Below are 46114 nucleotides of genomic sequence, written 5' to 3' on the forward strand. Positions count from 1 at the left end.
CACTGCTCATCGAGCTTCGTCAGCGCCTTGGCGCGATGACTGATTTGATTTTTTTCCTCCGGCGCAAGCTCCGCCATTGTTTTTCCCCGCTCCGGAAGGTAAAAAACGGGATCATAGCCAAAGCCCCCCTCCCCACGCGGCGCTTCGGCGATATAACCATCGCATGTCGCTTCGACGACGGCGGTCGGCCGCCCTGGGATCGCGACGGCGAGCGCGCAATGAAAACGAGCCGTGCGCTGCTCCATCGGCACCCCGTCAAGCTCGCGAAGCAGCTTGGCGATGTTGCGTGCATCGTTTTTATCTTCCCCGGCGTAACGGGCCGAATGAACGCCCGGCCGGCCGCCGAGCGCATCGACCACGAGCCCGGAATCATCGGCGATCACCGGCCGCTTTAGGCGCCGCGACGCCGCTTCTGCTTTGAGCACGGCATTTTCCGCAAACGTGCTTCCCGTTTCTTCGACATCCGGAGCGTCCGGAAAGTCAAGCAGCGATTTCACTTCGACGCCCCGCTTGGCGAACAAAGCGGCGAACTCGCGCACTTTGCCCGCATTTTGTGTAGCGATGACAATCTCCTTCACTCTGTGTCCTCCTCTGCCGCTTCTTTTTTTTCGCCAATGCGCGCTGCCCACTCGCCCAATGCGCGGCGCTGAACGACGATGAGCTGCTCGATGCCTATTTGCGCCGCTTCAAGCAATTCATCGAGCTCGGCGCGCGAAAAAACCGCTTCCTCTCCAGTTCCTTGAATCTCAACAAATTGACCGGCTCCGGTCATGACGACGTTCATATCCACTTTCGCCCGCGCATCCTCGTTGTAATCCAAATCAAGGATCACCCCATGCTCTGGATCGATGCCGACCGAGGTTGCGGCGAGAAAATCGCGGATCGGAAGCGCCTCGAGCTTCCCTTCTTCCACCAGTTTGGCCAGCGCCAACACAAGCGCCACATACGCACCGGTGATCGACGCCGTCCGCGTTCCGCCATCCGCCTGAATGACGTCGCAATCGATCCAAATGGTCCGCTCGCCAAGCTGTTCAAGATCAACAACCGAGCGAAGCGCGCGGCCGATTAAGCGCTGAATTTCCATCGTCCGCCCCGACACTTTTCCTTTGCTCGCTTCCCTCACATTCCGTTGCTCTGTCGCCCGCGGCAGCATCCCATATTCGGCCGTAATCCATCCTTTGCCGCCGCCGCGCATAAACGACGGCACTTTCTCTTCGACCGTCGCCGTGCAAATGACTTTCGTGTCGCCGATTTCAATGAGCACCGACCCTTCAGCGTGCTTCATGTAATGCGGGTGTATATGTACAGGGCGCAACTCGCAACTGCTTCGTCCGTCCGCTCTCATCAGCTGAGTCCTCCTTTTCCCTCTTCAACTGAATGCCAGACGCCGCATTTCTTTCCGCCTAGCGAAAAAAAGAAAGAGGCGGAATACGTTTCCACCTCTTTGTTATACCATAACGCCCTGTTCGTTTCCAACCTGTCAGCGCCAACCGGTTAAAATGTCCCGGTATTGACGTTTTGCGGCCGAGCGACCGGTTTGGTGAGCGGCTTGCCGTCTTCCGTGACAAGATTGGCTTTGCCATTGACTGTGATCGCCACGCTTTCGACTCCTTTTTGCTCAGTGAGCGACAAAACGAGAGAATTCAACACGACGTCGGAAATGACATTTTTCTTGTTGCTGCCATAAATGCCTTCGTTAAAGTTGAGCGTCACTTTGCCATCCTCATATTTCGGGGCATCGACAAGCTTCGCGTCCGGCTGAAAGACGCCGACAAGCCCGCTCCCTTGCTCTGGTCCTTGAATCAGTTCGTTGACGGCCGCTGCGATATCATCCTTTTCTTTATTGGATACACGCCGTGTCACCGGCACATAGTATGTGTTGTTCCCTTGTTGGGCGACAAAATAAACGGTGACCGGATGCGTATTCGTAATGTCTGGCACGCCGCTCGCTTCCATATTGATGCCGTCGGCGCGGCTTACCCCATCTTGAATCGGCGTTTTATTGACCGGCATCACGTTTTGATCGTAGCCGTTGATGCGGATTTTGACGCGCTTGATATTGTCAAATTGCGTCAACGTCCACGTAATGGACTGCAAAATTCGTTTTTCGTCCTCCGGCTTATAGTTTTTAAACTCCGGCGAAAAGTCAGCGATCAACGTTCCGTCTTTTTCCAATTTTGCACCAAGCACCGTCGTTCCGGCTGGAATGACCGCGCGGAAGCCGTTCGGCAACATTTCTGACACGGGTCCGTCTTCAACCAAATATTCGAGTACTTGTTTCGCCACGGCCTGCGTTTTCGGCAATTCCACTGTTTGCGGCACGACAAAGCCGTTTTTGTCAATCAAGTACAGCTCTCTTTTCACCGTCTCGGTGGCCTTCGCTTTCTCTTCCCCTTCCTTTTGGCTTTCCGTCGCTTCCTGAAGCGCTTGGCCGTCTTTGACATAACTCGTCTCTTGCGGCGGATCGATCTCCTTCACCGCCTCATCTCGCCCAAACAAACCGCAGCCGCCAAGCAACAACAGCGAGGCGAGCAGCGGCGCCGCCCATATGTGAGTCGTCCGTTTCATTGACGTTCCCTCCTACTCGTAGTTTGTACTACTATGTATACGAGCCGTTTTCCAAAATAGAATAAAAAAATCCTTTAGCGCATGGACGCTAAAGGATTTGTTGGTTACAGCCGAATCGCCTCGACCGTGCCGATCGGCTTGCCAAACCACTTCCCGGAAATCTTTTCAAACAGCTCTTTCGGCCCGGTCGTGAAAAACAAATGCTCCGGTTCGCGCTCGCCGGTGTAAAGGAGCTGGCTGTGGTGCAAAATTGCGCTCACTTCACGAGCCGTCTCACCGCCCGAGCAAATGAGCTTCACGCGTTTGCCCATATACGTGCGAATGAGCGGCGCGAGCAACGGATAATGCGTGCAGCCTAAAATAAGCACATCGATCGGCAGCGGGCGAAGCGGAGCGAGCGATTCGGCGACGATCGCCATCGCCTCTTGCCCTTCAAAGTCGCCGCTTTCAACAAGCGGAACGAACTTCGGACAGGCCAAGCTCTCGACTTGGACGCGCGGATTGATCGATTGAAGCGCCTTTTCATACGCCCGGCTTCGGATCGTGCCAATCGTGCCGATGACGCCGATGTGCCCGCGCCTAGTCGCTTTCAGGGCGGCGCGAGCGCCGGGATGAATGACGCCAAGCACAGGAATGTCAAGCTTCGCCCGCACGTCGTCAAGCGCGACCGCCGTCGCGGTGTTGCAGGCGATAACAAGCATTTTCAAGGGATATTGCCGCAAGTAATCAATCATTTGCCACGTAAATCGACGGACTTCTTCCACCGGCCGCGGCCCGTACGGGCAACGGGCGGTGTCGCCTAAGTAAATAATTTGTTCTTTCGGCAGCTGCCTCATAATTTCTTTGGCGACGGTCAAACCGCCGACTCCTGAGTCAATGACACCAATTGCTCTTTCCAAGTGATCGCCTCATTCTTTCGTCATTTCTTGATGCAATTTGCGCAAACAACGCTCAAAGACGACGATTTCCTCGTCTGAAAAACTTTCCAGCACGCTGGCTAGATCGCGCTGGCGTTTCTCAATCACTTCTTCGATAATGCGCTCCCCTTTTTCAAGCAGGTGGATGCGGACGACGCGGCGGTCGTGTTCATCGCGGACTCTGGCGACAAGTCCGTTCCGCTCCATGCGGTCGACCAAGTCGGTCGTCGTGCTGCACGCCAAATACATTTTGTTCGATAACTCGCCGACCGTCAAGTCCCCTTCTTCAAGCAGCCACTGCAGGGCGACAAATTGCGGTGGGGTGATCGGATAGTTGGTTAAAATTTCACGGCCGCGCTGTTTCAAATTTGCGGCGATATAGCGAAGCAATTTTTCCAACTCGGCGACCGTTCTTTCATTCATCGCAGACGGCATACCATCTCTCCTTGATCGTTTCCGCGGCCAGCCTCAAACGGCAGCTTGCGTCGACAGCTATTCTTACTTTTCATTTTACAACACCGGCAAAGATAATCAACAAAAAAATGCGGCGGCCGCCGCGGACGAAGGCCGGACGGGCGCCAAGCCTCGTCCGGCCGCAAGGGAACATAACAGCCGGCTGTCCAACAAGGAAAGCCGGCATCGTTTATAGTTCAAGTTCGCCCATTCGAAGCAATTCAATGACAGCTTGCGAGCGCCCCTTGACCCCAAGCTTTTGCATCGCATTCGAAATATGGTTGCGAACCGTTTTCTCGCTGATAAACAGCTCTTTGGCGATCTCTTTTGTCGTCTTGTCTTGCACGAGCAATTCGAAGACTTCTTTTTCTCTTTTTGTCAAAAGCGGCTTCGATTGAAACGATTTGTCCTTCAACGGTTGTAACCCTCCTTGCTCTCAATGGGCCCGAACTGCCGGATGGGTATTTCCTCGCCATATCGTATGTGAGAGCAAGGGCGGCGGTGACGAAAATTTGCTTATCTAATAGAAAAATGGGTCTTTTTTTCTTCATCTTTCGGTTCGCCGGGGACGGTTGGCTTCCACTTGCCTAGTGAAACAAAAAATCCCCCTCATGTCTATTCGAATGAAGGGGATTTTATTCTGCCGCTACACTTCGTCGCTGCCAAAGAAATCGCGGAACATTTGAATCGTCGTTTCGCGGTTTAACGCCGCGATCGAGGTCGTCAACGGAATGCCTTTCGGACACGATTGCACGCAGTTTTGCGAGTTGCCGCAGTTGGCCAATCCGCCGTCGCCCATAATCGCCCGCAGCCGTTCGGCTTTATGCATCGCCCCGGTCGGGTGGGCGTTAAACAGCCGCACTTGCGACAGCGGCGCCGGGCCGATAAAGTTCGACTTGCTGTTGACGTTCGGGCACGCTTCGAGGCAGACACCGCATGTCATGCATTTTGACAGCTCGTACGCCCATTGCCGCTTCCGCTCCGGCATGCGCGGCCCCGGGCCCAAGTCGTACGTTCCGTCGATCGGAATCCATGCTTTCACTCGCTTCAACGCGTCAAACATCCGGCTCCGATCGATGACCAAGTCGCGGATGACTGGGAATGTGCGCATCGGCTCAAGGCGGATCGGCTGCTCGAGTTTGTCAATGAGCGCGGCGCACGCCTGGCGCGGCTTGCCGTTAATGACCATCGAACAGGCTCCGCATACTTCTTCCAGACAGTTCATTTCCCAAGCGACCGGCGTCGTTTTTTCCCCTTTGGCGTTGATCGGATTGCGGCGGATTTCCATGAGCGCCGAAATGACGTTCATGTTCGGGCGGTACGGAATGACAAACTCCTCTTCATACGGCGCCGAATCCGGACGATCTTGGCGCGTGATGATCAAACGAACCGTTTTGTTCTCGCTCATCTTACTTCACTTCCTCTTTCTTTTTGCTGTAGTCGCGCTTGCGCGGTTTAATCAACGAGACGTCAACGTCTTCATAATGGAACGCCGGACCATCTGGCGTGTAGCGGGCCATCGTCGTTTTCAGCCACTCTTCGTCATTGCGCTCCGGAAACTCCGGCTTGTAGTGCGCCCCGCGGCTTTCATTGCGATGGTAAGCGCCAAGCGTAATGACGCGGGCGAGCTGCAGCATGTTGTACAGCTGGCGGATAAACGTCGCTCCTTGGTTGCTCCATCTCGACGTGTCGGTGACGCTGATGTTTTTGTACCGCTCCATCAGCTCTTGAATTTTCTCATCCGTCTTCAGCAGCCGGTCGTTGTAGCGGACGATCGTCACGTTCGCCGTCATCCATTCACCGAGCTCTTTATGCAGCACATAGGCGTTTTCCGTGCCGTCCATCGCCAAAATGTTCTCCCATTTTTCCTGCTCCCGTTTCACATAGCTGTCGTATAACGTCGACGGCATCGCATCCGCCGATTTCTCGAGGCCGCGGATGTAGCGGACGGCGTTCGGGCCGGCGACCATTCCGCCGTAAATCGCCGAGAGCAGCGAGTTCGCCCCAAGGCGGTTCGCCCCGTGAATCGAATAGTCGCACTCGCCGGCAGCAAACAACCCTTTGATGTTCGTCATTTGGTCATAATCGACCCATAAACCGCCCATCGAGTAGTGAACGGCCGGGAACACCTTCATAGGCACTTTGCGCGGGTCTTCGCCCATAAACTTCTCGTAAATTTCGATAATGCCGCCAAGCTTAATGTCCAACTCTTTCGGATCTTTATGCGAAAGATCCAAATACACCATGTTTTCGCCGTTGATGCCGAGCTTCAAATCGACGCAGACGTGGAAAATTTCTCGTGCGGCGATGTCGCGCGGCACCAAGTTTCCGTAAGCCGGATATTTTTCCTCAAGGAAGTACCACGGTTTCCCGTCTTTATACGTCCAAATGCGTCCGCCTTCCCCGCGCGCCGATTCGCTCATAAGGCGGAGCTTGTCATCGCCCGGAATGGCGGTCGGGTGAATTTGGATGAACTCGCCGTTCGCGTAGTAAACGCCTTGCTGATAGGCGATCGAAGCCGCTGAACCGGTGTTGATGACCGAGTTCGTCGATTTCCCAAAAATGATCCCCGGGCCGCCGGTCGCCAAAATGACGGCATCGGCTGGAAACGCTTTGATTTCCATGGATCGCAAATCTTGTGCGACGATGCCGCGGCAAATTTGCTCGTCATCCAAAACGACGCCTAAAAACTCCCAATGCTCGTACTTCGTGACGAGCCCGGCCACTTCATGGCGGCGCACCTGTTCATCAAGTGCATACAAAATTTGCTGGCCAGTCGTGGCTCCGGCATAGGCGGTCCGGTGATGCTGCGTTCCCCCGAAGCGGCGGAAATCAAGCAGCCCTTCCGGCGTCCGGTTGAACATGACGCCCATCCGATCGAGCATGTAAATGATCCCCGGCGCCGCTTCACACATCGCTTTGACCGGAGGCTGGTTCGCCAAGAAGTCCCCGCCATAGACGGTGTCGTCAAAATGCTCCCACGGCGAGTCGCCTTCCCCTTTCGTGTTGACCGCTCCGTTAATGCCGCCTTGGGCACAGACGGAGTGAGAACGCTTTACTGGAACGAGCGAAAACAGTTCGACAGGCACTCCTGCTTCGGCGATTTTTATCGTGGCCATCAAACCGGCCAACCCACCGCCAACAACGATGATTTTCCCTTTTTTCATAGCTACTCACTCCCTAATAGATTGCTGCTTTTGCTTGCATGCCGCACGTTTTGCCTTGCCGGCCGTCATCGACCAAGCGATCGTTCGGAGAGCGGCTAAGGCGCGATCCATCACGAGCCAACGCAGCGGTTCCTCGTCAAATCGTTCCCTAGGAATGGAACGCTTGTCTTACGCAAACGCCAAGATGGCGCGAATGCCGACAATGGAAAGCGCGACGAAAATGATCATCGTAATGTACGTAAATACTTGCTGCGAACGAGGCGACACCGTCAAACCCCAGCTGACGCAGAACGACCATAAGCCGTTGGCGAAGTGAAAGACCGTGGACAAAATTCCAACAATATAAAATCCGAGCATAAACGGATTGTCGACAATGTTGGCCATCATGTCGTAGTTCACTTTGACGCCGAATGCCGCTTGCACCCGCGTTTCATACACATGCCAAACGACAAAAATCAATGTAATGATGCCGGTGATCCGCTGAAGCATAAACATCCAGTTGCGGAAATAGCCGTATTGGCGAGTGTTGAATTTTGCTGTAAACGCGATATAAATGCCATATACAGCATGGAACAACAATGGAAGAAAAATAACAAAAATTTCAAGAAAATAGCGAAACGGCAAGTTTTCCATAAACGCCGCCGCCCGGTTAAACGCTTCCGGCCCACGCGTCGCAAAATGGTTGACGACCAAGTGCTGCACTAAAAAGATGCCGACGGGAACAACCCCCAGCAGCGAGTGGAGCCGGCGATAGTAAAACTCGCGATTCCCTGCCATATGTAAACCCCCTTCAACTGATAAAAAATATGTGCCTCTCGCTCGCAGTGCGGAAATGGAAACATCTTCCATTCCCTATTCGCTTTGTCACATTCATTGTACTCCCACATTGTACAAGCGTCAAGAAAACACTGCCACAAAATGTTCAAACATTCTCATAGTTGCGCCACCTTAGGAAAAGAGGATGCACTCCGGCAGCAATTCAGCTATAATGGGGAAATGGATAGAAAGAGGGGAAAACGATGAAACAACCACCATTAGAGGACCAATATCAAATGTTTGGGTCGATTTCGCTTTCCGCATTCGGGGCTGAGTTGCTTCGCCATTCGCTTCTTCCCGAGCTGCTTGGCAAAGATGCCGCTTCGCTGCTGTACTGGGCCGGCAAACAGCTGGCGCGGCGCTACCCGCTCGAAACGCTCGATGACGTCGCCGTATTTTTTGAACGGGCGGGCTGGGGAGCTTTGTCGGTTGGCGAAGAGCGAAACGACGAACTATCTATCGAGCTGTCGGGCCCCATCATCGCCGCCCGCTTTTCCTTGTACGGCAGCTGCTCGTTCCAGCTTGAGGCTGGATTTCTCGCCCAGCAAATCGAACAACAAAAGCGGTTCGTCACCGAAGCGGTCGAACTGCCGTCAAAGCAGGCTGGCAAAGCGCGCATTTTAGTGAAATGGGACCGGAAGCAGGCAATCGAATGAAATGAAGGCAACGGGCGTCCGCTCGCAAAACGGGCGCCCGTTCAGCCATTATTCATGCAGTTTTTCATAGATTTTCTCCGCCACCGCTCGCGGAATGTTCGCCCGCTGCAACTCTTCCACCGTCGCCTCTTTCATCTTTTTCACCGAGCCGAAATAATTCAAGAGCGCTTTTTTCCGCTTTTCCCCAACGCCTGGGATGTCATCCAGCACGGAATGGAACATCGTTTTCTGCCGCGTCTTTCGGTGGAAGGCAACCGCAAACCGGTGCACCTCATCTTGGATGCGCTGCAATAAATAAAACTCTTGGCTTTGCCGGTCAAGCGGCACGACATCCGGCGGATCACCCGCCAAAAGCTCTGATGTGCGATGTTTCTCGTCTTTCGCCAATCCAGCCAGCGGCACATCCAGTCCAAGTTCGTTTTCGAGCACATCGCGCACCGCCGACAAGTGGCCTTTGCCGCCGTCGATGATGATCAAATCGGGCAGCGGCAATCCTTCTTTCAACACGCGCGTATAGCGGCGGCGCACGACTTCGCGCATCGTTTCATAATCGTTCGGGCCTGCGACCGTCTTTACCTTGTATTTCCGATACTCTTTTTTCGCCGGCTTGCCGTCAAGGAAAACGACGAGCGCCGAGACCGGATCGGCCCCGTAAATGTTCGAGTTGTCAAACGCCTCGATGCGGCGCGGCGCCGGAATGCCGAGACGCTCTCCGAGACGTTCGACCGCTTTGATCGTCCGTTCTTCGTCCCGTTCGATGAAATAAAATTTTTCTTTCAGAGCAATGGCCGCGTTTTTGCTCGCCAGCTCAACAAGCTCTTTTTTCTTCCCTTTCTTCGGCTGGACGACGGCAACGCCGAGCAATTCGCGGGCGAGCTCGCCGTCAATGTCGGACGGGAGGACGACTTCTTTTGGCTTCAAATGATGCGCTTTCGCATAAAACTGACCCAAAAACGTAAGCATTTCCTCATCCGGGTCTTGGTAAAGCGGGAAGATCGACACGTCGCGCTCGATCAGCTTCCCTTGGCGAAGGAAAAACACTTGCACGCACATCCAACCTTTGTCGTACGCATAGCCGAATACATCGCGGTCGATGAAGTCGTTGAGCATCATTTTTTGCTTTTCCATCGTCATCTCAATCGCCGCGATTTGATCGCGGTATTCTTTCGCCCGTTCAAACTCAAGCGCTTCCGCCGCCTCGTGCATTTTCTCGGTCAGCTCCCGCTTCACGTCTTCATACCCGCCGTTTAAAAAGCGGACAATTTGTTCAACCATCGCCTTATTTTGTTCGTCCGACACCGGGTGGACGCACGGGGCAAGGCATTGACCCATATGGTAATACAAACAGACGCGCGAAGGCAGCGTCGAACATTTGCGGAGCGGATATAAGCGGTCGAGCAGCTTTTTCGTTTCGTTCGCCGCCTGCACGTTTGGATACGGGCCGAAATATTTGCCGCCGTCTTTTTTCACTTTGCGGGTGATAAGCAGGCGCGGATGCTTTTCCGCGGTGATTTTAATAAACGGATAGCTTTTATCATCTTTCAGCATGACATTGTATTTCGGATCATGCTTTTTGATCAAATTCATCTCCAAAATGAGCGCCTCGGCGTTTGACGAGGTGACAATATATTCAAAATCAGCGATCTCCTCAACAAGCCGCTGCGTCTTGCCGTCATGCGTCCCGGTAAAATACGAGCGAACACGCGCTTTCAGCGACTTCGCCTTGCCGACGTAAATGACCGTTCCGTGTTTGTCTTTCATCAAATAGCAGCCCGGCTGTTCCGGCAGCACGGCCAGCTTTTCTTTCAGCCGGTCGTTCACTGGCCATCACCCCACCCTGCTCCATCGACCCATTCGTACAGCGTAATCGTCCCATACACCGGATCGGCAAGCAAACTGGAACGATACGTTTTCACTTTGCGCACATGGCTAGAAACATCGACCCCTTGGGCGCGAAATCCATCAACGACATGGTCGGTCATATAAATTGTAGCATGGCGGTAGTTTTCTTTGTCTTGCAAAAAGAAGGAAAAATGGAGCACGTCTTTATGCGGAAACGGCGCGTGTAAATAGTCAAACACGCGCGTCTCTTCCCACGTATATACCACAAACGGCTGCCGTTTGTCACGCAAATCGTCCGCAAGCTGATACACCGCCGGCGGCGTTTTTGCCTGCTCGCGCAACAGCCCGACGCCGATCGCAGACTGCAGCAGCACAACCGCCGCGGCCAGCCCGAGCCGCCATGTCTGCGGCGCGGCCAACAGCCGCCCCCACACGTAAACGAGCGCGACATGAACGAGCGGAAGGAGATGGCGCGGCTTGTCAATGTTTTGTCCAAACAGCGCCCACAAAGCATACAGCAACGCGGAAACAACAAGCGGGCGCGGCAGGCCAAACCGCCCGGCGCGCCAGGCGATGGCGCCGACCACCGCATAGGCAGCCAGCAGCCAAGCGTTTCGGCTGGCCATGCCGGTCCAAATAAAATTGTCAAGGACAAAGCGGCACACCCGCTCCGAAAATGGAAGCGGGCTCGCTGCCGCCGTTCCACCCCAGTCGCTGAAATGACCGACGACAAACGCCCAGCCAAGCTTGAAAAACGGCCAAAGACCGCCTTCCGTCGCCGCGACCGCCGCCACCCAAACAAATTGAAAGACGGCCGCCGCCAACAGCGATGCCATCACACGGCTAAGGCGACGATGCGTTTTCCAGTCCTCATGCCAAAGGATCAACAACGCGGCAGCCAACGGGACATACGACAGGCGAATCCCCATCATGAGGCTGAACAACGCGGCCGGCCAAAGCTGTGCCATCCATGTTGTTCGCCGCCGTGCCCATTCCACCGCCCATACGTACCACCAAAGCACGCCAAGCGCCGCCCCATCCGACATCGGTCTGGCGGCGGCAAGGAGCACGTAGCTTGAAGAGAGCACCGAAAGCGCCGCCCATAGCGCCGCCGGACGCGGCATATGCCGGCCCAGCAGCCAAACGATGGGAAAGGCGGCGGAAAACAAAACGAGCACATTCAAGATTGAAAGCGCCTTGGCCGGATTGGCAACCAGAGCGTGCACCGCCATGCCGCCAAGAACAAAATACGGATAGCCCGGGAAATGCGGCTGCATGGCCAACACATCATAGCGCCTAAGCGCCAAGGCAAAATCGACTTCATCCCATGTGGCCGCATACGGGCTCGCCCAATACAAGCCGGCGCCAACCAACAAAGCGGCCGTTCCGGCACCAAAGCCAATCCAAAAGCGGTCGCCGAACCGTTTGTTCATCGTCTTCCCCTCCAAAGAAAAAGTACAAGGCGCTGCAGCCTTGTACGTTTACATGACGCGTTTTTTGTTTTCATCCAACGCGGCGGCCGGCGGCTTCTCGACCGCAGCGTTCTTTTGACCGCGGCGGCTCGTTACTAACAAATACACGACGACGAAGTAGCCGATATAGGCGATCATTTCCTCAAGCGACGGCATCGACGAATAGCCGAACAATGCTTTTAAAAAGACGCCGACTTCGCCGGAAAAGACGGGGGCGACGCCATGATCGCGCACGTAATGCTCGTAGTCGATCGGATGTTCCGGAAGCAGCCATGTCAAATCGTACACGTGCGGCATGACGCTGCCGATCAAGTTAATGTCCTGCATCATCGAAATGGCTTGCACGAGCAACCCAGCAGCGATCAAGACGATAAAGGCGCCGGTCACTTTAAAGAACGTCTTCAGCGGGATGCGCATCGTCCCTTTAAAGAAGAAATAGCTGACCAAAGCGGCAATGGCGATTCCTGTCGCCGCCCCCCAGCCTTGTATGGCCGCGCCGATGTTGCCATGCGTAATGGCGGCGAAGAAGAAAACCGTTTCCACCCCCTCGCGCAGCACGACTAAAAACGAGTGGATGACCATGCCGGCGACATTGCCGGCCGTAATAAACTGGTCCATTTTCCCTTCGACGCTTTTTTTCATATCCCGGCTATGCTCGGCCATCCAAAACACCATTTGCGTCAACAAAAGCGCTGAGACGACCATAATGCCGATTTTTAAGTAGATTTCACTTCCCATCGCGGCGAAGCCGGTGAACACAATTTGAAACAACATGGCAACGCCGACGCTCGCCGCCACCGCCAAGGCGGCGCCAAGCCATACGTACTTCGTGTATTCGCGGTGATCGACCCGTTTCAAATACGATGTAATGATGCCGACGATAAGCAGCGCTTCCAGCGCTTCGCGAAACGTGATGAGCAACGCTTGAACTTCCATGCCCCCGCCTCCCCCTTACGTTTGGATTAAGCCCGCTTCCGACGCCGCACATAAATGAGGGCCGCGCCGAGAATCACGACAGCGATGACAATGAGCGGAATCCAGTTTTTTGCTTTGGACAAATCGGTCCATTCTTTTTTTTGCACCGCATCCGGCTTTTCTGTGGCGCTTTCCGAAAAGTGGCCGATTTTTACACTTTTTAGGCCAAATTGTTTTTGCAGCGTTGTTAAAATCGTCTCTTTGCTTTTCTTAAACACGTTGATATCCGATTTTTTCTCGCCGACGCCGAACAGCCCCGGGTTGCCAAGCGACTGAAGCGCCTTGTCAAATTCAGTGCGCAGCTGTTTGTCCAGCGACGGGTCTTTCCCTTGGATGACCGGCGACAGCGCCTCATACGTCGCAAACGCCTTCGCCAACAGCCGCTTGCTTGTGTCGTATTGGTCGAAGTTTTTCTCGATGTTTTCCAAGCGGCGGGCGATATTGAGCACCAAGATTTTTTCCATGTTCTCGACTACCGCCTGGCGGTCTTTGTCTTCGATGGCCGCAAGCACCGCCTTGGACGGCTCCGGCCCCATATGCATGTCGATTTCTTTTTTAACCGTTTCAAAAATTTCCTTGGCAGAGGCAAAATTCGGCGGCTGTTCATTCAGCTTCTCTTTCATCTGTTTGTACGCCTCAGCAACCGCCTCTTCGTTCGGGTTTCCGTACGAGTAGGCGAACGCTTTCAGCGGAATGAGATTGAGAATAACTATCATTGCTATGTAAAAAAAGAAACGGAACGATTTCACGTCTCCCTCTCCCTCCATCAAGATCAATGATAATCATTATCATATTTATTGTCAATAAAAATCATCCATCGTCTAAGCACGAACCGCCTTACGAGCAATGCCTCGTCCGCTCCGAAGAAAGCACATGCGCTTCGCGGTCAATGACGGCTTTTTTGACCGGGCGGCGCATTTCCTTCCAGATGGCTGGGATGACCGCGGTCATATAGGCGGTGAATTTGATGAACGAGCGGCCGGTCGTCCGCACTTGGTAGCGGATCGGCACTTCTTTCAAGCGAAATCCTTTGCGCACTAAATTGAGCGTCAACACTTGGGCGTAGTTGTAATCGTGGATGATTTCCGCCTCCTCCATCGCCTGACGCGAAAAGGCGCGCATCCCCGATTGCCCGTCATACAGCCGCTGGCCGAGAAGGAGCGACTGCAGCCAAGTGAACAAATAGTTGCCGAGGCGGCGATGCCATTTCATGCCGCGAATCGTGCCAAGGAAGCGCGAGCCGATCGTATAGTCCGCTTCGCCGGCGAAAATCGGCGCCAAAAGGTCCGGAATTTGTTCCGGCGGATATTCGTTGTCGGCATCGATCATCACGCCGATATCCGCGCCAAGACGGACACACTCTTCAAGCCCTCGCCGCACCGCCGCCCCGAGGCCACGGTTTTCCAGCCAGCGGCAAATGTAATCGGCTCCCGCTTCTTGCGCCGCTTCAGCGGTCCGATCGGTCGACCCGTCATCAATGACCAAGACGCTGACCTCTACATCGGGATGGAAATGGCGCGGAATGCGACGAATCACTTCCCCTATCGCTTCTTCTTCATTGTGCGCCGGCAAAAAGACGATGACGCGCTGCTTCTTCATCGCTCTCCTCCTTTCGCATCGCCTCGATCAAAACCGGACCACGGCTATGGCTCGGATACGGCGCGCCGAGCAAATAGGCGATCGTCGGCGCCAGCGAGACGAGGCTTTTTTTCTCATCGATCCGTTTTCCTGCCGCAATCGCGGGACCATACATAAAAAACGGCACGTACCGCTCCCCTTCATCCAAATGACCATGGCCGCCGATGCCATCCGCCTGGCCATGGTCAGCGCAAACGATCAACGTCGCGCGCTCGAGCTCGCCGCGTTCCTCAAGCCAGCCGACAAACTCAGCGATTAAAGCATCGGTTTCTTCAATTTTTTCGATATACTCGTCATACAGCACACCGCGGCTATGGCCGGTCTGGTCGGTGGCGATCAATTGCACGACAAGCAAATCCGGATGTTGTTCCTCAACGATGCGTTTCGCTCGCTCGATAATGTAGCGATCGGCAAGGTCATTGGGCATCACCGCCGTCACGGTTTCAACATCCTCTCCAAATGAGTCGACCAAATGAGCGATGCCAAGCAAGCGGCCTGTTTTCCCTACTTTGCGGAGCGAGTCGAAGATCGTTTCCACTTTCGCTCCGAGCTTCCATACCATATTCGAGCGAATGCCGTGCTCAAACGGATACGTGCCGGTGAGCATCGATGTAAAGCAGACGACCGTGCGCGCCGGATAGACCGTTTCCATTTGCGCAAACTCCGTCCCTTGGGCGCGCAGCCGTTTCAAAAACGGCGCATTCGCCGCCTCAAACCGGTCTTTGCGCATCCCGTCAATGACGATGACATACACTTTGTCACTCATCGGCGCTGTCGGAGCCGGCACGTTGTTCGTGTAAGTCGGAATGACCTCCGGCTGCCAGTCGAACAAATTCCGATGCAAAATCCATGAAAACAGCCACACCCCAGCGGCAAACAGCCAAAGCGCCCCGTACAGCGGCGCCAAATCCGTCCCTCGTTCCACTTGGATCGACGCATATTCCCAAACAGACAAAAGGAGAAAGACTTTCGGCAGCTGTTCTTGAGCATTGCCGCTTGTTGAATCGCTGTTTTTCAGCACCAGCTTCCAAAAGCGGGTGAAATTCCACCATGACGTGCCGATGCGCAAATGGTAATAGAGCGTTCCCCAAAAAAAGACGGTAAAGAAAAAGTAAAGCCCGGCCGCCAACAACAACAACGACGCATCAGCGAACGACCAAACGATGAGAAACACGACATAAGGGATCCATAAATAATTGCGCAAAAACAGTGGGTAATCATACACGTAATAGACAACAAACAGCGGCAGCACCGCTGTCAGGCCAAGCAGCCATGTCCATGCATGGCCGTCCATAAGATCAGCGGCATGGTAGATGCTCATCGTTCCCACGACAAAAATCGGCGTGAACGGCTTTCCTTCATTCAGCAAATTCCAGCAGCGCGCCGCAATTTTTTCAAACCGTGATGCTTCTTTCATTGCCTCTCCCTTTCCTTTCTCCATACGCCCCGCACCGCCTGCCAGTCGGACCGCCAAAATATGAGCACCACCGCGCCGGCCGCCGGTTTACCGCTCATATTCACGCGCCCACGCCACCGTGCGGGCGAGCCCTTCGGCAAACGCCACCTTCGGCTTGTAGCCAAACGCCCGCTCCGCCTTCGTGATGTCCGCCCATGTCGCTTTCACATCACCTTTCCGCTCCGGCGCGTGCACGATTTTCATATCGAGAAAGTGCTTCCGCAACTCAGCGAGCAGCTGCTCCATAGTGACGGGCGTCCCGGCGCCCAAGTTGAACACTTCGCTTCGCCCGCCGCTGCGGTGAAGTGCTGCGATCATGCCCTCCACAATATCATCGATGTACGTATAATCGCGCGCCGTCCCCTTGCCATACACGACAATCTCCTCGCCCGACAGCAATCGGCGCAAAAACGTGCCGATCGCCATATCCGGACGCCCCCACGGCCCGTAAACGGTGAAATAGCGGAAGATCGTCATTTGGTAGCCATACAAATGGGCATAGGCATGACAAAACGATTCCGCTCCGTATTTCGCCGCCGCATACGGCGAAACGACGCGGCCGTCAGCCATCTCTTCCCGGAGCGGGACGTTGCCGCGGTCGCCGTACACCGATGACGATGAGGCAAACAGCACATGCGCCGCCCCGGCTTCCCCCGCCGCCGCCAACACATTGACTGTCGCTTTAATGTCATAGTCGATATACGCGAGCGGCTCCTCGAGGGAATACGGAACGCCCGGCAGCGCCGCCAAATGGTAGACAACATCAGGGCGAAACTCGGCCAGCCACCTTTTCGTTCGCTCCCCATCAAGCAAATCCAAGCGGACAAGCGGCACCCGACCGCCGGTAAGCGCCTCAAACTGCCGCTCTTTCCGCTCTATGGAATAATACGGATGAAAACAATCAATGGCAGCCACTTCGTATCCTTGATCGCTCAAGCAGGCGGCCAGATGGCTGCCGATAAACCCTGCCCCTCCAGTCACCACAACTTTCACCAGTTTCCCCCCATTACTGAATTCCATCTCCATTAGCATCTTACCATAGCAACCGTCGAAAGTCGCGGGTCACGGGATAAAACCAAATGTTTCCATTCATTGAGGCGTGCGGCCGAACCGACGGAAGGATGGGTGGACGTATAGACGTCATCCGGAGCGGCTGACACTTGTGAAAAAAGAGCGCCCTGCGGACACCTTTGTTTGTTAGGTTATTTCGCCTTTTCGATCACTTGTTGCAGGGCGGCTTCAATTTGTGGCAGCCATTTGTCCGCCTCGGTTTTATTTTTCGCCTTCGTTGCTTCTAAGTAGCGCGCCGCTTGGTCGTTCAACGTGTCATACGCCTTGTCGCCGAGCAGCGCTTTTATATCATTTTCGATCATGTGAATAAAGAGCGCGCCTTCTAAGGCGGTGATCACCGACTTGTCTTGCCCCCAATTTTCTTTGCTTTCTTCATATTCGTGAAGCGCCACTTTCGCCCATCCGCGCACGAACGCATGGTTCACCGCTTTCGGATCGAGCGTTTTGACATCGGTTTGCAGGTCAAACTGTTTCAAAATGTAGTCCGCTTCTTCAGCGGCATGCCGTTTCATATACGGATAGACGGATTGATAAAACGCCCAGCCTTCCGCCTGCTCCACTTTGGCTTCTTCGGCGTTTTCTTTGGCCGCGGCCGCCGCCTTCGCCGCATAGCCGTGCGGCAGCGCCCCACTCGCTAAATAGAACGTTTTCATCAATGTTTTGTCAACCACTTGCTTGCCGAGGGCAAACGCCAGCGCATCATCGTTTTGGACCGCTTGCTCCATTTGGGCAAACGCCCCGTTGATCGCGTCAACCAGCTTCGTTCCGTAAGCCGCATCGCGCTTTTCCACGGTCGACTGCAAAATCGCGTAAAATGTTTTAGCTTCCTCAAGCTCTTCCTTTACTTCTTCCTTATTGGCCCAATGCTCTTCTGCTTCCGTAAACTCATGTTGGATTGTCGTGTAAAACACTTTTTGCATCAGCTTGTCAAAAATTTGTTTGACGACCAACGGCTCAAGCGATCCGTCTTTGCCGGCCGCCAGTGCAGTGGTAATATGTTGGTCAAGCGTATCTTCAAATTCCGCATCACGTTTTTGTACAAGCGGCTGCAATGTTTCTTTGTAGATGCTCTCCACCTTGCCGTAGTCGACCGCCTCGCCTTGCTTCGCTTTCTCAAGCTCCGCCAACGCTTCGCTGAACGCTCCTGCATAATCGACTTCCGCTTCTTCCTTCTCGTTCTCCGCCTTCGCTTCCTCTTTCGGCTCTTTTTGTTTCTCTACGGCCGTTTGGCTGCTGCTTTCTTTTTCTGTCCCCGTCGTCTGTTTGTTCTGGCCGCACGCTCCAAGCGCCAACGCTGCGGCGGCGAACACGGCCAGCCACTTCCATTTCAATGACATTATGTATCCCCCCGTTCACACATCCAAAAAATGATAATCAATATCAATACAATAAGATTATAAGAGAAAATGAATTTCAATGTCAATGCATGATGAAAAAAGAGAGGACTCCCCTCTTACCGGAAATCCTCTCTTCCTAACTGATCACACTTTAATCACACTCGGGAAAAACTCGTGGCCGACAACTTCCCACCCGAATAGAAGAAGAGGAGGGAGAGGTATCCAGCGGCAGCAGCGGAAACAGCAGCTCGGCCACCCGATAAGCTTCCTCTAAATGCGGGTAACCGGATAGTAATGAAATAGCGGATTCCCAACTGTTCATACTCGCAAAGCCGGGCAGCGACCGTTTCTGGGAACCTTTTTTTGATTTGAAAAAGAAAAAATCCAGAGGCTTCTTCCCCTCTGGATTTCCTTCTTTCTCCGTTATGACACATGTTTGCCAACCAGCTGCACAAGCGCCTCTTTCGGCTGGTAGCCGATCGCTTTATCGACGAGTTCGCCGTTTTTGAACACGAGCAGCGTCGGGATGCTCATGACCCCGAACTTCGACGCTGTTTCTTGGTTTTCATCGACATTCACTTTGACAATTTTGACTTTGTCGCCCATTTCGCGGTCAAGCTCTTCAAGCACCGGAGCGATCATGCGGCACGGTCCGCACCATGGCGCCCAGAAGTCAACGAGCGTGAGGCCGTCTTTCGTTTCCGCGGCGAACGTTTGGTCAGTGGCGTTGACAATCGCCATATGGATTCCCTCCCATCTTCTTGAATGCTGCAAGCAAAGTATACCATGGAATGCAAGTCGGCGCGAATGTTTTGCTTCGTTTCTACTATTCGCTTTTGCCGCGGAATTTATCCGTCAAAAAACGGACGGCTGCAACCGCCCGTGTTGTTCATTACGAATGCACTTTCAGTTTTTTGAACTCTTCGGTGAGGAGCGGAACGACTTCGAACAAATCGCCGACAATGCCGTAGTCCGCGACTTTAAAGATGTTGGCTTCCGGGTCTTTGTTAATGGCGACGATGACTTTCGAGTTTGACATCCCCGCTAAATGCTGGATGGCGCCTGAGATGCCGCAAGCGATGTAAAGGTCCGGCGTGACGACTTTCCCCGTTTGCCCGATTTGCAGTGAGTAGTCGCAATAGCCGGCATCGCACGCCCCGCGCGAAGCGCCGACCGCGCCGCCCAACACTTCCGCGAGCTCTTTGAGCGGCTTGAAGCCCTCGGCGCTTTTGACGCCGCGGCCGCCGGCGACGATCACTTTCGCCTCGGTCAAGTCGACGCCTTCCGCCGTTTTGCGGACGACTTCTTTGACAATCGCGCGCAAGTCTTTAATCTCGACGGCAAGCGCTTCCACGCTGCCTGAGCGCGACTCGTCGCGCTCGAGCGGCGCGATGTTGTTCGGACGCACCGTCGCAAAAATGATGCCGTCGGTGACGATTTTCTTTTCAAACGCTTTGCCGGAGTAGATCGGGCGCGTGAACACAATGTTGCCGCCCGCTTCTTCGACCGCGATGACGTCCGAAATGAGACCAGCGTCAAGCTTGATGGCCAATTTCGGCGACAAGTCTTTGCCAAGGGCCGTATGGCCGAAGACGATGCCTTCCGGCTGCTCTTTGTCAATCACGGCTTTTAACGCTTGCGAATAGCCATCTGATGTATAAAATTTCAAATTCGGATGTTCAATGACGACGACGCGGTCCGCACCGCGGTAAATGAGTTCGTTCGCATGCGCCTGCACTTGATCGCCGACAAGCACCGAGACGACTTCCCCGCCTTCGGCGATCGTTTTGGCCGCCGCGATTGCTTCAAAGGAAACGTTTCGCAGCGATCCGTCGCGTACTTCCGCCAATGTCAAGACTTTGCGTGCCATTCTTTCAGTCCCCCTATCCTTTGATTCCCCGTTGTTTTTCATCCGAACGCCGACAGCGGTTCCGGCTTATACCACTTTCGCTTCAGAACGGAGTAGCTGAACGAGTTCCTTCACTTGATCGGCGATCTCGCCTTGCAAAATTTTGCCCGCTTCGCGCTTCGGCGGCAAGAACACTTCGATCGTTTTCGTTTTTGCTTCGACATCCTCTTCATCAAGGTCCAAGTCGTCAAGCTCCAGCTCGTCAAGCGGCTTTTTCTTCGCCTTCATAATGCCTGGCAGCGATGGATAGCGCGGTTCATTCAGCCCTTGTTGAGCAGTAACAAGGAGCGGCAGCGACGTTTCAATGATTTCCTCATCCCCCTCGACGTCGCGCACAACGGTCACTTTGCCGCCATCGGCAATGTCAAGTTTCGTGATCGTCGTCACGTACGGAATGCCGAGCAATTCCGCGACGCGCGGGCCGACTTGCCCGGAGCCGCCGTCAATGGCGACATTGCCGGCCAAAATCAAATCCGGATTTTTGTCTTTTAAATACTCGGCGAGCACTTTCGCCGTCGTATATTGGTCCTGTTCTTCGACATCGTCGTCGATGTTGATGAGCACCGCTTTATCGCAGCCCATCGCCAACGCCGTGCGCAGCTCTTTTTCCGCCTCCTCGCTGCCAACGGTGACGACCGTCACTTCGCCCCCGTGTTTGTCGCGCACTTGAATCGCTTCTTCAATGGCGTATTCATCGTAAGGATTGATGATAAATTCGGCGCCTTCCTCGTTAATCTTGCCATTGACGATGGAGATTTTTTCTTCAGTGTCAAAGGTGCGTTTCATTAATACAAAAATGTTCACGTCGTTCCCCTCCTCGAACAATTGTTTCAGTTGCCAACATTCAAACATCATTATTTTCCTTGAAAAACAGGCGGCCGTTTTTCCAAAAACGCCTGCACGCCTTCTTTTGCATCCTCGGATACAAACACGCGGCCAAACCATTCCGCTTCCTCGCGCACTGCCTCGGCGAACGATTTTTCCTTCGCGGCGTTGAGCAGTTCAATGGTCGCGCGGACGGAAATCGGGCTTTTGGCAGCGATCTTTTTCGCCAACGCTTTTGCTTCGTCAAGAAGCCGCTCTTCCGGCACCGCCTTGTTAGCCAGCCCCCATTCGACCGCTTCGAGTCCGGTGATCGGCTCGCTTGTCCACATCATTTCCGCCGCTTTGCCAAAACCGACATAGCGCACGAGCCGCTGCGTTCCAGCAAATCCAGGGATGATGCCAAGCTGCAGCTCCGGCAAGCCGAGCTTTGCGTTTTCTGCCACGATGCGGATATGGCAGCTCATGGCCAACTCCAGTCCGCCGCCCAGCGCCGCGCCGTGAATAGCAGCAATCACCGGTTTGGAAAAGCGTTCGATTCGCTCCATCACGAGTTGGCCGTTGCGCGACAAACCGGACGCCTCCTCGTCGGAAGCGACGGATGTGAACTCTTTAATGTCGGCGCCCGCAGAGAAAAACCGGCCTTCGCCGTGAAGCAGCACGACGCGCACTTCCGGATCGGTCTCGAGCTCGTCCAACATAGTTGAAAGCTCTTTCAAAACCGCTGATGAAAGGGCGTTCGCCGGCGGCCGTGAAAACGTCACGATGGCGACGAACTCCTCTTTCGCCAAACGAAAAAAGTCCATGAAGCCTCTCTCCTTTCTGCCTATCCTAACGCCCGGCGGCGCACCCTTTGATCAACAGTTCGTACACCGGATCGGCGAGGGCGGCCAAGTCATACTTTTGCTCGTTCATCACCCATGTCGTCACCGTTTCATCAAGGGTGCCAAAGATCATTTGCCGAGTGAGCCGGACGTCTAAATCATGGCGAAACTCCCCTTTTTCCATCCCTTCGATGATAATGCGGTCGATGAGCCGCAAATATCCTTTCAGCACCTCATTGATGCGATGGCGCAGCTCTTTGTTCGACTGGCGCAGCTCAAGCTGCGTCACGACCGCCATATGCGGATCGGCGGCGAGGGCGGAAAAATGAGTTTTCACCAATACATACAATTTCTCTAGGGGGCTTGAAATTCCTTCTGTCTCTTGTTCAATTTTCTCGATGAACGCCCCCATCTTTTCCTGAAAAAGCGAAATTAAAATATCCTCTTTGTTTTTAAAATAAAGGTAGATCGTGCCGTCGGCGACGCCGGCCTGCTTGGCGATTTTCGACACTTGGGCTTGATGGTAGCCATGCTCGGCGATGACGACGACGGCAGCGTCAATGATTTGTTTAAACTTTGGCTTTTCCCTCCGCAATATCGATTCTCCTTTTCTCACTTTCCATCCGTCAAATGAATGAACCATCATTCATATTTTCATTTTACGGGCAATTCTGCCGATTTGTCAAGCTTCTTTTTCTCCTCTTCGACCAGCACGCGGCGCAAAATTTTGCCAACCGCCGTCTTCGGCAATTCACTGCGGAACTCGTAGATGCGCGGCACTTTGTAAGCAGCCAGGCGCTGGCGCATAAACGCGTCAAGCTCCTCTTCGCTGCACGTTTCCCCCGGCTTTAACACGACGAACGCTTTCACCGTCTCGCCGCGGTACGGATCAGGAACGCCGATCACGGCCGCTTCCTGCACTTTCGGGTGCTCGTACAGCGCTTCTTCGACTTCGCGCGGGTAAATGTTGTAACCGCCGGCGATAATGACATCTTTCTTGCGGTCGACGATATAAAAATACCCCCGCTCATCCATATATCCGATGTCGCCAGTGTATAGCCATCCGTCACGCAGCACTTGCTCGGTCTCTTCCGGACGATTCCAGTAGCCTTTCATCACTTGCGGCCCGCGCACCACGATCTCCCCAATCTCGCCGGGCTTTCCTTCTTCTCCCGTCTCAAGCAAAACGATTTTCGCCTCCGTATCCGGCCACGGGACGCCGATGCTTCCTTTCACCCGCTCCCCATCCCAAAGAAAGTTGCTGTGGGTGACAGGGGACGCCTCGGTTAACCCATAGCCTTCAATCAATTTTCCGCCCGTCGCCCGCTCAAACTGCTCCTGCACTTCAACCGGCAACGGAGCAGAGCCGCTGATGCAGACGTTGATCGAGGATAAATCATATTTCGGCAAATCCGGATGGTTCAACAAAGCGATGTACATCGTCGGCGCGCCTGGAAACATCGTCGGCCGGGTGCGCTCGATCGTTTTCAACGTTTGCTTCACATCAAACCGCGGGAGCAGCACCATTTTGCTTGCCATCATCACGGACAAATTCATCACCGTCGTCATTCCGTACACATGGAAAAACGGAAGCACACCGAGCACCGTTTCTTTTCCTTTTTCGCATTTATACACCCAATGGGCGCACATGAGCGTATTGGCGATCAAGTTGCGATGCGTCAACATGGCCGCTTTCGGATGCCCCGTCGTGCCGCCTGTATATTGCAGCAGCGCCACATCTTCCACCGGATCGATGTCCACCTCGATCGGAGCGGTTTCCTTCCGACTGACGATCGTGCGGAACATATGAACGGTTTCGTTTTCCTTGATGCGGACGATGGGCATGTTTTGCTTCCGCTGCACAAGCGGATACAGCCATTTCTTCACCGTGGGCAAATAATCTTGCATTCTCGTGACAATCCAATGTTTGACCGGCGTTCTCCCTTTCAATCCTTCCGCCTTTGGATACAGGATATCCATCGTCACGAGCACCGAGGCGCCGCTGTCGTTCAGCTGGTATTCAAGCTCATACTCGGTGTAAAGCGGGTTCGTCTGCACGACGATGCCGCCGGCCATGAGCGTCCCGTAGTAGCTGATGACCGCCTGCGGGCAGTTCGGCAGCATAATCGCCACCCGATCCCCTTTTTTCAATCCGATCGTCCGCAAATAATGCGCGAATGTCAACGCTTGCTCGTACAGCTCGCGAAACGTCATCGTCTTGCCCAAAAAGTCGATCGCCTCATGACCTCCGAACTGTTCGGTCGTCTCCCGCAAATAGTCAGAAAGCGTTTTCTTTGGATAATCGAGCGTATGCGGGATCTCCGGCGGATAGTGAGCGAGCCACGGTTTTTCCATCCCAATCCCCCCTTACTTCTATTTTATTTTACTATTTTCAATTTTTCATCAAAAAAAAGAACGCCGGGCTTGAACCGAGCGTTACCAAAACCAGTACACCAAACCAACGAAGAAAAAGCACGCGCAGATGACAAACAAGATTTTCGCCAGCACATCGACCGACCGGTTGCGCACCGCCATATAGACGATGCCGCCGACCAAAAGCAGCCCGACCGCAATCAACAACCATTTCACTACTCCGTTCATTCGTTGTTCCCCTTTACTGAATGCCTTCGCCGATGACAAACGACAAGCCGACGGAAATCACCATGGAAATAAAGCCGACCGCCCGGTTATCATTGGCAATTTCGTCATCAATATTGAATTTCGGCGTCAAAAATTCGTAAATAAAGTACGCGGCGAGCAGAAGCAAAAACCCGTACAGCCCCCAGCCAATCATCGACAGCAGCGACTCATGGCGGGCGAGCGCATAGCGAAAAATGTTGGCGATGCCGAAAATTTTCCCGCCGGTTGCCATCGCCACCGCCACATTGCCTTTGCGAATCTCTTCCCAGTTTTTGTACTTTGTCACCAATTCAAATACGGCTAAAAAGACGACGATGCACAACACGGCGACGCTGAAATTGGCCGCCGTTTTCACCATGTCGTGCTCCCAAAACGACGCCATTGCCATCGCCCCCATCATTTCAGTTCAACGATCGTCACCCCGGTGCCGCCTTCATTCGCCTCTCCGAACCGGAAGCTTTTCACCGCCCGGTGTTGTTTTAAAAACTGCTGCACTCCTTGGCGGAGCGCGCCCGTCCCTTTGCCGTGGATGATCGAAACGCGCGCATATCCGGCGAGCACGGCATCATCCAAGTATTTTTCAAGCCGAATGAGAGCGTCTTCGTACCGTTCGCCGCGCAAGTCAAGCTCGAGGCTCACATGGGCGTCCTTGCCTTTCACAGTCGCAACCGGCGTTACTTCTTTCGCCGGCGCGCTGCCGATGTACTCGAGATTTTTTTCATGAATTTTCATTTTCAAAATGCCGAGCTGCACTTGCCATTCATCATCGGACACTTTCTCGATGAGATAGCCTTTTTGGTTGAGGCTCGTCACCTTCACTTCATCGCCCGGTTGGAACATATGGCGCGAGGCAGCCTTTTTCGCCTTTTTCCGCTTCTCCACTTTCGGCATAGCGGCAGCGAGCCGCTGTTTCGCCTCGACGAGCTCATGCTCTTTCACTTCCGCCCGCTTTTCTTTTTGCAAGCGGCGCAGCTCTTGAATGATCCGCTCGGCTTCGCGTTCCGCGGTGCGGATGATGTCGGCTGCTTTTTGCGCCGCTTCGGCAAGCCGCTCTTCTTTTTCCTCTTCCAGCGCTTCGAGCTTTTGCTCCCACTCGGCGCGCAGCCGCTTGGCTTCCTCAAGCGCCGCGCGCGCCCGCGCTTCCTCTTCCTCCGCTTGCTTTTTGCTTCGTTCAAGCGACGCGATCATGTTTTCCACGTTATGGCTTTCAGCGCTCACTTGCGCTTTCGCCCGCTCGATAATCCGCTCATCAAGCCCCAAGCGGCGTGAAATGTCAAAGGCGTTGCTGCGGCCGGGGATGCCGATCAACAGTTTATACGTCGGGCGGAGCGTTTCGGTGTCAAACTCGACGCTGGCGTTCACGACACCGGGACGGTTGTAGCCGTACGCTTTCAACTCGGGATAATGCGTCGTCGCCACCGTCCGCGCCCCGCGCCCGTGCACTTCATCCAAGATGGCGATCGCGAGCGCCGCCCCTTCCTGCGGATCGGTGCCAGCCCCAAGCTCATCAAACAGCACGAGGCTTTCACCATCGACATGGCGCAAAATATCAACAATATTGACCATATGGGACGAGAACGTGCTCAAGCTTTGTTCGATCGACTGCTCGTCGCCAATATCGGCGAAAACGGAACGGAACACCGCTGCTTCCGATCCGTCGGCCGCCGGGATGAACAGCCCCGCTTGCGCCATGAGCGTCAACAAGCCGATCGTTTTTAGAGTCACCGTTTTCCCGCCGGTGTTCGGCCCGGTGATGACGATCGTCGTATAGTCGCCGCCCAATTCAATATCATTGGGCACCGCCTTGTCCTGATCCAGCAGCGGATGGCGTGCCTGCAAAAAACGAAGATAGCCTCGGCTATTGACCGCTGGCTTCGCGGCTTGCAACCGACGGGCGTATTTCGCCTTGGCGAACGCAAAATCAAGCGCCGCGAGCGCTTCGACCGCCCGCGCAAGCGGCTCGGCCTGCTCGGCGACTTTTGCCGAAAGTTCGCGCAAAATGCGTTCGATTTCTTGCTTTTCTTTCGCCCGCGCTTCGCGGAGCGCATTGTTCAACTCGACGACCGCCTGCGGCTCAATAAACAGCGTCGCCCCGGACGCCGACTGGTCGTGGACGATGCCGCCGTAGGCGCCGCGATACTCTTGTTTCACCGGGATGACATATCGGTCATTGCGGATCGTAATGATGGCGTCCGACAGCCGCTTTTGCGCCGACGGCGAGCGAATGATGCTCTCAAGCTTCTCGCGGATGCGCGCTTCCACTGACCGAATTTGCCCGCGCAGCGAGCGGAGGCGGTCGCTTGCGGCATCCAGCACTTCGCCATGGTCATCGATCGAGCGGCGAATGTCCTCTTCAAGCGCCGGCACCTCGACGAGCTCATCGGCATAACCGGCTAGGCGCGCCAACCCGCCGTACTCTTCATGCAGATCCATAATCAACCGTTTCATCTTCCGGCTTGCGGCCGCTGTCGCCGCCACTTCAAGCAACTCTTGTGGGCTGAGCGTGCCGCCGATCGCCGCCCGCTTGAGATGCGGACGGATGTCGACCACTCCGTCAAGCGGCGCATAGCCGCGCATCCGCAAAACAGCGGCGGCTTCATCCGTTTCGTCAAGCCAGGCGGCCACCTCCTCCAAGTCAGAAGACGGTATGAGAGCGTCGATTTTTTCCAAACCGAGCGGCGAGGACGCATGCTCGGCCAACTGCTCTTTCACTTTATCGAACTCCAAGGTGTGAAGCACTTTTTGTTGCACGTATCTGACCCCCAGCTGATTCATTTCTTTCGTTTGTCGCGCAAAAACTGTTGCAGCTTTTCAAGCGGCCATGTGTTGATGACCGTTTCCTTATGGATCCAACCTTTTCTTGCCGTCGCTACGCCGATCGCCATATCCTCGAGCATGTCCAAATGGTGGGCGTCCGTGTTGATGGCAATGTACGCCCCCGCTTCCTGGGCTTTTTTCACGTAGGCCGCCGACAAATCGAGCCGATTCGGGTTGGCGTTTAACTCAAGCACTGTGTTCGTCTCGGCCGCCAGCTCGATGAGCCGCTCGATATCGACGTCATAGCCGTCGCGCTGGCCGATCAGCCGCCCGGTCGGGTGGGCGATGACATCGACGTACGGGTGGCGAAGCGCCGCTTCAAGCCGTTTCATGATCGTCTCGCGCGGCTGTTTGAACGCAGAGTGAATGGCGGCGATGACAAAATCAAGCTCCTTGAGCACGTCATCGTCGTAATCGAGCGTCCCGTCGGGCAAAATATCCATCTCGATGCCGGCTAAAATGGTCAGATCGCTGTAGCGCGCGTTCAGCCGTTCAATTTCCTCGCGCTGGCGCCGCAACCGATCCGGGGTCAAGCCGTTGGCGACTTTCAAATAGTGCGAATGGTCGGTAATGGCGATATACCGATAGCCGCGGCGGCGGCACGCTTCGGCGAGCTCCTCGAGCGAACACGCGCCGTCGCTCCATGCCGAATGCATATGCAAGTCACCTTGGATATCGTCAAAATGGACAAGTGGATAATCAGAAGAATATCGCTCGACTTCCGTGCCATCTTCACGCAGCTCCGGCGGAATGTACGGCAGCCCGAAATGGGCGTAAAACGCCGATTCATCGGGGAACGTTTTCACCTTGCCTGTCGCTTGGTCTTCCACGCCATATTCGCTGATTTTCTCCCCGCGCTCTTTGGCGAGCTGGCGCATGCGCACATTATGGTCCTTCGATCCGGTAAAATGGTGAAGCGCGGTCGCAAACTCGTCCTCGCCGACGAGACGGAAATCAGCCGCAATTTCATCATCATACTGAAAAAGAAGCGACACTTTCGTCTCCCCAGCGGCGATCACCTCGCGGATGCGCTCAAAACCGAGCAGCCCGTCGCGCACCTCGGCCGGACGGTCGGTGGCGATGACATAATCCAAATCTTTCACCGTTTCGTTCAAGCGCCGCAAGCTGCCGGCCCGCGAGAAGCGGATCACGCCATCAAGACAAGCGAGCTGGCGTTCAATATCCGCCGCGATCGCGAGCACCCGGACGAGCGGCAGCCGCTCGGGGCGTTTGCCCGCCTTTTCAATGGCCATCAGCAGCTTTTCTTCCGTTTTCGCGCCGAAACCGGCAAGCACGCGCACTTTTCCAGCCAAGCACGCTTCTTTCAATCCGTCCATATCGACAATGCCAAGCTCTTGATGCAGCTTGGCGATTTTTTTGCCGCCAAGCCCCGGCAGTTTGAGCAAGGCAAGCAGCGTCTCCGGAACATCGCGTTTTAATTCATTCAGCACCGACGACGAGCCCGTTTCGATAAATTCGGTGATGATCGCCGCTGTGCTTTTGCCGATGCCAGGGATGGCGGTAAAGTCGCTGATTTCCGTCAGGCTTCGTTCATCCGTTTCCAGCGCGCTTGCCGCCTTGCGAAATGCGTTTACTTTAAACGGGTTCTCACCTTTGATTTCCATATATAAGGCAATCGTTTCCAACAGGCGGATGACCTCTTTTTTGTGGACGTTCACGCCGTCCCCCTCCCTTTCCCGAAAAACCGCGGCCGCGCTCCGTCAGACGCGGCCATGAATCCACCAGTTGCCAAGCATCTCCGACAACACCGGCGTATGCTTCACAATCACGGTCGCCATGAGCGAACGCTGCAGCTGTTCTTGGACGCTGTCAATCGGCACGAGCGCACCGATATACAAAAGCAAAAAGACAAGCAAATACACTTCCGCAAATCCGAGCGCCGCCCCGGCCAAGCGGTTGACGCTGCGCAACAGCGGCAGCTGGGCGACGAAATCGAGCATCGAGCCGACGATTTGCAGCACGATTTTCACCACAAAAAATAAGAGTGCAAAGGAAATCGCCCGATAATAGGCATCATCTAAATGGGTGCTCTGAAACAGCAGCTTCATCGTCTCAGGATCGCCGAACGTCGGATATGGAATCCAAAGGCGCAATGTCGGTACAAGCCGCTCATAATACTTATAAGCAACGAAAAAGGCAATGAAAAACCCGGCCATATGAATGAATTGGAGAATAAAGCCGCGCTTGAGTCCGATCATCGCCCCCAGCAACAGGACAAACAGCAGCACGACATCAATCATCGCGTCCCCCATCCTTCTCCTTCTTCAGCTGTTCACGAAGCCGGTTGTATTCTTCCTTTAACTTCAAATACTCACTGGCAATATTGACGGCCGTCAAAACGGCCAGCTTCGGTACATCGAGCATCGGATTTTTCTCACTGAATTCATGCATTTTATCGTCAACGAACGCGGCCACGAGCCGGATATGAGCCGGGCTTTCCGCGCCGACGATCGTATAGTCTTGACCATAGATGCGGACGCTCACCCGCGTTTTTGGCTGCCCTGTCAACCTGCTTCCCCCATTTCGCAAAATCCTACTGTTTATCATATCATGAATGCTGGTATAATGGAAAGATACGACACAAAGGGATCCAGAAGAGGATAAAGGAGAGAGCGAACGTTGTCAAACTATGTGATTCACGCGGATCCACAGTTGCTTAATGCGCTGCGCGCCCACTACCAAGACGCCTTGTCCGACCGGCTTCCGGCTGGAGCTTTGTTTGCCGTCAAGCGCCCGGATGTCGTGATCACCGCCTACCGCTCGGGGAAAGTGCTGTTTCAAGGGAAAGCGGCCGAGCAAGAAGCAGCGAAATGGATGGGGAAGAGGGGGGCTGATCTAGGCAAACGACAGGAGAGAGAGACCGCCTCGTCCCCATTGGAACATAGGCTCGAGAAGCTTTCTGCGATCGGTTCGGATGAAGTCGGCACCGGAGACTATTTCGGCCCGATCGTCGTCGCCGCCGCCTACGTTGATCGGTCGCATATCGCCAAAATCGCGGCGCTTGGCGTGAAAGATTCGAAACAATTGAACGATGAAGCGATCAAACGGATCGCGCCAGCCATCATGGAAACGGCGCCTTATGCCGTCACCGTGCTAACTAACGCCGAATATAACCGCTGGCAGCGAAGCGGCATGCCGCAGACGAAAATGAAGGCGCTGCTTCACAACCGGACGCTCGCCAAGCTCGTTGACGACATCGCGCCCATCGAACCAGAAGCGATCATCATCGATCAATTTTTAGAACGCAGCTCGTATTTCCGCTACCTCGCTGATGAAACGCGCATCGTAAGCGAGCGGGTGCATTGCCTGCCGAAAGCAGAAAGCGTGCACGTGGCGGTCGCCGCCGCCTCGATCATCGCCCGCTATGTGTTTTTAGAAGAGATGGAGCGATTATCCCGCACCTTCGGCCTTTTGCTCCCGAAAGGCGCCGGCGCCATCGTTGACGAAGCCGCGGCCCGGATCATCCGCGAGCGAGGAGCTGAAGCACTTGAGACGTGCGCCAAGCTTCATTTCGCCAATACAAAAAAAGCGCTGGCCATCGCCAAGCGCGGATAATAGGTCGATCCACCCTTGTCCTCGACTGCTAAGAACGAAAGCAGAACCACCTCATACCCCCACTTGCGCCGCTATATATCGAAGTGGGGGCTTCACATGTATTCCCATATGATGATGAGAAGTTGACCGAACGATCCCCGTGTGCCCCACGGCAGCAATCCCTAGCGGTTATACTTTATTTTAACATTGAACGCTCTCCCACCTACGCTAACGCTTATAGGTGGGAGATTCTTGGGAACACCCGCCCTACGGCAGGCTGTTAACCAAGCCATCCCCGTGCGTCCCACGGTTCAGCTGTCTTGCCAAAACAGCAAACGAAGCCCTTCCTGCAAAATATTTCGGGCGGCGTTATGGTCCCGGTCATGTTCGGCTCCGCAGTTTGGGCACCCCCACTGACGGATGTCGAGCGATTTCACCTCAACCTGCCGATGCCCGCAACACGAGCACAATTGACTCGATGGAAACGTGTGGCCGACACGGACCAGCGTCCGTCCGTACCATTTCGCTTTATACTCGAGCATACGGTGAGAAATTTTTTTGAAACAAGAGCTTGTTTTTCGTATGGAATTTCCGAAAGAAATAGTAATATTGCAGATATGAAAAAAGACAAGGCGTTAATTATAAATGAATTTACTATACCTAAAAGGCTGGTGAAAAACGAGTTTTTTCGCTCAACTTGGTGCGCTTGACTAAGAAAGGAAAGTTGATCTGACTAAGTTTCTCTAATAGAGAAAGAGTTGGGATCCGCCGATCTTCCCTTAAATCACCGGCCCTCTAAGGTTTCTACCAAGATTCCACCCAACATTAGTCCAAATAATCTCGAGAAATTTCTAGAAAATTGAAACCAACTATTATAGTCTTCCTGCCCTTTCGCCGACGGCTGGGCGCCGTTGCGGATGACCTCAATGGTTTCTCCCATTTTTGCCCTCTCCTTTCATTGATGATTCGGGCGGCAAGAGCGGAATTGTCTGTCATTCCTCAATGATTTTGACGCCCGACACCCAAAATCATCAACATTTGTTTATTATGATAACAAAGTTCAAATTCCAATCAATTGTGAAATCAAAGCGATTTGTTGATTAATGAACAACAATTGGAAAATCGTTCAAAAAACAAAAACAAGACGCTACCTCTCTTTTGGCGCGTCTTGTTATGGATAAACGAGTTCAGCTGATATTGTCTACGCTTGTTCTTCAAGAGCTGCGACGACTTTTTCCGCCGTGCTCCGGCTCGATTGCGGGTTTTGCCCGGTGATCAAGTTGCCGTCGCGCACCGAGAAATCGGTCCATTTCTCACCGCGGACGAAATTCGCCCCGCGCAGGCGCAAGGTGGACTCCAGCAAAAACGGCATATGGACGTCAAGCCCGACTTCGCGTTCTTCTTCGTCTGTAAACGACGTGACCGTTTTTCCTTTCACAATCGGCGTACCGTCTTTGTATGTGGCGTTCACCAGCCCTGACGGACCATGACAGACAGCGGCGATGATCCGGCCGTCTTCGGCAAACTGCTGCAAGACGTATTGCAGCGTTTCGTTGTCCGGAAAATCGAACATCGTTCCATGTCCCCCGGGAAGGAAAATGGCGTCAAACCCGTTCGCATCGTCTTTGCTTAAGCGCGCCGTGTTTTTCAGCGCCGCTTCCGCCTCAGCCCAAGACGGATCTTTTTCATTGATGCTGCGCGGATCAAGCGGCACATCGCCGCCTTGAATGCTCGCCACTTTCACATCATACCCTTTTTCTTTAAACACCAAATACGGCACGGCAAACTCCTCAAGCCAAAGCCCGGTTTGATGATCGTCCGTGATCGTCGTATGGTTCGTCACAACCATGAGCACTCGTTTCGTCATGCCCGCATTCCTCCTTTAGGTTCCGGAATGTTCTCTATCACTCATCATACTTTACATTGGGCAAAAACGGAAAAAATATGCTTGTGAAATCGAATCGCTCTTGATGAAAAATAAGTGGAGGAAAACGAAACATCATTCCTCCACGTCCTAATTCATGTCCTGCAGCACTCCGAGCCACGTTGCTTTTTCCGATATTGATGTTTCCCGCGTTAACCATAGCCGTAAAATAGAGTATATAATTGCCGGAGTACGTTATGTTGCAAACACCGTATTCGGAAGAGTCAGAAACATAGTAGGAGTTTAGCGTATTGGAAGAACTGCTGCTGTAGGAGAACCAAAACTGGGGTTGGCGTTCCATTCCAATCGGAAAGAGCATTCTCAAAAGCCGTCCTAATCACTGTGCCGGGGGTCTAAAGATTGCTTCCCCATTTGTACGTGAGACCGCTCACTCCATTTTTCCAATAGTAAGGTTCTAGAACATAGGCGCGCACCATTAGGGGGGCTGTAAAAATGGCTAGCGTCACCGAGAATATAACCGTGATTTTTGCCAATTTCATTTTCATCACCCAACATTGAATATTTTACAACTATAGTAACACAAAATAAAAAATATTCAATATTTTTTTAGGATTATATCCATTCCCTCCGCTCCCATGCCATCCACATCTGCGGGGAATGAATCGGTGGAAGATGATAAAGTAATGTGAATAGAACATACATTCTCTTGATTAGGAGGGGCGACATACTTTCAGCCCTCCCTTCATTCCAAAAAAGAACACCGCTTCCCCGATCATACGGGAGCGGCGTCAGCCAGCCATCTTAACTGATTTTCTGTTGTTCAAACCCATCCGCTTCGCCCGTCGGCTGCCCAAACGGCCACCAGTTCGCGCGGCCGAACGTGCGGACCATGACCGGCACGAAAAGCGGCAGGACGACGAGGGCGTAAAGCAGGAGCCCTGTCAACACAATCGTCGCAATTTGCAAGAGCGACAAGACGCCGGACGGATACATCGCGGCGAACGTTCCGCCTAAAATGACGGCGGCCGAGATGATGACCGTCCCCATATGGCCCATCGCCGACAGCATCGCTTCCTTCACCGGCCGGCCGCGGTATTCGTTGAACCGGTCCATGAGGAAGATGCTGTAGTCAATGCCGAGCGCCAAAAGCAGCACAAAGGCGAAGAACGACACCGCCCAGTTCAAGCCGGCATAGCCGAGGGCGTTGACGAAAATGAGCTCGGTGACAGCCATCGACGTGTAGTACGTCAACACGAGCGACAAGATCAAATAAAGCGGCATGATGAGCGAACGGAGCAGCACCGCCAACACGATGGCGATGCCAATGAGCATGAGCACCGCTGTGTGCTGATAGTCCGCGTTCGAAATCGTCTGCAAATCCGCGTACGTGCTGGTGACTCCGCCGACAGCGATTGTCGCGTCTTCCAACTTCGTTCCTTTCACCGCCCGTTCGGCCGCAGCGCGAATGTCATCGATGCGGCCGAGCGCCGATGTTGAATACGGATTTTCTTTTAAAATGACATCGAACGTCACGATGCGGCGGTCTTTCGACATATACACGTCTTTCGCCTGTGCAAAGTCTTTGCTTTCGCGCGCCTCTTTTGGCATGTGCCAGCCGGCCATTTCTTTCTCCGGCGCCGATGACAAATCGGCTAAATACGTTTCCGCCGTTCCGAGGCCGTTGGCCACTTTTTGAAGGCCGGACGCGCTTTGGTCCAAGCCGTTCACGAGCTGGCCGAGCTGGCCGCCAAGCGCGGAGAAATGCTCAAGCAATTGGCGCTGGCCGCCGTTGACTTGCTCAAGTCCGGCCGAGAATTGCGGCAGTTTTTCAACCGCCTGTTTCTGGCCGTCGGCCGCTTTCGTCAATCCGGCTTCGAGCTCACCAAGCCCGGCAATGACTTGATCCAAGCCGCCGTTGACCGCCGCTTGACCAGCCGCGAGTTGGGCGAACGATTCGTTCGCTTTCGCCAAACCGGCGCGCGCCTGCTCAAGCGCCCCGTTCAATTGCGTGAGGCCGTCCGCCATTTGTTTCGTCTGACCGGACAAGGCGGCGACCGTCATTTTCGCTTGTTGGTATTGCCCATCTTGACGGAGTTCCGGATGTGACTGTTCGACTTGCCCGAGCATCGTCTGCACGGCGGTGAGCTGATCGGCGACAGCTTTTAATCCCGCTTCGATTTGCCGGTACTGGCCGCTTAGCGCCGACAGCCCTTGTTCCGCCTGCTTGTAGCCGTCAAGCAGCTGATTCGCGCCTTCCTGCAGCTTTTTCGCATTGTCGCGAAGCGTCACTAAGCCTTTTTTCAGCTCACCGGCGCCCATCGCTCCCCGGCGCACCCCTTGTTCAATTTGGCTGAGACCGGTTTGCAGCTGGCGCAGGCCGTCTTCAAGCCGCTCCGTTCCGGAGACGAGCTGGCCGATGCCGGATGACGCCTGCTTAAGCTGCGGAGCGGACGAGGACAACTTTTGGCTTGCCGCCTCGAGGCCGGAGCCGATTTTCTCAATGCCCTCTTTGCCGGCGCCAAGGCCGTTTTTCAGCTGTTTCGCCTGTTCCGTGACAAACAGCTCCTTAATCGGCTCACCCGTCGGGCGCGTCGCCGAGCGGACGCTCGCCACGCCGTCAACCGTTTCGATCTCGCGGCTAATTTTCTCAATCAACGCCAGCCCTTCTTCCGAATCAAGCGGCTCTTTGCTTTTCAATACCACCTGCGTCGGCATGGCATCTCCCGGATTGAAATGATCGGCAATGATGTCAAACGCTTTGACGGAACGATAATGATCGCCGATCTCTTCCATTGAATCAAACGACAGTTTGCCATCATACGTCGCCAACACCGGCACGGTCACGACGGCGACAATCGCCAGCGCCAGAAGCGGACGGGCGAACGCAAATCGGCCAGCCGCGAGCCAAAGCCGGCTTTGCCCATGCTCGAGCTTCCCCCGCACCGGCCAAAACAGCTTCTCGCCAAGCACCGCCATGAAAAACGGCACAAGCGTCACGAGCGCCACAAGCAGCACCGCGACCCCGACAGCGACGGCCGCCGCCGATTGGTACAGCTTAAACGTCGACAAACCGATCGCCGCAAAGCCGATCATGACGGCAATGCCGCTTGCTGCCACCGTTTTCCCAGCCGTCCGGTACGTGGCGACGATCGCTTCCACCCGATCGCCGCGTTTCGCCAGTTCTTCTTTAAACCGGCTCAGCAACAAAATGCAATAGTCGGTCCCAATGCCAAACAACACCGCGACTAAAAACGTTTGCGTGAACGTCGACAGCGGGAAATTCACTTTATCTACTAAAAACGCAACGACCGACTGCGAGACGACATACGTCGCCCCGACCGCGAGCAGCGGAATGAGCGGCGCCACCGGCGAGCGGAACACGGCGAGCAACACAATTAAAATAAAGACGACAGTGATCCCTTCCGTTTTCTTCACGCCTTCCTGCGAGCTCGTCACGACATCTTCATCGATCATCCAGCCGCCGGTGAAATAATGCTCGACCTTGACGCCATCGACCGCTTTATACAGGGCGTCGGTCAATTGCTTCGCCGTCCGCCCGGCCGGGTCGATGCTGACGGAAACGAGCATCGTCGTTCCATCTTTGGAAACGAGTTCTTTTTCCAGCTCCCGGTTGGCAAACGGCGAGACGATGTTCGTTACATGAAGTTCCTCTTTTTTCTTTTCGAGCGCGTTTACCGCCCGTTCAATCTCTTTTTTATCGCCCGCCGTCAGCCCGCCTTTTTTGTAAAAGACAAGCACCGCGGATCGTTCATTTTGTTTGTTTTCCTGGCCGTTTGCCTCTTTGATCAATTTTGCCGCCAATGACGACGAGTAGCCGTCCGGCACGCTCAGCTGCCCTTTTTCGCGGACAAGCTCGCCCATGTTCGGCGCGGTCATCATGAGCACCGCCGCCATGATGATCCACGCCGCAAGCACGAACCATCTTCCTTTGATAATCGCCCTCATTTCGCTTCTTCCACCTCCTGCAGCACGTGGGCCAACCGTTCATACGTGCGGATGAACGTTTCAATTTCTTCTTCAGGGAAACGAGCGATCACCTCTTCCACGAGCCGATAGACGTTTCGGTCCATTTCCGCGATCCATGCTTCCCCTTGTTCCGTCAGCGTTAAGACAACGACTCGCCGGTCGCTCTCATCGCGGTCGCGGCGCAGCCAGCCTTTGTCGACGAGGCGATTCGTCATCGCCGTCACCGCGCTTTTGTTCACGCCGAACATTGCCGCAAGCTCCGTTGACGTGCACGTCCCCCGCCGCCGGATGTAGCGAAGCAAATAATATTGATCGTGCGTCATCTCTTCGCAAAGGCTGTCTTTGACAAGCGCTGCTCCGCGTTTCATCACGAGAAACGACACGGACAAATAGCGGTCAATCCACTCATCGATGTTTCGTCCCATCATTCACTCACCTCCCCATTTGTTCAATGATTGAACTATTTCCTAGGTCAACGCGTTGGAAACCGGTACGCACCCATTTTGTTCAATGATTGAACCATTTTTAATGTAACAAGGTGGGGATGAAAAATCAATCTTTTTTTCTATACACGACCAGCAACCATTCGATTTTTTCGAGCCAATCAAGACTTTGCGGGAACTTTTTTCGGTTCACTTGGATTGCTGTTGACACTCCACACACCTAAAGGCGCGGGATTCTTGGGTCGTTCGCGTCCTCATCCATTTCTGGTTCGGACAACGCCCAAGTTCGGGGGTGTGTCATCACCCCGTCCCATCGGGTTAAGATGTACCCCAATGGGCGGCGCACCTGTGACCAGTGCGCTAGATTAGGCGCTCAAGCCCGAAATCGCTTTGGCGATGTTAATGGCGCCATTCAAGTCGGCATGGAGGGTGTATCCGCACTTTTGGCATCGGAAGCGGATGCCGTTTCGGTTCGCTTTCTCTCGATGCCCGCATCGGCATGTTTGGCTCGTGTAGGTCGGCTTCACCCACTCCACCCGAATGCCCGCCATTTCCGCTTTATAGGCAATCATCGTTTGCAGTTGATGAAACGCCCAAGAGTGAAGGCTTCGTCCTGCTTCTTTGGCCGATGTTGCCCGTTTCCGAATCCCTGTCAAATCTTCCATCCGAATCACGCCAACACCGTTGGCGAGGGCAAAACGAACGATTTGGCGGCTGATTTTATGGTTCCTATCCTTCATCCAGCGGAACTCTTTACGGCCGATTTTGCGAATCATATGAAGCTTCTTGGCTTTGCCCAACTTTCGACGCAAAGCCGCGTATCGTCGGCGAATGAAAGCGCATTGGTTGCCCTTGAAAAACAACGATTTCGTTCCCACGCTGGCAACGGCAATATAGCGAAGTCCTAGGTCAACGCCCATTGCCTTCGTTTCTTCCCGTTGTTGGACTTCAACTGTGATCGCAACAGCCAAGTACCATTTCTTTCTCTTTTTGTAGAGCTTGGCTGCCCCTTGTTTGACGGTTCCATCGAGCAGCCGATTCAGCCATGCTTCTTGATAGGGACGCGTGACCACCGGCACGCCAATTCGCTTCTCCAGTGTGGGGAATGAAACAGTGTAGAACTCTCCTTTCTTTTCAACCTTTACGTTTTGATTGTTAAAGCAACACCATAATGTTCGAAACTTCTTTGTTTTCTGGTTTTTCTTTTGGGACTTCACTTCTCGAATCGTCTGATTCGCGACGGCAGAAGGAAACTGCTGCGACGAAAACTCTTTAAATAGTTTGCTCGTCGCTTGATTCAGCTCGGGATGATTCAACAGCCAATTCGCAAACGCTGTATTCACTTCTGTCATCCGTTCGTACATGTCTTGTTTGACTTTCGTTGGTTTGTGCAATTCCAGCCTTAGTGTGATCGTCGGCATGGATTCACCTCCTTGTGGCGATTACAGGATACCATTTTTTTCATAATCATTCAATATTAAGAAAACGGCTCGCTTTCATCCCACCCCTAAAGGAGTGGGCTTTCTCGCTCGCGGGTCTGTAATGCGTTGACTAAGCTTTCCGGTTCACGATCGCGAAAATCTCGAATCATATCATCAAACTCATCATCATCTATCGATTGGTTGTAGTAACCATCGACAAAGTATCGCAACGTCTTGAATCTCTCTTCAATTCCTGCCATTTAGACCTCCTCCTCTCGATCAAAGGGCAACGATCACCTTTTCTCCCCGATAAGAAATAGAGCCCGTTTTTCATTGCTGCTCATCACCGCCCCACGTGATAGCCAAGCCACGCGAGCCACACGCCACACAAATACGTAGCCGCCAAATAAACGACAACCTTCGCCCATTGGCGTTGCTGCATCATTTGCACGCTTTCCCATTTTAAGGTCGAAAACGTGGTGAACGCGCCCATAAAGCCGGTGCCGACAAGCAGTTTTGCGGCATCGGCGGCGCCGCTTCCGGCGAGCCAGCCGAGCAAGAAGGACCCAAGCAAGTTGACAATGAGCGTCCCGAGCGGAAAACGCGGCGAACGCCGAGCCGCCCAGCGGCTGACGATATAGCGGGCCATGGCGCCGAAAAAACCGCCGATCGCCACAAACAGCGATGTGTACATTATCCAATCCCTTCCTTCCGTTCCGGTTGAGCGGCGGCATATCCAGCCCATGCGGCGAGCAGGCCGCCAAACAGGCTGGCAGCGATATAAACGGCCGCCATGCCAAAGCGCCCTTGTTCCATCAATTCCACACATTCAACACTGAGCGTCGAAAACGTCGTATACGAGCCGACAAAGCCGGTTGTGACCGCGGTCTTCCACCATGGCGGCCATGCAGGGAGGCGGGTGAAGAAAACCGTGAGCCAGCTGAGCAAAAACGAGCCTGTCCAGTTGATGAAAAGCGTCCCGAGCGGAAAGCCGCCGACGGCGGCGGCGGGAACAACCAAACCGAGCCCATAGCGGACAAGCGCACCGATCATGCCGGCGATGCCGACAGCGAGATAGACCAATAAGGACCCCTCCTTCCAAAAATGAACAGACTCCTGCCGCTTCAATTTGCAGCAGGAGTCATCAGCCGGAAGCCGGCGGTTATGGCGAACTCCATCGCCTATTCGATTGGCATCGCCTTTATTTTACCATATATCCCCTCCCGATGGGAAGCAGATTCAACGGCTTGGTCGGAACCCGTGTTGTTCGAATATTTGGAGCGCTTGTTCGCTCGTCAAATAATCATACAACTCCCGCGCCTCCTTGAGATGTTTGCTCGTCTTGACAACACCAAGCGGATAGACGATCGGGTCGTGCATGCCGCTTGGCACGGAGGCGGCGATCTTGACTTTGTCCGACACGAGCGCGTCCGTCCGGTACACAAACCCGGCGTCGACGTTGCCGGTTTCCACGTACGTCAGCACTTGACGAACGTCTTTCGCGTAAACGAGCTTCGCTTTCACCTGCTCCCACAACCCCGCCTTCTCCAACGTTTGTTTGGCGTACATGCCGGCCGGCACCGACTCGGGGATGCCGATCGCCACTCGTTTGGCGCGGGTGATGTCATCGAGCGACTGAATCGCCCCTTCTCCTTGTTTCGGAACGATGAGCACCAGCTCGTTGGCGAGCACGGTTTTTTCGTGTTTGGAATCGATCAGCCCTTCCTTTTTCAGTTCCTCAAATGACTCGGCAGCCGCGGAGAAAAAGAGATCGACCGGCGCCCCTTCGGAAATTTGTTTTTGCAAGGCGCCCGACGCGCCAAAATTATATTGGATGCGGATGTTCGGGTGCTTTCGTTCAAACGCCGTTTTCGCTTCTTCCAACGCTTCTTGCAGACTGGCCGCGGCGGAAACCGTCAACTCTGCGTTCTCCGCCGGTTTCGTTTGATGAGCGTCCTCTTTTTGGCCGGCATCGCAGCCATATAAGCCGAACAATAAAAAGATTGCGGTCAGCCATGCCATTTTTCGCATTCGCATTCCCCCTTATCTGACTGAAACAGCATTGTTATATGTAATTATATCTAATTATAAATAATGATAAATAGTTGTGAAAGAAAAAATTTTTTCACACCCCTTTCTTTGCGCTACAATGGAAGAAAGGAGGATTGCATGATGCTGGAACCGCGGTCATACACGATCGAAGAAATCGCTTCCTTATTAAAGGTGTCAAAACTAACGGTGTACGATTTAGTGAAAAAAGGGAAGCTGCCCGCCTTCCGCGTCGGGCGGCAAATGCGGATCACCGCGGATGATCTCAAGCGGTACATCGCTGGGCAAAAAGGGGAGGCAAGCACCATTTCCCCCGCCGTTTCACGGCCGACCGAAGCCGCTCTTCGCCCCATCATCATCAGCGGTCAAGATATGGCTCTCGATTTGCTTGGCGTCCATCTCGAAAAAGACGGCCCTTATCAATCGCTTCGCACCTATACGAGCAGCCTCAACGGATTGATCGCTCTATACAAAGGGCAATGTGACATCGTCAGCGTGCATTTGTTTGACGGGCAAACGGGCGAGTACAACCGCCCGTATGTCGAAAAGCTGTTGACGGGGCACGCGTACATCATGGTGAACTTGATGGGCAGGCCGATCGGGTTTTACGTGCAAAAAGGCAATCCGCGCGGCATCCAAACGTGGAGCGACTTAGGAAGGAGCGACGTCACGATCGTCAACCGGGAAAAAGGAGCGGGGGCGCGTGTGCTCTTGGATGAACAGCTGCGCCTGCATGGGCTGTCGCCGTCCGCTATTCACGGCTATGAGCGCGAGGAGACAAGCCATTTGAGCGTCGCCTCAGCGGTGGCGGCGGGCCTTGCTGATGTCGGCATCGGCACGGAAAAAGTGGCACGAATGGCCGGCGTCGAGTTCATTCCGCTGATGAAAGAGCAGTATGATGTCGTCATGCTACGGACGCCGGAGAACGAACCGCTCATCGCCGCCGTCTTGAACGTGCTTCGCTCCGATTCGTTCCGCACCGAACTCGAAGCGCTTGGCGGATACGATGTGTCGCAAACCGGGCAAATCATCGCCGAACGCGGCTGACAGGGCAGCACAGCCGCATCTGTATAGATGCAACGAAAACGTTTACCATATCCTTGACGGAAAAGTCGCTTGTCCATTTTTCGACTGTCGAAGGCAGGACACAGGCTTGCCTCCGTCACGTCTTGGCAGTCGATCCAATGCTTAGGAAAAGCGACAAATGTTAAAGCTTCAAATGGCATCTATATGTTTTGGACATCAGGCGATGATTCAGCGGAACCTCCCGAATCCCATTTCCTTGCTCCGATTCTATGCCACCCATCCAAAAAAGAAGCTGTTCCAAAAGCGAGTCGCTTTTTGGAACAGCTTTTCATTTTACCCGCGCAGCACCGCGCCAAATTGTTTCTCGACCGCGGCGAGCACCCGCTCATGGACAGCGGCGACTTCCTCGTCCGTGAGCGTCCGCTCCGGATCGTAGTAGCGGAGTGAGAAGGCGAGCGATTTTTTCCCGTCCGGCAGGCGGTCGCCTTTGTAGACGTCAAAGAGGGAGACGTCTTTGACAAGCGGTTTCCCGGCTTCGGCGATCGCCTCCTCGAGGACGCCGGCTTCGATGTTTTCATCGACGACCAACGCAATGTCGCGCACGACGGACGGGAAGCGCGGAATCGGCTCGTAGCGGATCGCTTCGCTTTCGGCGTTCAACAGCTCGGCCAAGGCGAGCTCGAAGACGTACGTTTCTTTTAAATCGTACTCTTTTTGCACGGCCGGATGGAGCTGGCCGACAAAGCCGATGACCCGGCCGTCAAGCACAATGTCCGCCGTCCGTCCCGGATGCAAATCGTCGCGTTTCGCCGGGCGGTACGCGATGCGCTTGGACAGCCCGAGCAAGTCGAACAACCCATCAAGAACGCCTTTCGCGACGTAAAAATCGGCCGCTTTTTTCTCGCCTTGCCACAAATGGGCGTGCCATAAGCCGGTGAGAACGCCGGCAAGACGCTCTTTTTCCGCCGGCTGGACGTGTTCTCCTTTGGACAAGTAGACAGAGCCGATTTCGTACAAGGCGACGTTCTCGACTTGGCGGGCGCGGTTGTAGCTCGCCGCTTCGAGCAGATGCGGAATCAAGCTTTGCCGAAGAACGCTCCGCTCTTCGCTCATCGGCAGCGCCAAGCGGATCGGTTCGGCCGTCTCGAGCGCAAAGCGCGTCGCTTTGTCCGGGCTCGTCAACGAATACGTGATCGCTTGGAACAAGCCCGCTCCTTCCAAATAGCGGCGGACGCGGCGGCGCTTCGCCTGGTACGGCGTGAGCCCGCCCGGTTTCGCCTCGGCCACCGGCAAGGTCGCCGGCAGGCGGTCGTAGCCGTACAAACGGGCGGCTTCTTCAATGATATCTTCTTCGATCGCAATGTCGCGGCGGCGCGACGGGACACGGATCGTGAACGTTCCGTTGTCTTCCGTAAACGGGAATTGCAAGTTGGTTAAAATGGCGGCCACTTCCTCTTTCGTCATCGCCGTGCCGAGAACGCCATTGATGCGTTCGAGCGTGACCGTCACCACCACTGGCTCTTGGCGCCACACACTCGCTTCGACGATGCCGCCGACCACCTCGCCGCCGGCGTATTCGGCCATCAACGCCGCGGCGCGCTCGAGCGCTTCTTTCGTCCGCGCTGGATCGATTCCTTTTTCAAATCGGGTGCTCGCCTCGCTGCGCAGCCCGTGGTCTTTCACCGCTTGGCGGATGACCGGGCTTGTAAAGTACGCCGCTTCAATGAACACGGTCGTCGTGTCGTCGCGCACTTCCGAATTCGCCCCGCCCATCACGCCGGCTAAGGCGACCGGCTCGCGGCCGTTGGTGATGACGAGATGTTCTTCCGTCAGCTTCCGCTCGACATCATCAAGCGTGACGATCGTTTCGCCCGCTTTTGCGCGGCGGACGACAATCTCCTTCGAACCGAGGCGGTCGTAGTCAAACGCGTGAAGCGGCTGGCCGTACTCAAGCAAAATGTAGTTGGTGATGTCAACGACGTTGTTGTGCGGGCGGATGCCAGCTGACATGAGGCGCGTCTGCATCCAAAGAGGCGACGGGCCGATCTGGACGTTCTTCACAATCCGCCCGGCGTACAGCGGATTGTCTTCCGGCGCCTCAACGCGGACGGAAATGTAATCATAGACATGTTCGCTGTTTTCCTTGACCTCCGCCTCCGGCAGTTTCACATCGCGGCCGAGAATAGCGGCCACTTCATAGGCGACGCCGATCATGCTTAAGCAGTCGGCGCGGTTTGGTGTCAAGGCGAGCTCTAACACTTCGTCGTGCAAGCCGAGCCACTCGATGGCATCGGCGCCGACCGGCGCGTCGCTCGGGAAGACGAAAATGCCGTCCGCATATTCTTTTGGCACGACTTTCGTTTCGACGCCAAGCTCTTGGAGCGAACAAATCATGCCGTTCGATTCTTCCCCGCGCAGCTTCGCCCGTTTGATTTTGAAATTGCCCGGCAGCACCGCCCCGACTTTGGCGACCGCGACTTTTTGCCCTTTGGCGACGTTCGGGGCGCCGCAAATAATTTGCACGGGTTCGTCCTCTCCCAAGTCGACAAGGCATTTCCGCAGTTTATCCGCGTTCGGGTGCGGCTCGCACTCGAGCACATGGCCGATGACGACTCCTTTCATTCCCCGGTCAAGCGCCTCGACCCGCTCGACTTCAATGCCGCTTTTCGTAATCAACTCCGCGAGCTCTTTGGCCGTTATGCCCGTCAAATCGACGTATTCCCCTAGCCAACGGTAAGAAACGAGCATTCCCAACTCCTCCTTTTTCTGTTACACACGCAAAAATTGCCGCAAGAAACGTAGATCGTTTTGATAGAAATGGCGGATGTCATCAATGCCGTACTTCAGCATCGCGATCCGCTCCGGCCCCATGCCGAACGCGAAGCCGGTGTATGTTTTCGAATCAAAGCCGGCCATCTCGAGCACATTCGGGTGCACCATGCCGGCGCCTAAAATTTCGATCCAACCGGTGCCTTTGCAGACGCCACAGCCCTGCCCTTCGCAGCGGAAGCAGGACACATCGACTTCGACCGATGGTTCCGTGAACGGGAAAAAGCTCGGCCGGAAGCGGATGTCGCGCCCTTCCCCGAACAGCTTGCGGGCAAATTCGCGCAGCGTCCCTTTCAAATCGCTCATCCGGATGTTCCGGTCAACAACCAATCCTTCAATTTGTGTAAACTGGTGCGAATGGGTCGCATCGTCGGTGTCGCGGCGATACACTTTGCCCGGGCAAATGATTTTCACTGGGCCGCGCCCGCGGTGCTTTTCCATCGTCCGCGCCTGCATCGGCGACGTATGAGTGCGAAGCAAAATCTCTTCGGTGATATAAAACGAATCTTGCATATCGCGGGCCGGATGGCCTTTCGGCAAGTTGAGCGCCTCAAAGTTGTAATAGTCGGTCTCAACTTCCGGCCCTTCGGCGACCGTATAGCCCATGCCGATAAACAAGTCTTCAATTTCTTCAATGACACGCGTCAGCGGATGCGGGTTGCCCAGTTTCACAGGCCGGCCCGGCAGCGTCACATCAATCGCCTCGGCGGCCAGCTTCCGCTCCACTTCCTCTTGCTCAAGTTTCGCTTGTTTCGCTTCCAGCGCCTGTTGGATCGCCTCTCTTACTTCATTGGCAAGCGCCCCAATTTTCGGGCGCTCTTCCGGCGGCAGCGCCCCCATGCCGCGCAGCACTTCGGTGATCGGCCCTTTTTTGCCTAAATAGGCGACGCGCACGTCGTTGAGCGCTTTTAAGTCGCGGGCTTGGCCGATTTGTTCGAGCGCCTGGCGTTTCAACTCGTACAGCCGTTCTTTCACATCAATCCCTCCTCATTTCAATTGAACGCTCTCCCACTTACGCTCACGCGTAGAAGTGGGGGGTCTTCTCGGTTTAGGATGATAAAAAAAACCCGCCCCGGTAAGGGACGAGTTGTTGCTCGCGGTACCACCCTTGTTAACAGCATAAGCGTGCTGTTCACTTCATTGCGATAACGGCCGAAAGCCGGAACACCTTTACATCCCTCCTTGGGATGGTCCCGGTGTCAACTCAGGAGGTGAACTTCACTTGCGTCGGCCATAAAAACGCTCCCAGTCTATGGCGTTTTCTCCCTGGATGGCGAGCGGCAAGCTACTTTTCTCCGTCATCGTTGTTGTCCGTATGGGAAATGTCGCTATCATTATACGCAAATGAGCGGGCAAAGGCAAGGTCAGGCCGAAATTTCTTTGCGCAGCTCATCGATTTCCGCTTCCTGTTCAATCGAGCGGATAGCAAGGCGCTCCATAATTTTTTCCTGCCGCACTTGCCCTTCCTTGAGCGCCGCAACATCTTTTTTGACCCCCAACATGTCCTTTTTCATGGCGTCCATGTCTTTTTTCATCGCA

The 46114-nt window shown here is 54.4% G+C and carries 43 protein-coding genes, 2 pseudogenes, 1 riboswitch and 1 other annotated feature (1 of these 47 cut by a window edge); of the genes and pseudogenes, 3 read left to right on the plus strand and 42 right to left on the minus strand.

The window, feature by feature from the left end; translation table 11 throughout:
- The 9 genes from BRO54_RS00900 to BRO54_RS00940 form a co-directional block, all read right to left on the minus strand.
- Positions 1-578 carry the 5' portion of an XTP/dITP diphosphatase gene (locus BRO54_RS00900; protein ID WP_074042807.1) on the minus strand. It extends 37 nt beyond the left edge of the window, so only the first 578 of its 615 coding nucleotides appear in the window; its start codon is at positions 576-578; its stop codon lies off the left edge, out of view.
- Positions 575-1345: a ribonuclease PH gene (gene rph / locus BRO54_RS00905; RefSeq protein WP_074042808.1), complete on the minus strand. Its 771-nt coding sequence runs from the start codon at positions 1343-1345 to the stop codon at positions 575-577. Before rph ends, BRO54_RS00900 begins: the two co-directional genes overlap by 4 nt.
- A gap of 149 nt (positions 1346-1494) precedes the next feature.
- Positions 1495-2568, minus strand: coding sequence for a GerMN domain-containing protein (locus tag BRO54_RS00910; protein WP_074042809.1), 1074 nt, complete (start codon positions 2566-2568; stop codon positions 1495-1497).
- Positions 2569-2672: 104 nt separating this feature from the next.
- Positions 2673-3467: a glutamate racemase gene (gene racE / locus BRO54_RS00915; RefSeq protein WP_011232143.1), complete on the minus strand. Its 795-nt coding sequence runs from the start codon at positions 3465-3467 to the stop codon at positions 2673-2675.
- A 9-nt stretch (positions 3468-3476) separates the two neighbouring features.
- The gene (locus BRO54_RS00920; RefSeq protein ID WP_031407864.1) at positions 3477-3920 is read right to left on the minus strand and encodes a MarR family winged helix-turn-helix transcriptional regulator; all 444 of its coding nucleotides are present in this window, start codon (positions 3918-3920) and stop codon (positions 3477-3479) included.
- 208 nt (positions 3921-4128) lie between these two features.
- A complete protein-coding gene (locus BRO54_RS00925) occupies positions 4129-4353 on the minus strand; it encodes a helix-turn-helix domain-containing protein (RefSeq protein ID WP_008881129.1) in 225 nt (74 codons plus the stop codon).
- Positions 4354-4584: 231 nt separating this feature from the next.
- Positions 4585-5346: a succinate dehydrogenase iron-sulfur subunit gene (gene sdhB, locus BRO54_RS00930; protein ID WP_074042810.1), complete on the minus strand. Its 762-nt coding sequence runs from the start codon at positions 5344-5346 to the stop codon at positions 4585-4587.
- A 1-nt stretch (position 5347) separates the two neighbouring features.
- On the minus strand, positions 5348-7105 hold the full coding sequence (gene sdhA, locus BRO54_RS00935; RefSeq protein WP_066232716.1) for a succinate dehydrogenase flavoprotein subunit: 1758 nt from the start codon (positions 7103-7105) through the stop codon (positions 5348-5350).
- A 168-nt stretch (positions 7106-7273) separates the two neighbouring features.
- Complete coding sequence (locus BRO54_RS00940) at positions 7274-7882, minus strand: succinate dehydrogenase cytochrome b558 subunit (RefSeq protein ID WP_074042811.1); 609 nt, start codon at positions 7880-7882, stop codon at positions 7274-7276.
- 242 nt (positions 7883-8124) lie between these two features.
- Between BRO54_RS00940 and BRO54_RS00945 the strand changes: the two genes are divergently transcribed.
- Complete coding sequence (locus BRO54_RS00945; protein WP_025038957.1) at positions 8125-8577, plus strand: YslB family protein; 453 nt, start codon at positions 8125-8127, stop codon at positions 8575-8577.
- Between the two features lie 48 nt (positions 8578-8625).
- Here BRO54_RS00945 and uvrC read toward each other — a convergent pair whose 3' ends face one another.
- From uvrC to zapA, 21 genes and pseudogenes are all read right to left on the minus strand, one after another.
- Positions 8626-10398, minus strand: coding sequence for an excinuclease ABC subunit UvrC (gene uvrC / locus BRO54_RS00950; RefSeq protein ID WP_074042812.1), 1773 nt, complete (start codon positions 10396-10398; stop codon positions 8626-8628).
- A complete protein-coding gene (locus BRO54_RS00955) occupies positions 10395-11852 on the minus strand; it encodes a DUF2339 domain-containing protein (RefSeq protein ID WP_074042813.1) in 1458 nt (485 codons plus the stop codon). The genes uvrC and BRO54_RS00955 overlap by 4 nt, the downstream gene beginning before the upstream one ends.
- A 48-nt stretch (positions 11853-11900) precedes the next feature.
- Positions 11901-12827 carry an FTR1 family iron permease gene (locus BRO54_RS00960; RefSeq protein WP_074042814.1) on the minus strand — a complete coding sequence of 309 codons (927 nt, stop codon included), beginning with the start codon at positions 12825-12827 and terminating at the stop codon, positions 11901-11903.
- Positions 12828-12853: 26 nt separating this feature from the next.
- The gene (locus BRO54_RS00965; RefSeq protein WP_074042815.1) at positions 12854-13615 is read right to left on the minus strand and encodes a hypothetical protein; all 762 of its coding nucleotides are present in this window, start codon (positions 13613-13615) and stop codon (positions 12854-12856) included.
- 88 nt (positions 13616-13703) lie between these two features.
- Complete coding sequence (locus tag BRO54_RS00970) at positions 13704-14465, minus strand: glycosyltransferase family 2 protein (RefSeq protein ID WP_074042816.1); 762 nt, start codon at positions 14463-14465, stop codon at positions 13704-13706.
- Positions 14422-15921 carry an alkaline phosphatase family protein gene (locus BRO54_RS00975; RefSeq protein ID WP_074042817.1) on the minus strand — a complete coding sequence of 500 codons (1500 nt, stop codon included), beginning with the start codon at positions 15919-15921 and terminating at the stop codon, positions 14422-14424. The genes BRO54_RS00970 and BRO54_RS00975 overlap by 44 nt, the downstream gene beginning before the upstream one ends.
- 87 nt (positions 15922-16008) lie before the next feature.
- Entirely contained in the window at positions 16009-16953 is a 945-nt protein-coding gene (locus tag BRO54_RS00980; RefSeq protein ID WP_074042818.1) for an NAD-dependent epimerase/dehydratase family protein, read from the minus strand.
- Positions 16954-17162: 209 nt separating this feature from the next.
- Positions 17163-18368, minus strand: a complete 1206-nt coding sequence (locus BRO54_RS00985) for a hypothetical protein (protein ID WP_074042819.1) — start codon at positions 18366-18368, stop codon at positions 17163-17165.
- Positions 18369-18512: 144 nt separating this feature from the next.
- A pseudogene (locus tag BRO54_RS20325) lies at positions 18513-18721 on the minus strand (alkanesulfonate monooxygenase); the annotation flags it as partial.
- 70 nt (positions 18722-18791) lie between these two features.
- Complete coding sequence (gene trxA / locus BRO54_RS00995; protein WP_011232159.1) at positions 18792-19109, minus strand: thioredoxin; 318 nt, start codon at positions 19107-19109, stop codon at positions 18792-18794.
- 151 nt (positions 19110-19260) lie between these two features.
- Positions 19261-20238, minus strand: a complete 978-nt coding sequence (locus tag BRO54_RS01000; protein WP_074042820.1) for an electron transfer flavoprotein subunit alpha/FixB family protein — start codon at positions 20236-20238, stop codon at positions 19261-19263.
- 66 nt (positions 20239-20304) lie between these two features.
- Entirely contained in the window at positions 20305-21081 is a 777-nt protein-coding gene (locus tag BRO54_RS01005) for an electron transfer flavoprotein subunit beta/FixA family protein (protein ID WP_013144555.1), read from the minus strand.
- A 50-nt stretch (positions 21082-21131) separates the two neighbouring features.
- Positions 21132-21905 carry an enoyl-CoA hydratase gene (locus BRO54_RS01010; RefSeq protein ID WP_074042821.1) on the minus strand — a complete coding sequence of 258 codons (774 nt, stop codon included), beginning with the start codon at positions 21903-21905 and terminating at the stop codon, positions 21132-21134.
- Between the two features lie 25 nt (positions 21906-21930).
- Complete coding sequence (locus BRO54_RS01015; protein WP_074042822.1) at positions 21931-22518, minus strand: TetR/AcrR family transcriptional regulator; 588 nt, start codon at positions 22516-22518, stop codon at positions 21931-21933.
- A 59-nt stretch (positions 22519-22577) separates the two neighbouring features.
- Complete coding sequence (locus tag BRO54_RS01020; RefSeq protein WP_074042823.1) at positions 22578-24278, minus strand: long-chain-fatty-acid--CoA ligase; 1701 nt, start codon at positions 24276-24278, stop codon at positions 22578-22580.
- Between the two features lie 81 nt (positions 24279-24359).
- Positions 24360-24524, minus strand: a complete 165-nt coding sequence (locus BRO54_RS19945; protein ID WP_167367363.1) for a hypothetical protein — start codon at positions 24522-24524, stop codon at positions 24360-24362.
- 13 nt (positions 24525-24537) lie between these two features.
- Positions 24538-24945 (minus strand): DUF350 domain-containing protein, encoded by a 408-nt coding sequence (locus BRO54_RS01025; RefSeq protein WP_074042824.1) that lies wholly within the window; start codon positions 24943-24945, stop codon positions 24538-24540.
- 14 nt (positions 24946-24959) lie between these two features.
- A complete protein-coding gene (locus tag BRO54_RS01030; protein WP_074042825.1) occupies positions 24960-27338 on the minus strand; it encodes an endonuclease MutS2 in 2379 nt (792 codons plus the stop codon).
- Complete coding sequence (gene polX / locus BRO54_RS01035; RefSeq protein WP_074042826.1) at positions 27335-29059, minus strand: DNA polymerase/3'-5' exonuclease PolX; 1725 nt, start codon at positions 29057-29059, stop codon at positions 27335-27337. Before polX ends, BRO54_RS01030 begins: the two co-directional genes overlap by 4 nt.
- Positions 29060-29101: 42 nt before the next feature.
- Complete coding sequence (locus BRO54_RS01040; RefSeq protein ID WP_074042845.1) at positions 29102-29641, minus strand: CvpA family protein; 540 nt, start codon at positions 29639-29641, stop codon at positions 29102-29104.
- The gene (gene zapA, locus BRO54_RS01045; RefSeq protein WP_079935570.1) at positions 29634-29909 is read right to left on the minus strand and encodes a cell division protein ZapA; all 276 of its coding nucleotides are present in this window, start codon (positions 29907-29909) and stop codon (positions 29634-29636) included. Before zapA ends, BRO54_RS01040 begins: the two co-directional genes overlap by 8 nt.
- Positions 29910-30020: 111 nt before the next feature.
- Between zapA and rnhC the strand changes: the two genes are divergently transcribed.
- A complete protein-coding gene (gene rnhC / locus BRO54_RS01050) occupies positions 30021-30956 on the plus strand; it encodes a ribonuclease HIII (RefSeq protein ID WP_074042828.1) in 936 nt (311 codons plus the stop codon).
- Between the two features lie 290 nt (positions 30957-31246).
- Here the strand turns inward: rnhC and BRO54_RS01055 are convergent.
- From BRO54_RS01055 to modA, 10 genes and pseudogenes are all read right to left on the minus strand, one after another.
- Positions 31247-31480, minus strand: a pseudogene (locus BRO54_RS01055) (zinc ribbon domain-containing protein); the annotation flags it as partial.
- Positions 31481-31719: 239 nt separating this feature from the next.
- Positions 31720-31875, minus strand: coding sequence for a hypothetical protein (locus BRO54_RS19750; RefSeq protein WP_161489609.1), 156 nt, complete (start codon positions 31873-31875; stop codon positions 31720-31722).
- A 261-nt stretch (positions 31876-32136) separates the two neighbouring features.
- On the minus strand, positions 32137-32802 hold the full coding sequence (locus tag BRO54_RS01060; protein ID WP_066226783.1) for a type 1 glutamine amidotransferase domain-containing protein: 666 nt from the start codon (positions 32800-32802) through the stop codon (positions 32137-32139).
- An 819-nt stretch (positions 32803-33621) separates the two neighbouring features.
- Positions 33622-36786 (minus strand): MMPL family transporter, encoded by a 3165-nt coding sequence (locus BRO54_RS01065; protein WP_074042830.1) that lies wholly within the window; start codon positions 36784-36786, stop codon positions 33622-33624.
- On the minus strand, positions 36783-37235 hold the full coding sequence (locus BRO54_RS01070; RefSeq protein ID WP_074042831.1) for a MarR family winged helix-turn-helix transcriptional regulator: 453 nt from the start codon (positions 37233-37235) through the stop codon (positions 36783-36785). The genes BRO54_RS01065 and BRO54_RS01070 overlap by 4 nt, the downstream gene beginning before the upstream one ends.
- Before the next feature lie 380 nt (positions 37236-37615).
- A complete protein-coding gene (locus BRO54_RS01075; RefSeq protein ID WP_074042832.1) occupies positions 37616-38671 on the minus strand; it encodes an RNA-guided endonuclease TnpB family protein in 1056 nt (351 codons plus the stop codon).
- A gap of 86 nt (positions 38672-38757) precedes the next feature.
- Positions 38758-38931, minus strand: coding sequence for a contact-dependent growth inhibition system immunity protein (locus tag BRO54_RS19755; protein WP_161489610.1), 174 nt, complete (start codon positions 38929-38931; stop codon positions 38758-38760).
- An 83-nt stretch (positions 38932-39014) separates the two neighbouring features.
- A complete protein-coding gene (crcB, locus tag BRO54_RS01080; protein WP_074042833.1) occupies positions 39015-39365 on the minus strand; it encodes a fluoride efflux transporter CrcB in 351 nt (116 codons plus the stop codon).
- Positions 39365-39754, minus strand: coding sequence for a fluoride efflux transporter CrcB (gene crcB, locus BRO54_RS01085; RefSeq protein ID WP_074042834.1), 390 nt, complete (start codon positions 39752-39754; stop codon positions 39365-39367). The genes crcB (BRO54_RS01080) and crcB (BRO54_RS01085) overlap by 1 nt, the downstream gene beginning before the upstream one ends.
- A 45-nt stretch (positions 39755-39799) precedes the next feature.
- A riboswitch (Fluoride riboswitch) is annotated at positions 39800-39862 on the minus strand.
- Positions 39863-39910: 48 nt separating this feature from the next.
- On the minus strand, positions 39911-40702 hold the full coding sequence (gene modA / locus BRO54_RS01090; RefSeq protein WP_074042835.1) for a molybdate ABC transporter substrate-binding protein: 792 nt from the start codon (positions 40700-40702) through the stop codon (positions 39911-39913).
- Positions 40703-40843: 141 nt separating this feature from the next.
- Here modA and BRO54_RS01095 point away from each other — a divergent pair, with 141 nt between their 5' ends.
- The gene (locus BRO54_RS01095; RefSeq protein ID WP_074042846.1) at positions 40844-41767 is read left to right on the plus strand and encodes a substrate-binding domain-containing protein; all 924 of its coding nucleotides are present in this window, start codon (positions 40844-40846) and stop codon (positions 41765-41767) included.
- Between the two features lie 312 nt (positions 41768-42079).
- On the opposite strand, the gene pheT is transcribed toward BRO54_RS01095, so the two are convergent.
- Entirely contained in the window at positions 42080-44494 is a 2415-nt protein-coding gene (pheT, locus tag BRO54_RS01100) for a phenylalanine--tRNA ligase subunit beta (protein WP_074042836.1), read from the minus strand.
- 21 nt (positions 44495-44515) lie between these two features.
- Positions 44516-45550 carry a phenylalanine--tRNA ligase subunit alpha gene (gene pheS, locus BRO54_RS01105; RefSeq protein WP_074042837.1) on the minus strand — a complete coding sequence of 345 codons (1035 nt, stop codon included), beginning with the start codon at positions 45548-45550 and terminating at the stop codon, positions 44516-44518.
- Positions 45551-45650: 100 nt separating this feature from the next.
- Positions 45651-45886 (minus strand) — a binding site (T-box leader).
- Positions 45887-46114: the final 228 nt, after the last annotated feature.

It is taken from the genome of Geobacillus proteiniphilus, from assembly GCF_001908025.1.
GTDB lineage: Bacteria > Bacillota > Bacilli > Bacillales > Anoxybacillaceae > Geobacillus > Geobacillus proteiniphilus.

Bases quoted from the DNA above. Each gene is read 5' to 3' on its own strand.
- BRO54_RS01030 (WP_074042825.1), bottom strand. From the start codon at position 27,338: ATGAATCAGCTGGGGGTCAGATACGTGCAACAAAAAGTGCTTCACACC.
- BRO54_RS01070 (WP_074042831.1), bottom strand. From the start codon at position 37,235: ATGATGGGACGAAACATCGATGAGTGGATTGACCGCTATTTGTCCGTG.
- BRO54_RS01075 (WP_074042832.1), bottom strand. From the start codon at position 38,671: ATGCCGACGATCACACTAAGGCTGGAATTGCACAAACCAACGAAAGTC.
- BRO54_RS00970 (WP_074042816.1), bottom strand. From the start codon at position 14,465: ATGAAGAAGCAGCGCGTCATCGTCTTTTTGCCGGCGCACAATGAAGAA.
- BRO54_RS01040 (WP_074042845.1), bottom strand. From the start codon at position 29,641: ATGATTGATGTCGTGCTGCTGTTTGTCCTGTTGCTGGGGGCGATGATC.
- BRO54_RS01060 (WP_066226783.1), bottom strand. From the start codon at position 32,802: ATGACGAAACGAGTGCTCATGGTTGTGACGAACCATACGACGATCACG.
- crcB (WP_074042833.1), bottom strand. From the start codon at position 39,365: ATGTACACATCGCTGTTTGTGGCGATCGGCGGTTTTTTCGGCGCCATG.
- BRO54_RS19945 (WP_167367363.1), bottom strand. From the start codon at position 24,524: ATGAACGGAGTAGTGAAATGGTTGTTGATTGCGGTCGGGCTGCTTTTG.
- BRO54_RS19750 (WP_161489609.1), bottom strand. From the start codon at position 31,875: ATGGGAGAAACCATTGAGGTCATCCGCAACGGCGCCCAGCCGTCGGCG.
- BRO54_RS00945 (WP_025038957.1), top strand. From the start codon at position 8,125: ATGAAACAACCACCATTAGAGGACCAATATCAAATGTTTGGGTCGATT.
- BRO54_RS01020 (WP_074042823.1), bottom strand. From the start codon at position 24,278: ATGGAAAAACCGTGGCTCGCTCACTATCCGCCGGAGATCCCGCATACG.
- modA (WP_074042835.1), bottom strand. From the start codon at position 40,702: ATGCGAAAAATGGCATGGCTGACCGCAATCTTTTTATTGTTCGGCTTA.
- sdhB (WP_074042810.1), bottom strand. From the start codon at position 5,346: ATGAGCGAGAACAAAACGGTTCGTTTGATCATCACGCGCCAAGATCGT.
- BRO54_RS19755 (WP_161489610.1), bottom strand. From the start codon at position 38,931: ATGGCAGGAATTGAAGAGAGATTCAAGACGTTGCGATACTTTGTCGAT.
- BRO54_RS00975 (WP_074042817.1), bottom strand. From the start codon at position 15,921: ATGAAAGAAGCATCACGGTTTGAAAAAATTGCGGCGCGCTGCTGGAAT.
- rph (WP_074042808.1), bottom strand. From the start codon at position 1,345: ATGAGAGCGGACGGACGAAGCAGTTGCGAGTTGCGCCCTGTACATATA.
- BRO54_RS00910 (WP_074042809.1), bottom strand. From the start codon at position 2,568: ATGAAACGGACGACTCACATATGGGCGGCGCCGCTGCTCGCCTCGCTG.
- BRO54_RS01095 (WP_074042846.1), top strand. From the start codon at position 40,844: ATGCTGGAACCGCGGTCATACACGATCGAAGAAATCGCTTCCTTATTA.
- BRO54_RS00985 (WP_074042819.1), bottom strand. From the start codon at position 18,368: ATGTCATTGAAATGGAAGTGGCTGGCCGTGTTCGCCGCCGCAGCGTTG.
- trxA (WP_011232159.1), bottom strand. From the start codon at position 19,109: ATGGCGATTGTCAACGCCACTGACCAAACGTTCGCCGCGGAAACGAAA.
- BRO54_RS00960 (WP_074042814.1), bottom strand. From the start codon at position 12,827: ATGGAAGTTCAAGCGTTGCTCATCACGTTTCGCGAAGCGCTGGAAGCG.
- BRO54_RS01025 (WP_074042824.1), bottom strand. From the start codon at position 24,945: ATGGCGTCGTTTTGGGAGCACGACATGGTGAAAACGGCGGCCAATTTC.
- BRO54_RS00955 (WP_074042813.1), bottom strand. From the start codon at position 11,852: ATGAACAAACGGTTCGGCGACCGCTTTTGGATTGGCTTTGGTGCCGGA.
- BRO54_RS01000 (WP_074042820.1), bottom strand. From the start codon at position 20,238: ATGGCACGCAAAGTCTTGACATTGGCGGAAGTACGCGACGGATCGCTG.
- BRO54_RS00920 (WP_031407864.1), bottom strand. From the start codon at position 3,920: ATGCCGTCTGCGATGAATGAAAGAACGGTCGCCGAGTTGGAAAAATTG.
- sdhA (WP_066232716.1), bottom strand. From the start codon at position 7,105: ATGAAAAAAGGGAAAATCATCGTTGTTGGCGGTGGGTTGGCCGGTTTG.
- BRO54_RS01010 (WP_074042821.1), bottom strand. From the start codon at position 21,905: ATGGACTTTTTTCGTTTGGCGAAAGAGGAGTTCGTCGCCATCGTGACG.
- pheT (WP_074042836.1), bottom strand. From the start codon at position 44,494: ATGCTCGTTTCTTACCGTTGGCTAGGGGAATACGTCGATTTGACGGGC.
- BRO54_RS00940 (WP_074042811.1), bottom strand. From the start codon at position 7,882: ATGGCAGGGAATCGCGAGTTTTACTATCGCCGGCTCCACTCGCTGCTG.
- BRO54_RS01065 (WP_074042830.1), bottom strand. From the start codon at position 36,786: ATGAGGGCGATTATCAAAGGAAGATGGTTCGTGCTTGCGGCGTGGATC.